Source organism: Clostridium fallax, assembly GCF_900129365.1.
Taxonomy (GTDB): Bacteria; Bacillota; Clostridia; order Clostridiales; family Clostridiaceae; genus Clostridium_AH; species Clostridium_AH fallax.
Window position 1 is genome coordinate 1 of sequence record NZ_FQVM01000009.1, and the last position, 57,671, is coordinate 57,671.

Sequence of the window (57,671 nt, forward strand, 5' to 3'; positions counted from 1 at the left end):
GGGGCACTTTAATCGCTTCCATTAAAGTGCCCCCTTATTTATATATTAAACATTAAAATTTGTATAAGTATTAATAAATATAAATTTCCAAAAACTTTAAAAAAATTATATTAATAAAAAATAACCTATTTGTTTAAAAATTTATTAATGATAAAAACTGGTAGTTATCACATTGACAAAAGTTGTTTACAATAGTAAATTATATATTGTATTTTAATGTTTAATATATAAATAAGGGGGCACTTTAATGGAAGCGATTAAAGAAGAAAAAGCTATTGATGATAATAGCAAGATAAAAGAAAAACATCCACCTGGATTATATCTATTGTTTTTCACAGAAATGTGGGAAAGATTCAGTTATTATGGTATGAGAGGACTTTTAACTCTTTACTTAACAACACAATTTGTTAAAGGTGGATTAGGATTTGATACTGCTACTGCTGCTCAAATATATGGAGTATTTACAGCTTTAGTATTTTTCACCCCAACAATTGGTGGATATATAGCAGATAGATTCTTAGGCCAAAGAAAATCTATTATAATTGGTGGCTTTACAATGGCCTTAGGTCAATTAACATTATTTGCAAAGCAAGATAAATTATTCTTATACATAGGACTTGCACTTTTAATTATAGGTAATGGTTTCTTTAAATCTAATATCTCAACTATAGTTGGAGAATTATATTCAAAGAATGATAAAAGAAGAGATGGGGCTTTTACAATATTCTATATGGGAATAAATCTTGGATCATTTTTAGCACCACTTATTTGTGGTACTCTTGCCGAAAAATGGTTAGCAACTAGATTTGGTGGCGAAATTATTCATTATGGATTTAAATATGGATTCTTAGCTGCAGCTATTGGTATTGTAATAGGTCAAATAGCATTTATAACATTATCAAATAAATATCTTGGGGATATTGGAAAATATGCCGTTGGAAAAGCTAAAGGAGAATCAGCAGCTGATGCTAATAAACCTCTTACTAAGGAAGAGAAAAATAGAACTATTGTTATTTTAATTCTTACTGCATTCGTTGTATTCTTCTGGGCAGGATTTGAACAAGCTGGTACATCATTAACAATGTATGCACAAAATGCTGTAAATAGAAATTTAGGCTCAATGGAAGTTCCAATAACTTGGTTCCAATCATTAAATCCTTTATTTGTAATATTATTTGCACCTATTTTAGCTAAAGTTTGGATAAATCTAGCTAAAGATAATAAGGATTTAAGTATTCCAAGTAAAATGGCTTTAGGTATGCTATTACTTGGTTCAGGTTATGTTCTTCTTGTATTAGCTTTACTTGGACAAGGAGTAAACGGAACAGCTGTTACTGCTAAAGCTAATATGATTTGGCTTGTCGGAGTTTATTTCCTACATACACTTGGTGAACTTTGTTTATCACCAATAGGGTTATCAATGGTAAGTAAATTGGCACCAGTTAAACTTGCATCTTTCTTAATGGGTGTTTGGCTATCAGGTCAGTTTCTTGCAAATATCATTGGTAATGTATTTATAGCTGCTCATCTTGAATCTTTAGGTTATCTACAAATATTTGGTTCAATTGGTATAGCTGCTATAGTTTTAGGATTAATCCTATTTAGTATAAGTAAGAAATTAACTAAAATGATGAAATAATTTAAGTTTAAGATTATAAGAGTCTTTGAGATATCTCAAGGACTCTTATTTATTTAAGTTTTATTTAACATTTAACTATATTTTTAAAGATAACTCTTATATATTTTAATGCAAATTTATATATAAAAAGTATAACTTGCTATATAGTTATTATATAACAAGTTATACTTTTAAAACTTTCTAAATCTTTCATATCTAGCTTTAATTAGTTCTTCTTTATCTAAAGTTAATAAATTCTCTAATTCATCTTTTAAGGAATTCTTAATAGATTCTGCTACTGATTTAATATCATTTTGCGCCCCTCCAGAAGGCTCCTCTATAATTTTTTCTATTATATTTAAATTTAATAAATCATAAGAGGTTATTTTCATAACTTCTGCAGCTTCATGAGTTCTAGTAGAATCTTTCCATAAAATAGATGCAAATCCTTCTGGTGATAATATGGAGTAAACTGAGTTTTCAAGCATCCATACCTTATCTCCAACAGCTAAGCCTAATGCACCTCCGCTACCACCTTCACCAATTATTATTGATATTATAGGGGTTTTTATTCCTGCCATTTCTAAAAGGTTTCTAGCTATTGCTTCTCCCTGTCCTCTCTCTTCAGCCTCTACTCCACAAAATGCTCCTTTAGTATCTATAAAACATATTATTGGTCTATTAAACTTTTCTCCTTGTTTCATAAGCCTTAAAGCTTTTCTATATCCTTCTGGATTAGGACTTCCGAAATTTCTTTTTATATTTTCCTCTATATTTCTTCCTCTTTGAATACCTATTATAGTAACAGGAATATCTTCTAAATATCCCAATCCTCCTACAATAGCTCCATCATCCTTTACTCCTCTATCGCCATGTAGCTCTATAAAATCATCAAATATTTCATTTATATATTCTAAAGATGTAGGTCTTTTAGCCATTCTTGCTAAGGTTAATCTTTCCCAAGGGGATAACTTATTATTCATCTTTTCCCCTCCTATTTATATTATGAATTTTTAATAGTTTTCCTAAAGTATTTTTCATATCCTGTCTTTTTACTATTTTATCTATAAATCCATGCTCTAGCATAAACTCTGCTGTTTGAAATTCCTCTGGTAATTTTTGATTTATTGTTCCTTCTATAACTCTTCTACCAGCAAATCCTATTAAAGCCTTAGGTTCTGCAATAATTATGTCTCCTAATGATGCAAAGGACGCAGTAACTCCTCCTGTAGTAGGATCTGTAATTACTGATATATATAATAATCCTTTTTTATCATGAACTTTAAGAGCTGCAGAGGTTTTAGCCATTTGCATAAGAGATAATATTCCCTCCTGCATTCTTGCTCCTCCTGAGCAAGTAAAGATTATTATAGGTAATTTTAGTTCTGTTGCTTTTTCAATTGCTCTTGTAATTTTTTCTCCTACAACAGTTCCCATGCTACCCATCATAAAATTAGAATCCATTATAGCAACTATAGTTTCTAGTCCATTAATTTTTCCCTTCCCAGTTATAACACCATCATTAAGGGAGGATTTTTTCTTCTCTTTTTCTAATTTTTCATTATATCCGGGAAAAGAAAGAGGGTCTTTACTTATCATATCAGAATCAAATTCAGTAAAAGTATCGCAATCTATAATACTTTCTAGTCTTTCCTTTGCTGATAATCTAAAGTATCCACCACAATTAGGGCAAATTTTATAATTTTGTTCTACTGTTTTTCCATATGATATTTTGTTGCATTTAATGCATTTAACCCACATACCATGTGGTATATTAGGTTGACTAGCATCCTCTTCTCTATCTTTATTTACTAAGTTAATAGTAAAGTATTTTCGCTTCTTAAATAATCCCATAAAAAACCACCACTACTTTTTAAGTATTTCCTTTTCAATAAATCCTGTATGGAATTCACCTTCCATATATTTTATATTATTTAGAATTTCTAATTGGAAATCTACATTTGTATCTACTCCATCTATGGTTATCTCCCATAATGCAGTTTTCATCTTTTCTATTGCTTCTTTTCTATCTTTTCCATAAACTATAACTTTTCCAAGCATAGAATCATAGTAAGGTGGAATAATATATCCATTATAAACTGCAGTATCTACTCTTACATTATTTCCGCCAGGTAAAAATAAAAACTCTATTTTTCCTGGAGATGGTGCAAAGTTTCTCTCTGGATTTTCTGCATTTATTCTACATTCAATTGCATGACCTTTTATCTTAATATCTTTTTGTTTTAAAGACAATTTAATTCCACTAGCTATTTTAATCTGTTCTTTAACTAAATCTACTCCAGTAACCATTTCTGTAACAGGATGTTCTACTTGAATTCTAGTATTCATTTCCATAAAATAAAATTCTCCATTTTTATCTAATAAGAATTCTATAGTTCCTGCATTTTTGTAATTTACAACCTTAGCAGCTTTTATAGCTGTTTCTCCCATCTTCTTTCTTAATTCATCATCCAAAACTTTTGATGGAGATTCTTCTAAAACTTTTTGGTTTCTTCTTTGAAGAGAACAATCTCTTTCCCCTAGATGTATTATGTTTCCATAATTATCACCAAGAATTTGAACTTCTATATGTCTAGGATTTTGTATAAACCTTTCCATATATACTCTATCATCTCCAAAAGAAGCCTTAGCTTCACTTTTAGCACTTAGATAAGCTGATTCAAGTTCTTTTTCTTCTTTTACTATTCTTATTCCTTTACCGCCACCACCAGATGCCGCTTTTATCATAAGAGGAAATCCTATTCTTTTTCCATTCTCTAAAACTTCTTCTAAAGTACCTACTGTACCTTCAGTTCCCGGTATTACAGGGACTCCTGCTTTTATCATTATTTCTCTGGCTCTAGACTTATCTCCCATAAGATCTATAGTTTCTGGATCTGGGCCTATAAACTTTATATTGCATTCCCTGCACATCTTAGCAAAAGTGCTATTTTCTGATAGAAATCCAAAACCGGGATGTATACCTTGTGCACCTGTAAGTACTGCTGCACTTATTAAATTTCCCATATTTAGATAACTATCTTTAGCCCTTGAAGGTCCTATACAAATAGCCTCATCTGCTATTTGAGTATGCAGTGCTTCTCTATCTGCCTCTGAATATACTGCTACAGTAGATATACCTAGTTCTCTACATGCTCTTATTACTCTTACTGCTATTTCACCTCTATTTGCTATAAGAACTTTATTAAACATAAATTCACCTCTTTAATTAACGAGAACCTATAACGAACATAAGCTCCCCTTCTGCTGCCTTTTCTCCATCAACATAAGCTGTTCCTTTTCCAACTCCTGCCATACCCCTACATTTTATTATTTCAACTTCTAACCTTAAAGTATCTCCAGGTACAACTTTTCTTCTAAACTTAGCTTTATTTATTCCACCAAAATAAGCTATTTTGCCTTTATTTTCTTCTATAGATAGTAAAGCTACTGCTCCTGTTTGAGCTAAAGCTTCTATTATTAAAACTCCTGGCATAACAGGTTCCTGTGGAAAATGTCCCCTAAAGAAATCTTCATTAATAGTTACATTTTTTATTGCTACTACTTTTTTTCCTTCTTCCATTTCTATAACTTTATCTATTAAAAGAAATGGTGGTCTATGAGGTAATATCTTTTGAATTTCCATTATATCCATAATCATAAAATCTACCATCCTATTCTATAATGAATAAAGGCTGACCATATTCAACCATTTGTTCATTTTCAACTAAAATTTTAACTATCTTCCCGTCTCTAGGGCTTTGAATTTCATTCATTATTTTCATAGCTTCTAAAATGCAAAGTACATCACCTTTTTTTACATTATCTCCAATTTTAACAAAGTTATCTTTTCCTTCTCCAGGAGAAGAATAGAATGTTCCTACTAATGGAGCATTAACCATTTCACCATTAATTTCTTCTTTTTCTTCTATATCTTCTATTTTTATTGCTGAATTAATACTTTCTTCCTTTAATTCACTTCTTTTCTTTTCTACTTTTGATTTAGATTCATGATGTGTTTCTTTTAAATCCTCATCTTTTTTTTGAGATGAGGATTCTCCTTTTTTCATTTTTAACACCACACCATCAAGTTCCATCTCAAAGGTAGTAAGCTTTGAATCATTAATTATGCTTATAAGTTCCTTTATAGATGAATAATCCATTTATTTACCTCCAGTCCACTTCTTAAATAAAACCACTCCATTATGTCCACCAAAACCTAATGAATTAGACATTGCATAGTTTACTTCTACTTCTCTTCCCTTATTTGGTACATAATCTAAATCACAATTTTCATCTTTTTCCTTATATCCTATTGTTGGAGGTACAAAATTATCATTTATAGCTTTTATACAAACAATACTTTCTATAGCTCCTGCTGCTCCTAAAAGATGTCCTGTCATAGATTTAGTTGAGCTTACTGGAATTTCGTAAGCTTTATCTTTAAAAACTTTTTTAATAGATAAAGTTTCTATCTTATCATTCATTTCTGTACTAGTTCCATGAGCATTTATATATGAAATGTTCTCTTTTTCGACATTACCTTCTTTTAAAGCAAGTTCTATAGCCTTTGCTGCTGCATCTCCTTCTGGATCTGGAGACGTTATATGGAATCCATCACAAGTTGAACCATAACCTATAATCTCTCCATAAATTTTAGCTCCTCTTTTTAAAGCATGTTGAAGTTCTTCTAAAACTATAATTCCAGAACCTTCTCCCATTACAAATCCTGATCTTTCTTTATCAAAAGGAATTGATGCTCTTTTTGTATCTGTAGTTCTTGAAAGTGCATTTAATGAAGCAAATCCAGCTAAGCCTACTGGAGTTATAGAAGCTTCACTACCACCAGCAACAATTATATCACTATATCCATGTTTTATACTTCTAAATCCTTCTCCTATAGCATGAGTAGATGATGCACAAGCAGTTACTATAGAGGCACTAGTTCCCTTTAAACCATATTTAATCGCAATGTTTCCTGCAGCCATATTTATAATTGCCATAGGTATAAAAAATGGTGATACCCTAGAAGGCCCTTTATCATTTAATTTTTCTACTTGTTCTTCTATAGTTTTAAGTCCGCCTATACCAGAAGATACTATAACTCCTGCTCTATATCTATCTATAGAATTAAGATCAAGACCTGAATCTTCCATAGCCTCAGTTGCTGCTGCTAAAGCAAGCTGACAAAATCTATCCATTCTTCTTGCTTCTTTTCTATCAATAAAATCTTCTGGTTTAAAATCCTTAACTAAAGCTGCAAGCTTTACCTTTTGCTCTGTAATATCAAAGGTATCTATTTCATTTATTCCACATTTACCAGATCTTATTCCATTCCAAAAACTTTCTACATTATTTCCTATAGGAGTTACAGCTCCCATACCAGTAATAACTACTCTTCTTTCCATATAATTCACCTATCCTTTTGCTACATTAACATTCCACCATCTACATTTAATACCTGGCCTGTTATATATTTGGCATCATCAGAGGCTAAAAATGCTACTGCCGCTGCAATATCATCAGTTTCTCCTAATTTTTTTAGAGGAACTCCATTTATTATAGATTCTCTTACCTTATCTCCTAAAACATTTGTCATATCTGTAACAATAAATCCTGGAGCTACAGCATTACATCTTATTCCTCTTCCCCCTAATTCTTTCGCTACAGATTTAGTTAATCCAATTAATCCAGCCTTTGATGCTGCATAGTTACTTTGACCAGCATTACCTGCAACTCCTACAACTGAACTTATATTTATAATTACACCTTTTCTTTGCTTCATCATTATTGATGATATAGCTCTTGTTGTATTAAAAGCTCCTTTTAAATTTATATTTATAACATCATCAAAATCCTTTGATTTCATTCTCATTATAAGACCATCCCTTGTTATACCTGCATTGTTAACAAGAATATCTAAAGATCCAAATGTCTTTACTGCTTCTTCAATTAATTTATTTGCATCTTCTTCTAAAGATACATCTCCTTGAATTGATAATACTTTAACTCCTAAGGATTCAATTTCTTTTATAACATCTTCCGGAGAAGTGCTTCTATAGTTTAAAACTATATTAGCTCCTTCCTTTGCTAATTTTAAAGCAATAGCTTTCCCTATTCCTCTTGCGGCTCCCGTGACAATAGCAGTTTTTCCTCTTAACATTTTATAGTACCTCCTTAAGAGTTTTTTCTAATGAGGATAAATCCTCAACATTTAATATTTTTACTTTTCTATTTATTCTCTTTACAAGTCCTGATAAAACTTTTCCTGGTCCTATTTCTATAAATGTATCAAAGCCATCTTCTACTAATCTATTTATAGTATCTTCCCATTTTACAGAAGTCATAACCTGTTTTACCAAAAGATTTTCTATATTTCCTTGACCATTTACATAGTCAGCTGTTACATTAGATATTAAAGGTAATTTATTTTTATTTATTTTTATTTTTTTTAATTTATTTTTTAATTTATCTGATGCTGGTTTTAAAAGAGAAGTATGAAAAGGGCCACTAACATCTAATTCCTTTACGGCTCTAGCTCCTTCTTTTAAAGCTAACTCAGATACTTTTTTTATTCCATTTATTGTTCCACCTAAGACTAATTGAAGTGGACAATTATAATTACTTATTTCAACTAAATCTTCTTTTTGAATTTCACTTACTATTTCTTCTACTTTTTCTCTTGAAAGCCCTATTACAGCTGCCATAGTTCCTTCTCCTACTGGAACAGCTTCTTGCATAAACTTTCCTCTTTCTCTAACTAAAGAAATTCCATCTTCAAAACTTAAACTTTCTGAAGCCACAAGAGCTGAATACTCACCAAGACTAAATCCCGCTACAGCTTCTGCCTTAACTCCCTTTTCTTCAAGAATTCTTAAAGTTCCTATAGAAGCAGCTAATATTGCTGGCTGAGTATTTTCTGTTTTGTTAAGTTCTTCTTTAGGCCCCTCAAAACAAAGATTACATAAATCTATACCTAAAATTTCAGATCCATTATTGAAAACATCTCTAAAACACTGAAAATTTTCATAAAGTTCTTTTCCCATTCCAACATACTGAGAACCTTGACCTGAAAAAATAAATGCTATTTTCATCTTTTTACTCCTAATCTATTAGATTTTTAAATTGAGAATAAATATCTTCTATTATTTCTTTTGAACTTTGTTCTTTAGAAATTAGTCCAGCTATTTGTCCTGCCATAAAAGATCCATTCTCAACATCCCCATCTTTTACTGCTTTGCTAAGAGCTCCTCTTCCAAGTTCTTCATATTCTTTCAAGTCTGCTTTTTCCTTGTCAAGTTTTTCAAATTGACGAGCCAATTTATTTTTTATAACCTGTACTGGATGACCAGTTGCTCTTCCTGTAACTAAGGTATCGATATCTTTAGATTTAATTACTAAGTCCTTATAATTTTGATGTATAGTACATTCTTTAGATACCAAAAATCTAGTTCCTATTTGCACAGCTTCTGCTCCTAACATAAAAGCCGCTGCCATTCCTCTTCCATCTCCAACTCCACCTGCTGCTATAACTGGAATTGAAACACTATCTACAACTTGAGGTACTAAAGCCATAGTAGTTAATTTTCCTACATGGCCACCAGCTTCGCAGCCTTCTGCAACTACTGCATCTGCTCCTGCTCTTTCCATCCTTTTCGCTAAAGCCACAGAAGCTACAACTGGTATAACTTTTATTCCATGCCCTTTCCACATTTCAATATACTTTCCTGGATTTCCTGCTCCTGTTGTAACTACCTTAACTCCTTCCTCACAAACTATTTTTGCAAGTTCAGACGCATTATCGCTTAAAAGCATTATGTTAACTCCAAAAGGTTTATCTGTTAAACTTTTAGCCTTTCTTATTTGTTCCCTTATATATTCAACTGGTGCATTAGCTCCAGCAATTATTCCAAGTCCACCAGCATTAGATACAGATGCAGCAAGGGATGCATCTGCAACCCAAGCCATTCCCCCTTGTACTATTGGATATTGAATACCTAAGAGATTACAAACTCTATTATTCTTCATTATCCACTCTCTCCTTAACAAAGTTAACTGCATCCTCTACTGTTTTAATCTCTTCAACATCTTCTATTTTTATATCAAATTTATCTTCTAAATCCATAATTATTTGGAATAAATCCAAAGAATCTGCTCCTAAATCTTCAATAAAATTTGTTTTTAAAGTTACTTCCTCTTCCTTTACTCCTAATTGATCTACTACCACTTCTCTTATTTGTTCGAATATCATATTAAATTCCTCCTAAAAATTAAAAATTATCTTTACAATTTTTTATATAAAGCATCTTTTATGCTTAATCTCTTATATTTCTAAAAGTATAGCCCCCCAGGTTAATCCTCCTCCAAAACCTACTAAAATAATCTTATCTCCTTTTTTTACTAGGTTCTTTTGAATAATTTCATCTAGTGCTATTGGAATACTAGCTGCTGAGGTATTTCCATACTTATCTACATTTAAATAAAATTTATCTATATCTACATTTAATTTTTTTGCTGCTGCATCAACAATTCTAAAATTAGCTTGATGAGGTATTATATATTTAATTTCATCTAAAGAAATATTAGTATTTTCTAACACCTTATTTACGCTTTCTGGAATTATTCTTACTGCAAATTTAAATATCTCTTTTCCTTCCATTTTTATAAAAGGATTATATTCTCTTCCTTCTTTCACAAAAGGAGATTTTATTCCATAATCTCCACAAACTAATGCATTCTTTCCCCTTGATCCATCAGACCCTAAGTAGGTATTATAAATACCTTTTTCTTCTGTCTTTTCTATAATCACAGCTCCTGCTCCATCTCCAAATAGTATACATGTTCCTCTATCTTCCCAATTAACTACCTTTGATAAAACATCAACTCCTATAATAAGAGCTCTTTTATGTGGTCCTGCTAATAGCATTTTATATCCAACATCTAACCCATATATAAATCCAGTACAAGCTGCACTTATATCAAAGGCAAAGGCATTGTCTGCGCCTAATAAATCTTGAACTAAACAAGCAGTAGATGGAATTGCACTATCTGGAGTACTAGTTGCAACAATTATTATATCTATATCTTTAGGTGAAATACCTGCTTTTCTTATAGCTTCCTCTCCAGCTTTCCATGAAAAATAAGAAGTATTTTCTCCTTTAGATATTCTTCTTTCTTTTATTCCTGTTCTTGTTATTATCCACTCATCATTGGTTTCTACAATTTGAGATAATTTTTGATTATTTAATATATAATCAGGTGTACACCTACCTGTTGCCAAAATTCTAACATTATTCATAGATAACTCCTCATATTTCTTAATGGTTAAATATATTGTTTTAAAGAAGTTCTAAGGTTTTTTAATGCTTCTATTAATAACTCTTCTTCTTTTTTATCTAATCCATTTATTGTTGATTTAACCATATCATTATGGAACTTAGCATGAGCCCTATAAAGAAGTTTACCTTTTCTAGTTAAACTAATTTTTACAACTCTTCTATCCTCTTCTAATCTAACTCTTTCTACATATCCCTTTTTAACTAAATTATTTATTGCTATAGTTAAAGTACCTACTGTTATTCCTAATGTCTTAGCCACCTCACTCATACTTTTTGCTTCATACATCCCTATTCCTTCTATAGTATGTACTTCAGTAATAGTGACATCATTAAATATTCCCTGCTTTAAAGCAGTCTGCTCTATCATAAGAACCTCATTAAATATTTCAACTAATAATTTATTAATTATAGAATGAGATTTTTCCATTTTTTAAATCACCTCCAAAATCATTTGATACTAAAATATTTTGATTAATTTATATTTTGATTATCAAAGTAATTTATTCAAAGTATAGTCTACTTATAGAAATTGGTCAATATTAAGAATTTGATTATTTTTCCTTTTTATTAATCAATATGTTAAATTATATGAATTTATCTCTATATTCATATGTTTTACTCAATATTTCTTTTGCTTTTGATATTTTTTCATTATTTATTAAAAATATTACAAATTTTATTAACGTCAATTCATTTTATTCATATATTATTTACATTTTCTTCTTTAAGAAATAAAAAAAGTTAGTCTTATGTTTTCCATAAACTAACCTTTATAATCTATTTTAACTATTTATTTTTAATATTAATTATAAAATTACTTTTTATTTTTACTCTTACACTTTTTGCAAATTCCCTTTAATACAAGTTCATGATCAGTTAATACAAATCCTGTTTCATTTTTTAGCATTTCCATAACAGGTCTCATAGGGCATGGTACTTCTATTTCCTTGTGACATATGCTACATTCTAATATATGTTTATGATCTTTTTGTTTTATTGAAAAAGAATACTTTCCATCTCCTAAATTAAATTTTTCTGTAATATTCTTTTCATCAAAAATTTCTAAGGTCCTATATATTGTAGATAAATTTAAATTCTCTCCAATTTCTTTACATTTATCATATATATTATCTGCAGTAAGACTTTTATCACTATTTTTTATTATATTATATATAGCTATTCTTCCCTTTGTAATTTTAATTCCCTTTTCTCTTAAAAGGTCTCTAATTTCCATAACGTACTCCTCAAATAATTATATATCTCAATTAGATTATAACATAATAAAAAATTTAAGAAAACATCATCTTAATACCAAAAAGTATAAGCATCGCTCCTCCTATATAATCAGCATATTGAGTTATAAAAAGTATTTTTCTTGCGTATTTTGATAAATAAAAAGCTCCATAAGAAAGAATTAAAGTAATTAGTCCTATAATTAATGTTCCTTTAAGTATACTATAATAGTTATTTACATTATTAAAGGCAGTAAATCCTACAACCAAAGCATCTATACTTACTGATATTCCTAAAATAAGATACATTCTAGGTTTTACTAAAATACATTTATCCTTTTCTTCAAAGCCTTCCTTTATCATCATAACTCCTACAAAGGCAATTATCCCTCCACCTATAACTTGAGGTATAGAAGTAATATATGTATTAAAAAGAACTCCAAATATTGCACCTAAAAATGCTAAAAAAAACTGAAAGAATCCAAAGGATAATCCAAAAATCAATTTGTTTTCTCTTTTCACAGAACAGTTAATTCCAATACTTAAAGCAATAGCTGAAGCATCCATAGCTAAGGCTATACCAATTATTATAATATCTTTAAATTCCATAAAATCCCTCTATCTTTATTTTCTTTATTTTATCATTGATATTTTCAATATTAAGAATATGCTAATAGCTTAAAATATATACAAAAAATATTTTTGTATACTTTTATAATATATAGCGTACTCTTTTTAAAAAATTTTTTAAAAAAATCTTTATTTTTATGATATTTTGTTGTATATTATTAAATATAGTATACTTTTTAAGTAAATAGTATATCATATATAAAGGAGAGAACTAAATGAATTGCATAATAGCTCAATCAGGTGGTCCCACTTCAGTAATAAATGCTAGCGTAGTTGGATTAGTTGAAGGTAACTTTGAAAAAAATATATTTAAAAATGTTTATGGCGGTTTAAATGGAATTGAAGGTATATTAAAAGGAAATATAATTAATCTATCAAAGATGAGTAAAGTAGAATTAGATACTTTTAAACATACTCCATCTTCTGGATTAGGTTCTTGTAGATATAAATTAAAAGATTATAAAATAGACGAAACTGATTATATAAAATTAATAGATATTCTTAATTCTTTAAATATAAAAGCATTTTTTTATATAGGTGGTAATGATTCTATGGATACTACCAATAAATTAAGTGCTTTTGCTAAAGAAAAAAATATAGATATACAATTTATTGGAATACCTAAAACTATTGATAATGATCTTGTTTTTACAGATCATACTCCTGGATTTGGAAGTGCTGCAAAATTTATTGCCACTTCCACTTTAGAAGCTTATCTAGACTCAACTGTTTATACAAACAATGGAATATTCATTTTAGAAACTATGGGAAGAGATACTGGTTGGCTTGCAGCAAGCACAGCATTAGCTACTATAGAAGGTAAACAAGTAGCTGACTTTATATATCTTCCTGAAGTTCCATTTTCAGAAGAACAATTTATTTTAGATGTAAAATCAAGATTTAAAGAAAAAAATCATGTTTTTATTGTTGCATCAGAAGGAATTAAAAATAAATATGGTGATTTTTTAGGTTCTATAAATGATAATACAACCCATGATAGCTTTGGACATGCACAATTAGGTGGCGTTGCTAACTACTTAAAAAATTTAATTATTCAATCTAAAGTAACTAATAGAGTTAAAACCCTTGAATTAGGAGTGTTACAAAGATGTGCTCTTCATTGTTCTTCAAAAACCGATTTTGAAGAAGCTTCAATGGTTGGAAAGGCTGCTTTAAATTATGTATCTTCTGGGTATTCAGGATACATGGTTGGAATAAAAAGAGATACTAATACACCATATAAATCATCTACTTTTTTAGTGGAAGCTAATAAAGTAGCTAATAAAGTTAAATATTTTCCTAAGGAATGGATAAATCCTAAAGGAAATAATATAACAAAGGATGCTTTATTATATTTAAAGCCATTAATTTCGCAATTAAACCAGTTAAACTTTTATGATTATTTACCTAAATATAAGGTTTTTAATAGATAAATCAATCTTTACACCACAATTAATTAACTAAATTTAAATTTTTCTTCCTAAACAATAATAAAAACTCTTAATAAAAGCTTCTTCTTTTATTAAGAGTTTTTGTTTTAAATAAATAATTTATAAAAGATTATTAATTTCTTTATTTTATTACTTCATATTGACATAAAAAATTATATAAAGCTCCAATTAAGTTAGAATCATTAGAAAATCTACATTTTTCTACTTTAATATCTAATGTAGCAATATCATTTTTCATTTCTTTTAGTTTAACATTTATATTATCTATAAAATCTTCTCTTTCACTAATAGCTCCACCTATCAATATTTTTTCAGGATCTATTATATATTGAAGATTAAAAATCCCCCTAGCTATTCCTTTATACCATTTATCAATTATTTTTATTATATCAATATTACCCTCTTCTGCCATTTCAAAAATTTTTTTACCATTAAGATTATCTATTGGTATACTTAGTCTTTTAGATACTTCAGTAACTAATGCAAAAGTAGAGGATTTTTTACTCCAAATCTTCCCTATAGGATCTTGGCTATCTTCTAAAAGCATATATCCAAATTCTCCACCATGAAGATTAGCTCCTCTTAAGATACTATTATTAATTATTATACATCCTCCTATTCCAGTTCCAATAACTAAGCAAATATAATTCTTATTATTCTTTGCAGCTCCTAACCAACCTTCTGCAAGAGCTGCACAATTTGCATCATTTTCTATAGAAACTTTTAATCCAGTTCTATTTTGTAATAAATCTTTTATGTTAGGACCATGGATACAAGGAATAGAACTTCCTCCTCCTATAATTCCCGTTTTAGGATTTACTGCCCCTGGAAAACTACAAGCTAATCCTAATATATTATTTTCTAACTTATATTTGTCTACTATATTTCCTATTGAATCTATAAGTTTATTGGCATCTTCTTTTACTGTTTTTATACTACCCTTTTCTAAAACTTCTCCCTTTTCTGTCATAAGTCCATATTTAATTGATGAACCTCCAACATCAATAACAATATAAAGTTTCTCCATAAATATAATTTAGCAAAAAATTTTTTTGCTAAAAATTCACCCCCTATACTTTGTATAAATATAACTTTATCAACTTAAAATTACGTTTTATATTATGTAAAAAAAAGATTGTCTTATGAATTTAATAAGACAATCTTTTTGTTTTAAATTTATTTATCTATTTAGAAGTTTTCCATTCATCTATTTGTTTTTGCATTTCAGTTATAATCTTATCAATTCCAGCTGCTTTAAGTTTCTCATTCATTTTATTTACATATTCATCTACTGGAACAGATCCACTATATAATGATGGACCGAATTCATCTAAAATGTTCTTAACTGCTGCAATTTCTGTTGTTACATTAGTTGGGTCGAAGTTAAATCCTAATGCAGGTGATGCTTTTGCTTCTTCATTACACTTCTTAAATTCTTCCCACTTATTATCTGGATCTGATTCTAGAAGATAAGTTATAAATAAGTTACCTAGTGAGAAATAAGGTACTTGATAATTCTTTGAATCATCAGTTAACTTAATCTTATTATCAGATATCTTTTCATAATGAGTTCCTTCTAAACCAAAGTTAACCATATTTCTAACATATGGGTCTGTATTTAATAGGTTTAAAAACTCCATAGCTTTTTCTGGATGCTTTGAAGTTGCAGATATACATTGTAATGAACCTGTTGTAGAACCATTAGATACATATGGATCTATAATTTTTGAAGAAACTACTTCATATCCTAAATCCTTTGACCATAATGTCTCAGCAAATGGTTGTCCATCAGCTTTAGCTATAAATCTTTTAACTGTCTTATCAGCTTGTGCAGTAGCTGCATCTTTATTTATATATCCCTTTTCATAATAACTTCTCATTGTTTCTAAATCTTTTTTCATTTCCGGTGTATCAAATACATTAACAACTTTAAGGTCTTTATCATTTAATTTAACACCAATTGGATCCATTAATTTATCAAATTGAGTTATTATAGAATAATCTTTTGTTATATATAATGGAGTTACATCTGGCTCATTTTCTTTAATCTTTTGAAGCCATGGCTCTAAGTCTTGTAATGAATGAATATCTTTATATGGAATATTGTATTTATCTACATATTCTTTTGTAAATACCCACTCTGGCATTACTCCAATTTCCTTATTAGTTGGTACTCCATAAATCTTTCCATTTACTTTAGCACCTTCCCAGAATCTCTTGTCTACAGTTTCTTTGGTTTCTTTTCCATACTTATCTAATAAATCATCAATTGGAATAAAAGCACCTTTTCTTGAATTTAAAAGATAATCATTTGCCCATGAACAAGCAAATGCTATATCATATTCTTCTCCTGAGTTAATAATAACTTGCATTTTTTTAGTATAGTCGCCAAAATCAATTTGCTTCATTTCTACTGTTGCATTTATCTTATCTTTAAGATATTTATTTAACTCATCAGTTACTTTTTTAGTATCTTTTTGTGGTGCACCTATTGTATACCAAACTAAATTAACTGCCTCTCCTTTATCTCCTGCTGCATCTTTTTTCTCACCACAGCCTGTTAATGCTACTGATGAAGCCATAACAACACCCATGGAAAGTGCAAACAACTTTTTAAACTTTGTCATCTCAATGCCCCCCTAGTTAATATTCTTTAAAATTTTTTAACTTCATGCATATATCGTTTACACTTATATTATATTGTTTTTTGTAAAATTTTTGTAGTGTATAAATTTTATATTTTATTGCAAAATTTCATATAGTAATTGTTTACATGAAGTATTATAATTAATTTTTCATTGTAAAATTATTTTATAAATTTATAGGACTTAATACTAAGTCCTATAAATCTATATTTATTTTTAAATTATTATTTTAATTTAATTTTTAAAGTTTTTATTTCAAATGGTTTTATTAATAATGATATTTTATTTTTATTAAATGAAACTTTTTCTAAATCCCTTTCCATTAAGTTACACTCTATTGCATCCTCTATATATCTAAAGAACTCTAACTCTAAGTTAGTTCTCTTATTGAAATATTCATACATTCTAACAATTAAATAATCACTATCTTCCGCCTTCTTAATAACTTCAATAATTACATTTTCCTTATTTAATTTAACAATAGATAATTTTTCTTCTAGCTCACCCTTATGACTTTCTTCAACCTTAGTATATAGTGGTACATTTAATTCATATGCCATTTGCGCAGTATTAGCTTCCTTCCATGTACCTTCATGTGGATATAATGAATATGTGAAGAAATGTTCTTCTTGGTCTGTTGTAGGATTTGGTTCTATTCCAGATTTAATTAAAGTAAGTCTCATATTTCCATCTTTAATATCATGTCCATATTTGCAATTGTTTAATAAACTTACACCATAATCCCCTTCTGAAAGATCTGCCCATTTTTGTCCGCATACTTCAAATCTAGCCAAATCCCAAGATGTATTATGATGAGTAGGTCTCTCAACATTACCATATTGAATTTCATAAGTAGCTGTATTTGAATTTAAATCTACTGGGAATGCTACCTTTAATAATACTTGTGATTGCTTCCAATCTACATAAGTATTAAAGTCAACTCTTGGTAGATCATTATATACATGAACCTTTTGCTTTATAATTGAATCTACAAATTTTCTCTTTATTAAAAGAGTACTTCTTACAGGTCCTCTTTCTATAACTTCAATACTTTCTATATCATTAACTTTCCACATTTTTTCTGTATAATAAATATCTATATCCCAGTTATCAAAATTCATTGGCTTATCTTCAAAAGCTTCTAATACATTTGCTACCTGACCTGCCTTTAACACTTCTCTTTTACTTCTTTTATCAAAGAATGATGTTATATGACCTTCATCATTAAATTTTATAGTAAAGAACTTATTGTCTGCCATATCACTAGAAATTTCAACCTCTTTACCATTCCTAGTAGCTTCTACTATTTTAAATACTTTATATCCATTAGCAGGTACTCCCTTTGCAAAGAATATTGCTCTTCCATTCTCTACTCTTTGACAAACTAAAACCTCATCATTTTCATCTAAAACTGCAGGATTTTTTATGCCTTTTGGAATATCAAATTCTGCAATATCATCTCTTTTAAAAGATAATGAGTTAAATACTACTACAGATTTAATATCTAAGTTAATATTTGAAGCTATAAAATCTATTCCTTCATTTAAAATATTGTATCCTTTATTTATAAGTTCTTTATATTCTTTCTTAGTAACCTCATAAACTTCTTTAATTGATGATCCTGGTAATATATCATGGAATTGATTTAATAATATATTTTCCCAAGCTTTATTTAAATCAGCATAAGGATAAGTTTTACCTAAGATCATTGATAATGAATTAAATTTTTCTGCTGCTTCATAAAGATTTTCACAAATTCTATTATCTCTTTTATTTCTAGCCATTGAAGTATAAGTTCCTCTGTGATACTCAAGATATAACTCTCCTACCCACTTAGGTAATCTTTCATTTTCTCCAACAGTTTTTTCAAGTTTCTTAAAGTAGTCTAAAGATGTTCCCATTTTAACTTTAGGACATCCTGGTATACCTTTAGCTAATCTTCTACCAGTTTCTAGCATTTCATAAGTAGCTCCACCGCCACCATCTCCAAATCCATAAGAAATTAAAACATCATTATTTATATCTTTTTGTTGATATCTGTCCCAAGCTCCTATTACAGCACCAGGATGTATTTGTCCATTATATGTTGTAAAGTGTGAATTAGGATCTTGATATGGATCTTTTGTTGTTATAAAGTGAGTTAAAATTTCTGTTCCATCAATTCCTCTCCACATAAATGTATCATATGGCATTTTATTAAATTGATTCCATGCAATTTTAGTTGTCATAAAATAATTTACATCAGATTTTTTTAAGATTTGTGGAAGTGCTGCTGAGTAACCAAATACATCTGGAAGCCATAATACTTCGTTATCTACATTAAATTCTTCCTTAAAGAATCTTCTACCATGAAGTATTTGTCTTACTAAAGATTCTCCTGATGTTACATTACAATCGGCTTCAAGCCACATAGAACCTTCCGCTTCCCATACTCCCTCTTTAACTTTTTCCTTAACTTTTTTATAAATTTCAGGATAATCTTCTTTTAAAAATTTATAAAGTTGAGGTTGAGATGACATAAAAATATATTCTGGATATCTTTCCATAAGCTTAAGTACTGTTGAAAAACTTCTTGCAACCTTTTCTCTGGTTTGAGCTACAGTCCAATGCCATGCTACATCTATATGAGTATGTCCAACACAAGTAGCTATAATGTCATCTTCTCCACAAAGTTTTCCATAAAACTCTTCTTCTAAAAACTTATTTGCTTCCTTAACAGAGTCATTATATTCTTTAGATAAAGGCTTTCTTAAATCAAGAATATTTACTGCATCAGTTAGTACATTTAGCATATCTATTCTTCTTTTATCTTCTTTATTTAATTTCTCACACACCCATATTGGAGTTTGTATATTAAAATATAACTCTCTTGTTTCTAAATCGATAGTTACTAAAGCACCATTAAGTGTTGCCTTTCTATCAGCAAGCATTCCTGCATAGGCATGTAGATCTATTTCATACTTTGTACCAGGCACTGCATTATCTGATAAAATAACTTCTCTATGATTTATGTCTATTCCTTGAATTTCCTCACCATTAACATAAAGTATAAACTGAGGATTTATTGCATCCCAACCTTCTTCAAAAGTATAAAAATTTAATGCTATTGTTTTTCCTTTAAAGCTTTCTGGAACCTCTACTGAAGTTTTAAACCAACAATGATAATCTCTACCTCCCCATAAATCTCCAGTTTTAAAATCTTGCCATTTTCCTTTAGCATTATTTATTGCTTCTAATCCAAGATAATTTCCTTCAAGCATTTTATAGTTGTTTATTTGTACTTTGTCTGTGTAAACATAATTTTTTAAGTCATTACAAATTTTTTGTATTCTTTCTAATGCAAAAAACATTTTAAATTCTCCTTTTACATATAATTAAATTTAATAAACTATATATTATATTTGTCTTTTTATAATGGCCAAATATTTTTGTCTATTCTTTAACAGCACCTATAGTTAATCCGTTTACAAAATACTTTTGGAAGAATGGATATGCAAATATTATCGGTGCAGTAGCTAATGTAACAATTGCCATCTTAGCTGTTTCTTTAGGCAACGCATTTGCAGCTTCAATTCCTTGAGTACCCAACTTCTGTGCATTATCTACTAAGAATGAAATAGAGTTTTCTATTCTCATAAGCAAATATTGAAGTGGAATTAAATTTTGATCATCTATATACATCATTGCATTAAACCAATCATTCCAATATCCTAATGTTAAGAATAATGCTATTGTTGCAATACCTGGTAATGATATAGGTAAAACTATTTGGAAAAATAATCTTAACTCTGATGCACCATCTATTTTAGCTGATTCTATTACAGCTTCTGGTACTGATATTTTAAAGAAAGTTCTTAATACTATAATATAGAAAGTATTCATACAAATAGGCAATATCAAAGCCCATATTGTATTTTTAAGTCCTAACATCTTTGATATAACTAAATATGATGAAACCATACCACCGCTAAATAACATTGGAATAAATGCAACATAAGTGAAAAACTTTTTATATGCATAAGTCTTTCTTGATAAGGTATATGCATAAGTTGATATAAGTAATAATCCAATTATAGTTCCTAAAACTGTAACTGTAATTGTTACTCCATAAGATCTTAAAAGATCTCCAGACTCTGTTACATATTTATAAGCTCCAAAACTTAATTTTTCTGGTATAAATCTATATCCATTGATTTGCAATGATTTTTCATCTGTAATAGATATTATAATTACAAATATAAATGGTATTAAACATAATAATGATAATACTGATAAAATTACATTCATCACAATATTTGAAGTCTTTGAAACCCTATTAAATTTATTAGGTTGCTCCTCAAATTCTTTTTTCTTATTTTTCATATTAAACAATTTATTCACCTCTATTTCTAATTAAAATAATGCGTTGTCGCTATCTACCTTTTTAACAATAAAGTTAGAAATCATAATTAAAATAAATCCAACTATTGATTGATAGAATGCAGCCGCAGAACTCATTCCAACTTCACCCATAACCATTAATCCTCTATATACATAAGTATCTATAACATTTGTAACAGGATATAATGCTCCTGAATCTTTTGGTAGTTGATAGAATAATCCGAAATCAGAGTTGAATATTTTACCTATTGACATAATAAATAAAATTGTTATAACAGGTTTTAATAATGGTATTGTTATATATTTTATTTGTTGCCACTTTGTTGCGCCATCAATCATCGCAGCTTCATAATAAGTTCTGTCTATTCCACATATTGATGCTAAATAAACAACTGTATTATAACCAATTCCTTTCCATTGACTCATAAATATAATTATCCAAGGCCAATACTTAGGTTCTGTATACCATGCTACCCTGTCCATTCCAAAACCTTGAAGTATACCATTTACAAGTCCTCTTTCTGGACTTAAGAAAGCAAATAAGCAATAACTTACAACAACCCATGATAAAAAATATGGTAAAAACATTGCACTTTGATAGAACTTTGCAAGTTTTTTACTTAATATTTCATTAATCATAATTGCAATGATTACTGGGATAACTATACCTAATACTATAAATACTAAATTATAAAGTACTGTATTTCTAGTTATTATCCAAGCATCTGAACTTTTAAATAAGAATTCAAAGTTCTTTAATCCGACCCACTTACTATTGATTAAACTTTCTATAAATCCACCACTAATTCTAAATTGTTTAAAAGCTACTATTATACCAAACATTGGTATATATGCAAATATAAAGAACCATATAGCTCCTGGTAATGATAGAAGTAAAAGTTCTCTATTCATCTTAAATCGTTTAAACACCTTTTGCATTTTTATTACTCCCCTTCCCATATAGTAAACGTTTGCTTTATTTAAATATATCACAGTGCTATATATGGTTAAAGTTGTAATTATTTAGATTTAATGTACTTTTTTTAGTTAATAGTTTTTAGAATTCCTTAAAGTGCTTGGACACACTCCAAAATACTTCTTAAATTTTCTATAAAAATAACTTGTATCAATATAACCAACAATCTTAGCTATATCATTAATTTTCATATTAGTATTTAAAAGAAGTTCTTTTGCTTTTTCATTTTTAATTCTATTTAAATAATCTGAAAAGGAGCAGCCAACTTCTTTAGAAAATATTTGTCCAAGATAAGATGTATTAATGTTATATTTATTAGCTAAAGTTTTTAATGAAAGTTCTTCATTATAATGGTCATTAACGTAGCATAAAACTTGCTTTATAACAGGACTAAATTTTCCATTATTATTGTTTATCTTATCTATTAACTCCTCACTTTCTCTTTGTAACATTTTTACTAATTCTTCCTTACTTTTTTTATTACATATTTCTAAAATTAACACCCTTAAAAAATCATCATTATATCGACCTTCAATATTTAGATCCTTTGCTGCCTCTTTAATTGTAAGCATCATTTTTATTGATATATCTTTTAATTTTTCAGGAGTTAAAGTTTTTAATTCATAAATATCATTAAAAGTTTTAGTAATATATTTATTTACTTTTTCTACGTCCTTTGCTAATAAAACTTTTTCAAAGTCATCAAAATTTATATGTACATCTTGTATTTCATCATTGGTTCTTTTTAAATCATTAAAAGATATTATATTACCATATCCTCTTATTAATATATACTCTTGAAGTTTTATTGCACTTTCATAAGACTTACTTAAATTTTTACTTTGTTCAATAGTCTTTCCTATTGTTATAAATACTGAAATATTAAATTCAGTCTTTATATCATATATTAATCTAGTAAATATCTCTTCAAAGTTTACTTCCGGACTATCATTCCATCCATTTATAACAATAATATTGTTTTCAATATCTACAAAAACTTCTTTATTAGAATAATCAATTCTTTTATCTATAAAATCTTTTATTTTGTAAGCTGTATCTTGCTTGTTAGAGTTTTCATAATTCAACTTTATCGATACTACATTATAATATTTATTATAAATACTAATAGAAAGAGCAAACTTTCTCTCTTCTAACCCTAAATCTGTTATATTATTTGCCACCCATCTATTACATATGTTTTCATTTAATGTTTCTAATTCTTTATTTTCTAAAATAGGTTGATTTTTTTTCCCTATTTATTTTATTAACTACAGTTATTAAAGTTTTCTCTAACTCCTCTTCGTCAATTGGCTTTAATATATAATTTTCAATACCTAAATAAATAGCCTTTTTTGCATAAGAAAAATCATCATATCCACTTAAAATAATAAATTTTGTATTTTCACAACCTTCATTTTTTAATTTTTCTATTAACTGTAATCCTGTTAATTTAGGCATTGTAATATCTGTAATAATTATATCTACAGGATTCTTTTTATATTTTTCATAGGCTTCTTGTCCATCATTTGCTGTTTCTGTAACTTTAAGTCCTATAGAATCCCAATCAATGATATTTAATAATCCATTTAAAATAAGCTTTTCATCATCTACTAACATAACTTTACACATTATTATCCACCTCTCTCTTAGGTATCCTCATAGTAATTTTAGTTCCATTACTATCACCTTTTTCAACAGTTATGCCATACCCCTTTCCATAAGTTAAAAGTATTCTTTCATGAACGTTTATAACCCCTATTGATTTACCATTATTATCACATTTTTCTATTCGTTCTTGTAACTCTTTTAACTTATCATCATCAATACCCTTACCATTATCCTCAAGTTCAATAATTATAATATTTTCTACTTCTCTTACAGAAATAAGTAAGAAATTATCTTTTCTAGATAAATCTATCCCATGAACTATAAAATTTTCTATAAGAGGTTGAAGTGATAACTTTATTATTTGTTTTTCTAATATATCCACTTCGCAGTCTATATCATACTCAAATCTATCTTCATATCTAAATTTAAATAAATCTAAATACATTCTACAGTAATCAAGCTCACTTTTTACTGTCACAATACTACTTCCTTTAACTACATTTCTAAATAAAGTAGCCAAATTATAAAGCATTTTTCCAGTTTCTTTATCTCCATTACAAATGGCCCTCATTCTAATTGACTCTAAAGTATTATAAAGAAAATGAGGATTGATTTGACTTTGAAGAGCCCTTATTTCTGCCTTTTTCTCATTTAATTTTGCAACATACATACTTTTTATATGACTATCTAATTGTTCACACATACAATTAAAATTTTCAGAAATTATACCTATCTCATCTTTGCATTCATCTATAGGAATTCTAGCTTGAAGATTTCCATCTTTAACCTTATTCATAGCTTTCAATACATTAGAAGTTCTTTTTTCAAGCTTTCTTAACTTCATATATATAAGACTCTCTCCAACAATACTTAAGACTATAACCAGTAATTGAATACTTATAACTATTAATTCAGTTTTCTTTATTACTGTTCTTTCTGGAACTGCAGATATTAATATCATTCCTGAACCATTAGGAGAATAATCTAAATAACATTTTTGTCCAAGATAAGCACTTTCCTTATTTTTGTGTAATTCATCAATATAAGGATAAGTTTCTCTTATAAATCTTCTTTGAGAATCATAGTAAACTTCTCCTGATGAAGATAAAACTATAAGTTCTGAATTAGATTTCTCATATTTTTCTACTATTTTATCCAAAGGAGACAAGTCAAAGGTAAATATTAACATGCCTACGTTTTCAAAAATATGTGGATCTTTTATTTCTTTACTTATTGTATAACATAAAGAATCTGAATTTGAATGTTCTTTATTGAAGTATTCTAAAACTTCTCCGAATTTATTATTTGTATTTTGTATATTATCATTTATGTCTTTTTTAGACTTTATATCAACCTCATGCATCTCCCCCTTTTTATTAAATATAGTTAATGTTTTATTTTTATAACTATAAAGAGAAATCTTAGATAAAGTACTATTCATATCAAAAGAACTTTTTATATAGCTGCTCATACCCTTATAAAAATTTTTATTACTCATAGAAAATATATCTAATTTATTAATAAGATATTTATTTAAATCATTATTTAAATAATATAAAATATCATTCAATTCAGTAGTAGATTGATATAATTGATTAATCATAGTTTTTGTGTAATCTTTTTGATTGTTTAGATATGTATTTGTATCTTCTATTATCTTTCTATTTAAATATAGCTGTTCATTTATTGTTGTATCTATTACTTTTTTCGTAGTATATATATCAATAATTGAAAGAGTAAAAATTATTATTATGGAATAGGTTATAAATAATCTTTTATACATATTATTTTTATAGTTAATAAACTTCATTGTTCCCAACCTTTATAATATTTTGATTTTTTTGTATTGTATTATATCACAATTTTTTTATATTAACTAATTCAGTCACCGCAAAGTAAATTTATATTAACTGGTATTTTTCTAGAAATATTGTATTTTTTTTATTTTTTTATTTTTTTTTACAATAATCTATTGAAAGATGACTCTATCTAATCTTACACTAATAGTAAACTAATATTTTTTAAGGTGATAAAATGGTTAACGGATTTAATTTAGAAAAAATTATGACTTTTTTTAATTATATTTTTTGGTTTTTTATGGGGAATGTTTTATTTTGGTTTTGTAATTTACCTATGGTACTTTTTTTCTTATTCATAGGTTTCCAAAATGTATTAATATACTTACCTTTATTTTTAGCAAGTTGTATATTATTTGCTCCTGCTTTTACGGCTCTACTTTATACTATGGGCAAATTGTTAAGAAATAAAGATATTAATATATTTTCTGATTATTTTAAATCATATAAAGATAATTTTATTCAATCCTTTTTTTTAGGAATTGTATTATTACTTTTCATATTAATTCTATACTTTAATATATCTTTTTTCAAAACTTTAGATATAGGAATTTATTTAACTCCATTTTTTGTAGTTATATTAAGCTTATTATTACTATCAATTCCTTATATTTTTATATTGTTATCAAGATATAAGATGAAAAGTATTAATCTTTTAAAAACATCAATAATTTTAATAATATCTAAACCTCTAGTTACTATTTCAAATATTATAGTATTTTTATTTTGTCTTATGCTTTTTGAAATTAAACCTTCATATGCAGCACTATTTATAGCTACCATCTTTTCCTTTTTACTTATGTTCGTAAATAAACATTTATTAAATTCCTTAGAAAACAAAAAATAGTGCTGTATTAAGGATTGTTTAATTATATAAAAGGCTATATCATAATAGTTTAGCTATAACAATATATGCCAATGCATTTAATTATAAATACATAATATACTGTATAGATTTTAAACTTTGATATAGCCCCTTTTATTATATAAATTTTATTAATAATCTTAAAATTCATTAAATTTATTAATATATTCATTTTAAAATATATTCTTATACAAATTATTTTTTAATAAATTATTTTTCTTTTTATATTAATTATTATCTCTAAAGTATTTAAAAGCTCATCTATTTCCTCTAAAGTATTATAAAAACCACAACTAACTCTTACCATACCTGGTTTTAACTTTTTAGGATTATATAAAAATTCTTTTGCTTCTTTTTCACTTATATCTAATAACCTTCTTACATATGGATGAGCACAAAAGCAACCACTTCTTACTGATATTCCTCTATATTTAGATAATAAATCTCCAATTTCTTCATGATAATAATTATTTACATTAAAACTTGCAATAGCCAATTTATTATTAAAATCATTATCTGTATACACTTTAATATCTTTAATCATTCTTAAACTATTTATTAGATGAATTTTTAACTTCTCTTCTCTTTCTTCAAAAACATCAAATCCTATTCTATTTATTTCTCTTAAAGCGCCTACAAGACCTACAACTCCTAATACGTTAGGTGTTCCTCCTTCATGAGCTTCATGATATGGTGCCCATGCCTCATCATTATCTCCAACATATAATATAGTTCCGCCCCCTTTTATAAGAGGTGCTTTATGATTTAAATAATCTTTTTTTAAAACAATAACTCCTATTCCATAAGGTGCATAAATTTTATGAGCAGAAAAAACTAAAAAATCTATATTCTTACCCCTTTTATTTAAGAAAACCTTCTTATGTGGAACTAATTGAGCTCCATCTACTATTGTTTTTGCTCCATATTTATGAGCTAAATTTGAAATATAGTAGATATCATTTATATATCCTGTTACATTAGATGCACCGGTAATTGAAATAATTTTAACCTTACCTAAATGGTCATTTAAAAGACTTTCTAAGTGATTTAAATTAATTCTTCCACTTTTATCTATATCTACATACTTAACTTTCGCCTTAGAATACCTCCAAGGTAAATCATTAGAGTGATGTTCCATTCTTGTTGTTATAACTATATCTTCTTCAGAACTTACTAGATTATTTGCAAGTAAGTTTAATCCCTCTGTAGCATTTTTTACATATATTATGTCATAATTGTCTCTATCTTCTACATCAAAAAAACTTAATATTTCATTTCTTGAATCATTAAAAATCTCAGTAGTAAAAAATGAATTAAATCCCTTTCCTCTCCCTACAGATCCATAATAGGGCATAAATCTTTTTATAGATTTAATTGAAGCTATTAAAGGTGGTGTAGTAGCTCCATTATCAAAATTTATAGGCTCCACACTTTTACCATTATAAAGTAATACATTCTTATTAGATTTTAATACTTTATTTTCTAAATTTATAAAAGCCATAAAAATTACCTCCTAATTTATAATATTCCCTAAAATAATTGTTGCCACTATACCAATGCTATTTGAGTAAATATATAAAATTTGAAATATATTTATATTTTTAATCATATATTAAAATAGACACTTTTAAAGGAGGTTTTTTTATGATAGATAATAAATCAATATCAAAAGATTGTATTCATATTAAATTTGAGCCACTTTTTAATAATATAGAAAACTTAAATAACTTTGACATGAATTCAACTTTTTCCATTCCTTTTGAAAACAGTATTTCTAAAAGTTTTGATGTAAATCCCTTTTTAAATCTACCACCACTTAATAACATTTTTGCTCCTAATCCCCTAGAAATACTTTCAAATATAGATTGGAATCTAGAAGAAGATTCAATAATAGATGAAAAATGTAATCACATATTTAATATAATTAATAAAAATAATTCTTCTTTGCTTAAGTCTTTAGAAACTTTTAATATACCTCATAATGTATCAAAATTATTATTTAAACAACTGATAAAATTAACAATTAAAGAAGTGAATAAGTCATAAGGAGAGATATTAATGTTTTTTTCTAATGCATTAAATTATACCAATTCTTTACCTATTATAAAAAGCTATGTAAGATTACTTCATGCCTCTCCAGATAGTCCTTCTGTAGATGTATATATGTCTGGTAAACTTATAGCTTCTAATATTTCTTTTGGAGAACATACTAATTATTTTGAAATTGCTCCAGATGATTATAATGTAGAGATTTATCTATCTGGTAAAAAAGATACTCCTTTATTTTCAAAATATATAGAAATATATCCTAAGAGTTACTTTACTATAGGCATTATAAATATGTTTGAAGATATAGATTTAAGAAGAATATTAGACGGAAGCTCTGGTAACAATCAAAACATATCATTTTTAAGATTTATACATTATTCTCCTAAGGCTCCACTTTTAAATTTATCTTTAGGAAGAGTAAAAACTCTTTTTAAATTTATGGAATATAGAGAAAGCTCTGGATATTATCCTTTATCTCCAGGTATATATACTTTTAATCTTTCTGCATCTAATGCTAGTTTTTTATCATTTCCAATCCCTAACATAAAATTAAAGCCTAATAAATTTTATACAATATACTCTATAGGATTAACTTTAGACAATCCTAGAATAAGAACAATAATCCTTGAAGATGGAAATTTTACCAAATAATATTTTAATTAAATTTATATAAAATTTTCAACTTATCACTTTCATAAAAACTATGAAATTAAATTTTAATTTCATAGTTTTTTATTATAAAAATAGTTTTGTTTATATATGTAAAATTGATAGTATCTCCTTTAAATAGTATAATATTAATGAATTTATAATGAAGGAGAAAAACCATGATTGTATTAAGCTGCAAAGATATAGAAAAAAGTTTTGGTATAGATGTAATTTTAAAAAATATAACTTTTAATATTAACGAAGGAGACAAAGTAGGCTTAATTGGACCTAATGGTGAAGGAAAGTCTACTTTATTTAAAATTTTAACAAAACAACTTTCCTATGATAATGGAGAGCTTTTTATAGATAAAAATAAAACTTTAGGCTATTTATCTCAACACCTTTCTTTAGAAAGTAATAATACTATATACATAGAAATGCAAAATGTATTCCAGGATCTTTTAAGATTAGAAGAAAAAATTAAAGACCTTGAAAACAAATTAAATGAACCTTATGATCCATCAAAAGAAAAATATCATGAAAAACTTATAAATGACTATGCTCTTAGCCAAGAACTTTATGAAAATAGAGGTGGATATACTTTTAGAGGTGAAATTTCTAGAGTATTAAAAGGATTAGGTTTTTTAGAAAAAGACTTTGATAAAGAAATTCAATATTTAAGTGGAGGACAAAAAACTAGAGTTGCCCTTTGTAAACTACTTCTAACAAAGCCAGATATATTACTCCTAGATGAGCCTACAAACCATTTAGATTTAGATGCTATTGAGTGGCTTGAAGATTACTTAAAAAGCTATAAAGGAACTGTTTTAGTTATATCTCATGATAGATTTTTCCTAGATAGTGTAACTAATTCTACTATTGAACTTATTAACGGTCACGTAAATTGTTATAATGCAAGTTATACAAAATTTTTAGAACTTCGTGAAAAAGATTATGAAGCAAAGCTTAAAGCTTATAATATTCAACAAGCTGAAATTAAGCGTCAAGAAGAAATAATAGATAGATTTCGTTCCTTTAATAGAGAAAAAAGTGTTAGAGCTGCAGAAAGTAGAGAAAAAGCTTTATCTAAAATGGAAAAATTAGATGCTCCCGATAAAATAAAAGAAGCATCTAAAATCAAATTTGAAACTTCTGTAAAAAGTGGTAACGACGTATTATTTATCAACAATTTAGCTAAAAGCTATGGCGATAAAGAACTTTTTTCTAATGTAAATTTAGATATTAAAAGAAGTCAAAAAGTAGCTTTAATAGGGGAAAATGGTAGAGGAAAAACTACTTTATTTAAAATAATATTAGATAGAGTTAAACAAGATTGTGGTGAAAAAATATTAGGTAAAAATGTTATTCTTGGATATTATGATCAAGAGCAATCAGATCTTAATGAAGATAAAACTATTTTAGATGAGATTTGGGATGAATTCCCTAGCCTAACCACTACAGAAATCAGAAATTATTTAGCATCATTTTTATTTACTGGAGATGATGTTTTTAAAGAAATTAATAAATTAAGCGGTGGAGAAAAATGTAGGATAAATCTTTTAAAACTTATGCTATCAAAGTCTAATTTTTTACTTTTAGATGAGCCTACAAATCACTTAGATATTATGTCTAGAGAAGCTCTTGAAAAAGCTATTTTAAGTTATGATGGAACTTTAATAGTAATATCTCATGATAGATATTTCTTAAATAAAGTAATAGATAGAATCTATGAGTTAGAAAAAAACGGAATAAAGCAATACTTAGGTAACTACACTTATTATATAGAGAAAAAGAAAAACCCTAATAGATATGAAGGTTTAGAAGAGGATACATCTGGAAAAACTAAAACTCAAATAAAAGAAGAAAGAAAGAAAAAAAGAGACATAGAAAAGCAACTAAAAGCAAACGCCCTTAAATTAAAAAACATAGAAAAAGAAATTGCAGATAAAGAGGAAAAAATAAGTAATCTTCAAAATCAACTTTGTCTTGAGGAAATTTATTCTAACCCAACAGAATCTGAAAGAGTAAATAAAGAAATATCATCTACTCAAGAGGAAATTGATTTACTTTATGTAGAATGGGAAGAATTAGCTGCAACAATTGAAAACTAACTATTTATATGAATAAAATTCAAATAAATAAAAATCTATAAAAACTCAATTTATATTTATAAATAAAAAACTATGAAGCTTAAATTTTAAATTCAATCTTCATAGTTTTTTATAATCATAAATTAATTTATGACGAATCTACAATGCTTTGTGTAATTTAATCTATATAGTAGTTATATAACCAAAAGTTTTATTTTTAATTATATTTTTATAAACTTCTATACATTAACTAAAATTTATTTTAATTTTTAGGCTTATAATTATTTTAATCCAGTAGAACCAAATCCACCTTCTCCTCTTTCACTTTCTGAAAGTTCATCTACTTCAAAAACATTAACTCTCCATACAGGCTTTACAACAAGTTGGGCTATTTTCATACCTTTTTCTATTTTAAAATCGTCTTTACCATGATTTATCATTATAACTCCTACTTCACCTCTATACCCTTCATCAATAGTTCCTGGAGAATTTACAAGAGTTATACAGTGTTTTAATGCTAATCCACTTCTAGGTCTAACCTGTCCTTCAGTATTTTTAGGTAATTCTATTTTTATTCCTGTTTTTATTAAAGTACTTTGGGAAGGCTTTAAAATTTTTTCTTCTACAGAAAATAGGTCAAGTCCAGCATCTCCTTCGTGAGCATAACTTGGAATTATAGCATCTTTATGTATTTTAATTATTTTTAAATCAAATTTTTCCATAATATATATTCTCTCCTTTTTTATTTATAATATATAGCTTACTAAAAAATAATGCTAAGTGCAATTATTATTTAATTATAATTAAATAATAATACTTATAAAGAAATAATAATTAAATTTTATATTGAATTAATTATATATAATTTAAATAATATTTTTAAAATAAAAATTAAGATTTTACTTATATTTAATACTAAAATCATATATAAACAAAAAAATATATTTTAATAAATAAAAGAGGCTTATAAAGAAAATAACCTAAGTTAATTTCTTTATAACCTCTTTTTAAGATCAACTACCAAATTAAATTAATATATTATTTATCTGTTGCATCTATTACGTCTTAAATTATTTAAAACTAGGCATTTTCCTCTTCTGTGTTTTCTGTCAATAACAAATTCATTTGTTGGAATATATATAGGACGTGCAAGTCCTTCTGGTGTACATTGAATTAGTTTGTATAAACCATGTTCTAAGCCTTCAAATCTTACTATACCTGAACTATTTGTTACCTTAGATGATATAAGCTCTGGCTCACATCCATCTAATTTGTATAGATTAAATTTAACTCCTTCAATTGGTCTTCTTCTAGGTCCGTTTAATACACTTAAAGCTTCTATTGTACCTTTACTAAACTCCTCTACTGGCATACAAGTTACTGTAGTTTCTACACATTGTTCTTTACAATTAATAGAGAAATTATCACTTGGATCATAAATAACATTTGAACAGAAGCACATATCAAATTTTACAGCTATTCTATAATCTCCTTCTGGAATATTATCAAAAGTACAAGTACCGCAGCTATCTGTTTTCTTTGTAGCAATTAATTTTGAACTACCTTTACAGCATTTATATAAATTAACATCTATTCCACTTAAAGGAATTAACGCTCCGCATTTAAGAGCTTTAACATCTACTATAGCTTTTCCACATACATCATCTTTAGTTTTTAATCTATTTATTATAGTAATCTTTTCTGTTCTATTACAAGCTGAAATTTTTACCTCATTATAAGGACAATATTCTGGCTTTTCAAACATGCATCTATCCACAAACTCTACAACTCTATAATTTCCGTCATTTAGTTCATCAAAAACTACCCTACCATCACAATCAGATAATTTAGATGCTATAAGTTCAGATTTGCACCCATTAATTTTATAAAGATTTACTCTTGCGCCTGCTAAAGGCTCTAAACAATTGCATTTTATTAATGTTTCTACTACTATTTCACCTTTAGGTTTTCCACAAGGGCAAGCTAAGATATTTGTGTTTTCATTATCTTCATTATTACAACCGCAATGATGTTCTGGTCTTCTTCTTCTATCATTGTCTCTTTCACACTCATCGTCATCATCACATTCTTCATAATCTTCTACGTAATCATCAATATTCTCCCAAATATCAAAATCTTTTTCTTCATTACAATATCTATTGTTTTCTAAGTTGTTATCCATGGTATACCTCCTTAATATATCTATGTTACATTTTATGAAGTATACCTATTATTTGTGCCTAATTTACATTTTTCCTTTCTTTTTAACTTTTTTCATTCTAAACAGATCTTCCCTATCTTTTTCCTCTAATACATCTGTTACAAATTTAACTATGCCAATAAACTTAGGAATTTGTATATTTTGAAGAGCATTAGCTCTTCTTTGAGTCTTTTTAACTTCCATAGCTAATCTAAAAATAGCATTTTCAACCTCTGCTAATTCATAAGTTAAGTACTTAACCTTATTAAATTGTATTACAGCCTCATCTATAGCTCCATTGCTTCTATAAAAACCATATACAGGTTTTAATTTTTCCTTTTTATAAATAACCTTAGGCACTTCTACTCCCATTACACTTTTAAATATAACATCATATTCTTCATCATTTTTTATTGCCATTCCTATATCTTCTGTATTTATTATTCCCGATGTAATATTTGCAATTTGTAAGGCTTTATATGCCTTTTTAAAGGTTATATCTATTTGTCCTTGAAGTTCATATGCTCTACTTACATAAGTCATAAGTTCTTTTATAAGAACATTTCTTTTTTTATCTAATAATTCAAAACCCTTTTTAGAAAATTCTAAAGAGTTCTTTGCAGCCATTAAAGTAGCTTTAGTAGGTGCGAAATTCTCCATATTATCTCACCACTTTTTTATAATATTTTTCTATAATCTCTGGTGAAATTCTATCTAATTCACTCTTTGGTAATATAGAAAGAATTTCCCAAGCTAAATCTAAGGATTCTATAATATCTCTATTTTCATCAAATTGTTGTTTTAAAAATCTATTTTCAAAATTTCTACCAAACTCTAGATACAATTTATCTATATCAGAAAGCTCCTCCTCTCCTATAACTTGAGCTAATGATAAGACATCTTGTACCCTAGAATAAGCTGCAAAAACTTGGTTTGCTACCTCTCCATGATCTTCTCTTGTATACCCTTTTCCTATACCATCTTTCATAAGTCTTGATAAAGAAGGCAATATATTAACAGGAGGATATATATCCTTTTGCTGTAATCCTCTAGATAAAACTATTTGTCCTTCAGTAATGAAACCTGTAAGGTCTGGTACTGGATGTGTTATATCATCATTAGGCATTGTAAGTATAGGTATTTGAGTTATGCTTCCCTTTTTTCCCTTAATCATTCCAGCTCTTTCATATAATGATGCTAAATCAGAATATAAATATCCAGGATAACCTTTTCTACTTGGAACCTCCTCTTTTAAAGAAGATAATTCTCTTAAGGCTTCACAGTAATTTGTCATATCAGTTAATATGACTAAAACATGCATATCCTCTTCGAAAGCTAAATATTCTGCAGCTGTAAGAGCACAACGTGGAGTTATAATTCTTTCAACTACTGGTTCATCTGCAAGGTTAGTAAACATTACAACGTTTTCTAAAACTCCAGCTTCTTCAAAGCTTCTTTTAAAAAAGTGAGCATCATCATGTTTTATTCCCATAGCACCAAAAACTATACAGAAGTTATTTTCTTTTTCGCCACTTAGTTTTGCTTGTCTAACTATTTGAGCTGCTAATTCATTATGAGATATACCATTCCCAGAAAATATAGGTAGTTTTTGTCCTCTTATTAATGTTGTTAGTAAATCTATTGATGATATTCCTGTTTGTATGTAGTTTCTTGGATAAGTTCTTGCTACTGGGTTTATAGGACGCCCATTTATATTATATTTTTTAGATGAATATATGGCTCCTCCCCCATCTCTTGGTTCTCCTATTCCATTAAAATCTCTTCCTAATATATCCTTTGATAAAGTTAATCTAAAAGGTTCTCCTGTAAAAGATATCGCTGTATTTTCTACAGATAATCCTAAAGTAGGCTCAAAAACTTGTACTATAGCCTTATCTTTATATATTTGAACAACCTTTCCCTTTTTTCTTTCCTTTCCTTCTACTATTATATCAACTACTTCATCATAAGCTACCCCTTCTACATTAGAGAGAATCAGTAATGGCCCTTGTATTTTATCAAGCATTAAATATTCTTTATTCATAATATCACCCTACTCTCTATATTTAGCTTTCATATCATCAAAGTAATCATTTATTTCATTTTCTAAAGAATCAAGTAAAGAAAAATCATCATTAGGAACGTTATATTTCATTTTGTATAATTTTTCCACTAAGTCCTTATCCATAATTTTACTAATAGGAACACCAAGTTTTACAGCTTCTAACCCTTGATTATAAAATACTTCAATAACTTTAAGCATTTTATATTGCTTTTCTAGAGGCACAAAAGTATCTATATCGTTATAAGCATTTTGTTGTAAAAATGCTACTTTCATAACCTTTGAAATTTCTATTATAAGCCTTTGATCATCAGGAAGAACATCTTCTCCAACTAACTTAACTATCTCCATAAGTTTATTTTCTTCATATAAAACCTTTAGCATTTTACCTCTAAGGTCCATAACATCTGGAGCTACATTTTCCTCGTACCAATCTTTTAAAAGATTTAAATATCCACTATAACTTTCAAGCCAGTTAATAGCTGGATAGTGTCTTGCATAAGCAAGTTTTTTATCTAAGCACAAAAATGAAGATACGAATCTTTTAGTATTTTGAGTTACTGGCTCTGAAAAATCTCCTCCTGCTGGAGAAACCGCCCCTATTACTGTTACAGATCCTTCTGTTCCATTTAAATTTTCCACATATCCAGCTCTTTCATAAAACTCTGCTAATCTAGAAGGTAAATAAGCTGGATAACCTTCCTCTGCAGGCATCTCTTCAAGTCTTCCTGAAATTTCTCTTAAAGCTTCTGCCCATCTTGAAGTAGAATCTGCCATTATAGCTACGTGATATCCCATATCTCTATAATATTCTGCCAAGGTTATTCCTGTATAAATAGATGCTTCTCTTGCTGCAACTGGCATATTAGATGTATTTGCAATAAGTACAGTTCTATTCATAAGAGGAAGATTAGTTTTAGGATCTATAAGTTTTGGGAAATCCTCTAAAACCTCTGTCATCTCATTACCTCTTTCACCACATCCTATATAAACTATAATATCAGCATCTGACCATTTAGCTAATTGGTGTTGAGTCATTGTCTTTCCTGTACCAAATCCTCCAGGTATAGCACAAGTACCACCTTTAGCTAATGGAAAAAATATATCTATTATTCTTTGTCCTGTTACAAGAGGTTTAAATATAGTTTCTCTTTCTATAACAGGTCTTGCCTTTCTTACTGACCATTGTTGATAAAGTTTTAAGTCATATATTTTTTCTCCATCCTTTATCTTAACAATAGTTTGTTCTATATTGTACTTTCCACTCTCTTTAACCTCTATTACTGTTCCTTTAAGTTCTGGATGGACCATTAATTTATGAAGTATAGTTTCAGTTTCTTGTATTTCTCCATAAACATCTCCACCCTTTAAGTATTCTCCTAATTTAACAGTAATTTTTACATCCCATAATTTTTCTTCATCTAATGAAATTAGTCCTACTCCTTCTGGAATAAATCCATAGGATATTTCATTAATGGTTTTTAATGGTCTTTCAATTCCATCAAACATATTTCCTAATATACCAGGACCAAGCTTTAGTGAAAGTGGATTACCTGTAGGAATTACTTCTTCTCCTACCTTTACTCCTCCAGTTTCTTCATAAACCTGAATAGTAGCTTCATCGTCTTCTAAAATGATTATCTCTCCAATAAGTTTCTTATCTCCAACCATAACCATTTCTCTCATCTTAAAGCCCTTCATATTTTCAGCTTTAACTACTGGACCATTTACGCCTATTATTCTACCTTTCATAATATCACCGCCTAAGAAAGTGCTTCTATAATTTTAATTCCTACAAAATCTCTTTTTTCATTTAATTTTCTTTGTAAAGATTCATCAATTTTAAAGTGTTTATCATCATTAACTATAGAAAATCCACCTATTATTTTATTATCAATTTTTATGCTTACTAATCTATCCTTTAAAGAATTAGTAATTCTTTTAATTCTTTCTTCAAATCTTTCTTCATCATTTTTACTAAGAATTATTGTATACCTTCCCTTTTCTAAATGACTTAATTCCTTTTCTAAATTAGATATTAAATAATTTTCATAATCATCACTTCTGGTGAATTTAACTAATTCTTCTCTAGCTTCATCGATTATTTCATTAATAAAACTTTCTCTTAACGCTAAAATTTCCTTTCTCATTTCTAATTTTTCTTTTGATATTATTTGATTTTCTTTTATATTAGCTTTTTTAGTAAATTCTTTAATATAATCACTTTTAAGCTTTTTAATTCTTTCTTCTTCTTTTTTTATAAGTTTTTCTTTTTCCTCATTTACTTTTTTTAATTGTTCTTCTTTTTCTCCATTGACTTTATCATATATCATTTTTGAAAATAAATTTATTTTATCATCAATAGTAGTCATGGTATCCCTCCTATAGCTTAAGACCTATAGCCTCATTTACATACTTTAACATATAGTTTTCTCCTTTTTTTGAACCATGCCTATCTGGTATTTCAACTAAAAGAGGAGTTCCTTTTGAAAGCTTAATATCTTTAACTACATCGCTAGCCATAGATGCTGCTTTTTCGGTTATTATTATAATCCCAATATTTTTATTGTATTTTAACTCTTTTAATTTATTTTTTATTTCTTCTTCACCATGTAAAATAACACCATCAACTCCAGCCATGTCCATACCTACAAGAGTATCTTTATTATCACTTATCAAAAAGCTTTTCATAAAAATTCTCCTCTCTTATAGTCTTGAAAGAATCATTATGGATATTATAAGACCATATATTGCAATACCTTCTCCAAGTCCTACGTATATAAGAGTTTTACCTAATATCTTAGGATCTTCTGATACTGCTCCTAAAGCTGATGAACCAACTGCACCAACTGCATAACCAGCTCCTATTGTTGCTAGTCCTGTAGATAAACCTGCTGCTAAATAGCCAAGTCCATTTGCGCTAGTTGCAGATGTTGCTGCATGAGCTACTGTTGGTATATTCATAATTAAAGCCATTGTCATAATTGGTATAAATACACTTAAATTTATTTTTAAAGCCTTCTTTATCTTAATCTTTCCTTTAATTCCATCTTTTCCACTTGTAACTACCCCATAAGTTATAGTTGATACTACTATTAAAAATGTTAATCCTAAAAGTATATACATAATAAATCACCTCTTCTAAAAATTCTGTTATAATGATAATCCTACTGGCTTAAATTCTATTCCAGCACCATCATAATATTTGCTAAATAATTCATAATATTGAAGTCTCAATCCTTGTATAAATACTATTAAACCTTCAAGACAAATTATAATTATATTTCCTAATATTAGTATAAATGCTGAACCTACTGCATGATTCATCATATCTGCCATAGCTGCAAATGCAATAAATAATCCAACGTGATTTAATGCAAAGGCACCTACTCTTATAAATGAAACTGTATTTGAAAACATTGATAAAACTGTTTCAATTACTTCAAAACTAGCCTCAATAAAATAATCTTTAGGTCCATCATTAAATAAAGGTTTCTTGCCTTGAATTAAATTGGATATTGGTTGTTTTAGAAGTATTAATACTAACATTGAAACTAAAATAATAATAAATACTGAATTTGGTATTAAATCTATTTTTAAAACTTTAGTTAATATAAATAAAAGAGCAGTTACATAAAATGTAAGGCCTGCTATACCATCTTTACCAAAAACTCCTTGTTCATAGTCCTTTCTTCTCATTCTATTAATAATTCCTAAGATAAATCCTAAGATTAATAAAATGCAACCAAAAACTACTGCCCAAAGTAATACATCTTCTATATCCTCCATAGGTCTTACTAAGATTGCTGATATAATCTCTTCTGAACCAAATACACTTCCGTAAAGGAATCCAAATATTGTTGAACTTATTCCTAATCTAGCTAAGATTCCTCCTAGACCAATTTTACCTTTTTTATATTTAAGCAATAATCCAATTAAAAATAAAACTAATCCTTGTCCAACATCTCCAAACATAGCTCCAAATATTACTGTATAGGTTATTGCTAAAAATATAGTAGGATCTATTTCCCCATAAGTTGGAGTTCCATACATATCTACCATTATTTCAAAAGGTTTAAATAATGGAGAGTTATCTAACTTTGTTGGTGGCGGTGTTTCTGTATTATTAACCTCATTTGCAGTCTTTTTAATAACTAATACATCGTTACCAAAATTTTTGCAAACATTATCAAAAGCATCTAACATACTTTCTGGCACCCATCCACACAAATAAAAGAATTCATTAGTACATGCTACCTTTCTTTTTATTTGTTGAGATAATCTTTCTAGTCCCTCGCTTTTTTCACATATATATATTTCTTCATTATTATCCCTTAAAAAGCTTTTAATTTCTTCCTTTAGTTGATCCTTTTCCTTTTTAGTATTAACTAATTCATCTTTTAATTTTTGAGAAACTTCATAAGGAGTTCCTTCATAACCTTCTGGTATAATTAGCTCTTCACAGGCTGCAGAATCAAATATTCTATTTAATTCTGTTTTAAACACCTTAGGAGATAATGATAAAAATATACTCTCATCCTTATCCCTATAAACTACTTGTATTATAGAAGGTATATTTTCATAATTATCTTCTAACTTTTTCATATTATCTAATTTTGTTTTATATAAGGCTACATCGAAATTCTTCATTGACTTAATTTCTTTTAAATCTTTATCGACATCTTTTAAGTATGCTAGTGAAATTGAACTTTTAGATAAAACCTCTTCTTTTTTGATGATCAATTCATACTTTTCTGTTTTTTCAGAAAATTTTTCGTATAAAGATTTAATTTTCTTTTCACAGATATCATACTTATAAATTATTTTATTAACTTTTTTATCTTTAATCTTAAATTTTTTCTTTGCTTCTGCCATTTTTTTAAGTAGTTTATGTGTGTCTGTAGTATTATCCTTAATTTCATAAGGTCTTATATAACAAACATCTATAATTGCTTCTAAATTATCTTGGGAAGTTTCTAATAGAAAATCCGAAGAGTTTATTTCACTTAAAGCGCTTATAGGTTGTATGCATTTTTCTAGAACTAAATACTTAGAAAATTTATCTAAATTTTCTATAGTTCCTACTACATTCATCATATACATCTTCTCAATAGCCACAATCTCACCGCCTTTATTAATTCATTGCCACATACTCTTTACTTTCATCAAAATCTAAGCTATATCTTTTTTCTTCTGCTATAGTTATTATCTCATTTATTTCTAGTCTATAAAGTATTATAAAGCTTAATAATGTGGATAGATTACTTTCATTCTTTGAAAATATTTTGCTTACGAATTTTTTTAGGCATTCTTTCTCATTTAACTGTATATTAGCTACATCTGTAGTATCATATATGCTTTTATATGGAAATTTTCTTATTAAATCCCTAAACTCATCAATTCCTTTAGCATAGCAAAGATTTTTTATTAAGTCTTTCTTTAGTTTATACCTATCATATATAGTGAAATTATAAAGTTCTTCTGGTGTAATCTCATAGTAAAACTTTCCTCTATATATCCAAGATAAATTAGCTAAATCTGCTTGAAATCCTATTATTATTTCTAAAGCTTTTCTATTTTCCTTATTTAATTTTTTCACAATTTTTCTTATAGATGAAAAATATAAAAAATCCAGTTCAGTTTCTAACATAAATAAACTTTTATCTACTTTATCTATATTTCTTTTTATTGTTTTATAGTAAATACTTCCTTTAAGCCTTTCTGATAAATCATCTAAATTTTTTGCTTCTATAAGATAATCATAATCTATTGTGTTGAGTTTACTTCTAAATAGTAATGCTTTTTTTATATCTTCCTTATCTTTTTCAATAAATTTTCCTCTAATTATTAATTTTAAATCTTCTACTTCATATCTTAAGAAAAGTATAGATATAACTTTTTTATAATCACCACTAAAATAATGACTTAATTTTTCAAGGAGAGAAACAAAGTTTTTATTTAAAAGCATTTCTAAATTTATTCTTCTTAAAACACTTATATCTTCTCTTTCTAATAAATTTTTATAATGGGTTTTATCTCTTAATATCTCTACAACTTTATTGTAGTCTTTAGCATTTAAAAGCTCATCATAAACATCTTTTTTTATCATTTTTCCCTTAATAGCCATCATTTTAGAGTTAACTGCACTAAATTCAACTAAATTTCCCATAATAACCACCTCTATTAGGTAAGTATTTCTTTAACTACCTCCATAACTATGTAATTTTTATTTTCTTCGTATTTTAATCTCATTTCTTGTAGTGTTTTGTTTTTTTCTTTAACTATATTTTGTCCTATACAATGAGCTTCATCTACCTTTTCATTATAAATAGATTCTTTTATATGTTTTGCTTCCTCCTCCCATTGCTTTTCTAAAATATTAATTCTTTTTTTAATTTCATTTTGTTGTTCTTTAACTAATAATTTAATATTGCTTCTAAGTGTCTCAGCATCTTTGTCAATTTCTATTATTTTAGATATTACAGAATCCATATAATCCCTCCTCTCTACTACAAATAACAAAATGAGACTGATTATAAACTAAGAAAACCCTTTATATTTATTTTATAAATATTAACAGGTTTCCTAAATAATATTATTTTGTTTATATATTGTATATTTTGTAAATATTATAACAAACTATTAAAATTTTTAAAATGTAATTTTTTCCATATATCTTTCTAAAATGATTTTTGCTTAAAATAAAAGAGACAAATACCTTTAAATATAAGGTAAATCCCTCTTTTATTTTAAACTTTTATTTATTTTTTATTATCAATATCTTCATAATCAACATCTACAACTTTATGATTTTCATATTCATCATCTATATTACTATTAAAATTTTCTTCATATACAGTATCTGATTCTTTTCTTTTATGCTTTCTTTTATATATGCTATTCTTTATATATACATAAACAGTTACTATAAGAATTCCTACTATAATAACAGGAATAAACCAAACAAATAAGCTTATTGCTAAAAAAACAAGCAATATAGATATTCCTATGACTATAATACTTCTTAATGTGTTATTCATAGTTACCAATCCTTCTTCTTAAATTCTTCTACCATACAACATATTATAACATCTAAATATAACATTTGTATATTAAATTGTAGTTCTATAATTCTTAATTATTATGTCATAATTTATATTATTTTAGGCAAAATATTAAATAGGAATAATACCAGAAAGGATGAATTAATATGAAAAAATTTATATATTTATTAATTTTATTTATTTTATCATCTCTTTTTATAGGATCTAGTTTACCTGTTAATGAAGAAAAAACTCTTGACGAAAAATTTGTATATTTAACCTTTGATGATGGTCCTAATACACCAGTAACTACTGAAGTCCTTGATGTTTTAAAAGAGAAAAATGTAAAAGCTACTTTTTTTCTTATTGGTAATTTAGTCAATAAAGAAAAAGATTTAGTTCAAAGGATGGCAAAAGAAGATCACTCTTTAGGATTACACAGTTATACCCATGATAAAAACAAATTATATAAAAATTCTGAAAGTTTTATTAATGAAATGCTAGATACTCAAAAAGCAATATATGAAGTTACCGGAATTACAAGTAATATATTAAGATTTCCCTTTGGTTCTAATAATAAATCCTTTAGGTTAACTAAGACTATGGTAGATTCTCTTCATAAATATAATTTTAAAATATATGATTGGAATATAGATAGTGGTGACGGTTTAAACCCTTATCTAGAGCCATATAAAATAGCTAAAAATTGTAGTAATGCTAAAAATGGCTCAATAATATTAATGCATTGTTCCTCTGTAAACAAAAATACAGCTAAAGCTTTGCCAATTATTATAGATAACCTAAAAAAACAAGGTTTTACTTTTAAAAAGATAGATGAAAGTACTAAAGAAGTTTATAGGGTAAAAAAATAATATAAATACTCCCTTTATAAAAAGAAATTTACTTTTTATAAAGGGAGTATTTTAAGTTTAACTATTATACAGTTTGTACATCTTTATCAAATATTGGTTACCGCTTCCACTATTGCAGTTGATATTAATTCTTTATTATAAATCTCCATATCCTCTTTAGATGTTACAAAGGCGCATTCTATTATAATACAAGGCATATTAGTATATTCTAGGGTATATAAGTATCCACTTTCTACACCTCTATTATAATAACCTAACTTAGATATTTCATTACATATTTTATTTGCAATCTTTTCTGATTTTCCATTAAATTCATTAACTAAACATCTTACACCTCTGCCTTTTCCAGCTGAAAAATGTATTGATAAATGTAATGAAGATTTGCTTTTATTAGCCTCACTAACTCTAAATTTTAAAGATTCTCCTATAGAATTAAATTTCATTTCCCATGGAGTACAATCTTTAGTTTTATATCCTAAATTATTTAATTTAACCATAACCATATTCCAAATTTCCTTAGTACATATTCCCTCTTCCTTAATTCCAACTGCTCCTGAATCTGGAAAGCAATTATGCCCTGCATCTCCACTAATTAAAGTACCTTTGCTTAAATACATAATTTACCTCCTTTCTTACACATTAATACTATAATTTATGCAAAAAAAGAGGTATTGTGAAACTTTATAAATATCCTTAAAATTAATATCTACATAATTCTTATTAATCTTTCTCCATTTTCTTTAGCTTCATAAATTGCTTTATTATTTAATGTTTGTACAAAATTCTTAATTAAAGAATCCCTTAATATATAAAAATTTTCTACATCTCCATTCTCTTCATCCCAAAAATCCTTATGAATACATTTTATAGCTTTAAAAACTAATAATTCGTCACTATTTTCTAAAATATTATTTATTCTATCACATGGCATCCCCTCTATTATATAATCATTTATAGAGTTATAGATTTCCATAGCCTTTAATATATCTTTTCCATTTTTATGAACTTTTCCTGCTTCTAAACCCTTTTCTTTAAAAATATTCTTTAAATCATATAAACTTTCTTTGTTAATTTCTAATATTTTAGTTACAAAAGCTGCTTGTCTTCCTTCTAAAGAATTTATTTTATCCTGTAACCACCCATGAATATTACTTTCATCTATAATATCTTCTAATGGTTTATCTCCTATAGGTTCTCCATACTTTTCATAAACCTTTTTTATAAATTCCTCATCTAAAATTTTATTTATTTTTCCGTATTCAACAATTTTAGATTCTATTTCTTCATAAAACTTTATTTTATTAAAAAGCCAATAATGTATTTTTCCTAAAAACAAACTCATAAAAAATATCCTTTCTAAATATAAGATTTTCTAAATTATAATTTATTATATCAATTTAAAATAATTAATTCTGTAACTATTGTTACCTTATAATATCTAGGTCTATTCAAATATTATATTTAAATTTAATGACTTTTTTGATTCTCCTTAAAAACTAAAATTATTCAAATAAAACTTATGTAACTACAGGTATTATTTGTAATATTATATAAATTTACTATAATTTTTTGTATAACTTTACAAATGATAAATTCTATATTTTATCAATTTCATTAATGTGTTATATTGAGTTTAGATGTATTTAGGAGGCGAATATTATGAAAATAAAATGTAAAAATAACGCTCTTTGTTCAACACTAACTTTAGGAAAGGAGTACGTTGTTTTAGATGAAGGAGATAAATACTATGTTATCTTAGACGATACTCAAAATGAAATAACAACAAAAAAAGATAGATTTACTATAGTAGAAGATAATGATATCGCCAAAAAAACAAAAGCTACTATTACTGAGCTTACTTATCAAGTAAATAATGATTTTAAAGATATAAAGGATTTTAAAATCAGAAAGAATTCTAGTGGTGAAATTAAAGAAGTAATAATAAAATTTAAATATGAATAATATCATCTTTAGATTTATTTTAAAGGAAAAACCATAATAAAAGATAAAAATTATCTTTTATTATGGTTTTTTCAGTTATAAAATATTATACTAATTTAAAGCTTTAAACTCTTTCTTTTTAGGTATAATAACTATAAATACAAATATTATTACTAATAGTATCCCTTTAACTACACTACTTAAGCTTATACTCCACCAAACTCCATTTAACCCTAAAAATGTACCAGATAATAATATTGCAAAAGGTACTCTTAACCCTGTAAAAACTATACTTATTATAGAAGGAATTAATGTTTTACCAAGTCCATTAAAGGCTCCTGAAGTTGTTATCTCTATACACATAAATAATTGAGAATATCCTAAAATTTTAAGATATACAGCTCCCATAGATACAGCTTCCGCCTCTGGAATAAATATTTTAAATATATGTTCTCCTCCCAAAACTAAAAGAGCTGTTGCAAAAATACCTACTAAAACAGCCATTCCTATAGTTACAAAGTATCCCTTAAAAATTCTTTTCCACTTTTTAGCTCCAAAGTTCTGTCCCACAAAAGCCCCTAATGCAGTAGAAAATCCCCCTGCTGTCATCCAGGATATAGCTTCTATTTGAGACCCAACCTTCTGAACAGCAATAGCTGTGGATCCCCAATCTGCAATTATCCTTGCAATAAGCATTGAAAAAAATGAAAATAATCCATTTTGAACTGCAACAGGGAATCCAAGTTTAAAAATTCTTTTAATATATTCTCCATTAAGAGGTTCTTTTAAATTTATTCTAAAATAACTTTCAACTTTTTTTCTTATTGCATATATAAAACATAAGGTTACTATGATTTGAGCAATAACTGTTGCTAATGCTGCTCCTATAACCCCTAACTTTGGAAATGGTCCAAATCCATATATTAAAATTGGATCAAATATAATATTAAATAAAAGTCCTAAAGTATTTATATAAAATGGTGTTTTACTATCACCGGATCCATTAAATATTCCTGTAAATATAGGGTTTATAAAATTAAAACTAATTCCTATAGATACAATAACTAAATAATTTATGGACATTGAAATAACTTCTGAATCTCCTAAATTAAAAAAACTTATAAGTGGATTTCTTAATAAAATTAATAAAGTTCCATAAACTACTGACAAAATTATATTTAACTTAATACTATTTCTTATATAACTTTTAGCTTCTACCTCATTTTTTCTTCCTACAGCTTGAGATACCCCAACCTCTGCACCTATTTTAGAAATTATCATTAAAGATTGACCAAACCATATAAAAAATCCTGCTGTTCCAACAGCTGCTACAGATTTACTTCCTAAATTTCCAAGCCAAAACATATCGGTCATATTATAAGCCATTTGAATAAATGATGTGCCTATAATAGGCATTGCTAAAGCTATCAATGTAGGAACTATTTTCCCTTCTGTTAAATTTATATTCTTTTTCATATATTACCTCCTTTATTAATGTAATATAGTATAAATAATTTAAAGAAATGTCAATAATAATTAAATAAAAAACTCTTAAAGCAATTTATTATATCAAAATTACTTTAAGAGTTTCATAAGATTTTAAAAAAATTTTTATTCGCCTTCATATTAATTAAAATAAATTTTATGTTTCCTTATTGTCTTTATTTATTTTCAGATATTTTTTCTTCTTTTACATCTTCTAAAGATTCATCTTTTTTGTCATTACAACAATTTTCATTTTCTTTACATTGAGAGGAGTCATCTTCGCAGCTGCAAACTTCATCATTGCAATGACACTCATCTTCACAGTTATAATTTTCCATACCTTCTTCATTCATACAACATCCATTTTTCTTTTTATCATAAATAATTGCTCCAACTAAAGCTGCTGATGCTGCTACCAATAAAGCTACTTTTCCTTTACTCATTTTCATATTATCACCTCATTTTTTATACTTTCTCTTTATATATATTATAGTAAAAAGATTTCTAAAAAGAAATATGCTCTTTGTAATATTTATAATGTTTAAATAAAATTATCTAAGTTTTAAAATATATTCTTAATATTTAAACCTAATTAACAACTATAAATTATTATGAAAATCCAAATTTTTAATAATCTATTATTGTATTATAATATTAAAAAGGTAAATTATATATAAAATTATCTTCTATATACAAATTTTAAAATAAGGGGGATTTATAATGCACGATTCATATTGGCTTTTTTTAAGACTTATAGTTGCTGGGATTTTAGCAGGAGCTATAGGTTTAGAAAGAGAAATTAGGTCAAAAGAAGCTGGATTTAGAACACATTTTCTTGTAGGCGTTGGAAGCGCACTTATAATGATTGTATCTAAATATGGCTTTTTTGATGTGATTTCTTATAATCACATAGGTTTAGATCCTAGCAGAATAGCTGCACAAGTTATCAGTGGAGTAGGATTCTTAGGTGCTGGAACTATAATTATAGAGAAAAAAATTGTTAGGGGTTTAACTACTGCAGCAGGAATATGGGCCACTGCTGGTATTGGAATAACTATTGGATCTGGCTTATATAAATTAGCAATATTTTCTACCCTTCTTGTATTAGTGGGTCTTGAACTACTTCAAAGATTATTTAAATATCAACTAACTAAAATATTAGATGTAAATATAAAACTTTCAACTAATTCATCTTTAGATGTTTTAAAAGTTTTACAAGAAAATAAAAGCACAGTTCTAAGTTATAAATGTGATAAGCTTAAAGATAACGATAATATACACTATCTTATTGAATGTAAACTTAAAACAAAAATGTCAAACGATAATTCCTTATTATTAGAAAATATTCAAAAATTGCCTAATGTATTATCTATAAATATAGAAAATATATAATCATTAATTTTTCAGATTATTTTATATTGATTTATCAAAAATTAAGTGGTATACTAAAAAAAATATTTAAAAGAGGTAATTAACTTTATGAAAATAATAACTTTATCACTTAGTAATGTAAATAGAATATTTTACTTTAGCTATTATAGATAAGGTTTGTATTAAAAATTATAGATACAAACCGAGAGTTTTGTATCTATGATGGTTTTAAAGTTATGTAAAATAAGCCACATAGTATACTATGTGGCTTTAATTATAAAAATTTTAGGTCACATAGTAAAAAAATACTATGTGACCTTTTTTTTATAAATCTCATTAAATACAAAAGATATAATAAGGAGGCTAATTTTATGAAAAAAAAAGAAACATTTTCTAGTAAAATGGGGTTTATCTTAGCTTGTTTAGGTGCTGCCATAGGACTAGGTAACATTTGGTTATTTCCTTGGAGACTTGGAACTTATGGTGGAGCTGCTTTTTTAATACCCTACATAATATTTTCTTTTACCCTTGCAAAAACTGGTATGATTTTAGAAATAGCTCTAGGTAGATATATGAAAAAGAGTCCTTATGATGCAATTAAAAATATTTTAGAAAATAAAAATCTACCTTTAAAAAATTTGATATCTATAATACCTACATTAAGTATTTTAGGAATATTTCTTTTTTACTCTATAGTTTTTGGATGGATCTTAAAATATTTTACTTTAAGCATAACTTTTAAAATTAAAGATTTAAATACTGCTTCTAGCTTTTTAAATATAGCTGGAAACTCTAATAGTATATTCTGGCATGGCTTAGCTATTTTATTAACTGCTATAGTCGTTATTTTAGGTGTACAAAATGGAATAGAAAAATTAAATAAGTGTATAATGCCTGCATTATTTATAGGTTTTTCACTATTAGCAATAGTATCTATTTCTCTTCCAAATTCTATAGAAGGATTGAAATACTTATTTTTACCTCATTGGGAATCCTTATTAAATATAGAGACTTGGATTATGGCTTTAGGACAAGCATTTTTCTCTACATCTTTAACTGGTGCCGGTTTAGTTTTATATGGTTCTTACTTAAAAGATGATGTAGATATATTAGATGCTAGTAACAAAACTATAATATTTAACTTACTATCTGCTTTACTGTCTGCTTTAGTTATTATGCCTGCGGTATTCTCATTTGGACTAAATCCAGAGTCAGGTCCATCTTTATTATTTATAACTATTCCTGAAATATTTAAAAATATGAAAGGTGGAAGTTTATTTGCCATACTATTTTTCCTAACTGTAGTATTTGCAGCTATTTCCTCTGCTATAAATATGTTAAACTGTGGTACAGATCTACTTATAAGTCATTCAAATTTATCAAGAAAAAAAGCTACCTTAATTTTATCAGTAATATTTTTTATAGTAAGTATTCCCATGGATTTAAGTATGACACTATTTACAAAGTTTTCAGATTTTATAACTATAGTTTTAGCACCACTTGGAGCATTAATAGCTATGATATCATTTATATGGTTTTTACCTAAATTTAGAGCTTTTAATGAAATAATTAAGGGAAGCAATAGAACACTTTCTAAAAGTTTTATTATTCTTTCAAAATATATACTTCCTATATCTACTGCTATAATAATATTATTGGGTATAATTTATGGTGGAATTTAAAAATGTATTATTTGAATATAATATTAATTAAAATAAAAATATTTATAATGTTTTTTATTTTAATCTTAAAAAAAGGAACTTTATCAAATTTTGATAAAGTTCCTTTAAATATTTTAAAACTTAAAATAGAATATAAAAATAAACTATTTATACAATTTAATTATTTGTATGTAATTTGCTCCCAATCAAGAGAGTTAAGCTCTTCATTAACAAAATTAATATCCATTTTAGGATGTATTGTTTCTTCATGAGCTATAGTTATAGTAGACATTGTTATTGCAAGTTTTACTATTTCTTCTAAGGATAAGTTATTCATATATCCATAACCTAAACCTGCTACAAAAGCATCTCCTGCTCCAGTTACATTCTTTACCAAAACATCTCTGGCCTTTGTTTTTCCCCACTTTTTGCCGTTAGTAAAAAATATGCCTTCTTCATCTAAACTTATAAATACATTTTTTACTCCTAAACTCAAAAAATATTCTCCAGCTTTTAATAGATCCTCATCACTTTTTATAGGAAAGCCAGCTAAAACTTCTGCTTCATGTCTATTAGGCTTTATTGTATGAAAATATCTAACAAGATGTCTTATATTTTCAGCTCTTGCCGCTGAAACTGGATCTAAAATAAATTTTGTATTATCTCCATAGTTTAGTAATAAATATTCCATTGTTTTAGGGTTATCAGAATCTAAAACAACATACTCTGCATTAGATATAATCTCTGCTTTAGTTGATAAAAATTCTTGGTCTAATGCATTTATTATTTTTAAATCTGCAATTGCAGAAACCATTTCCCCATTCTCATCTAATATTGCCAAATATGTTGGAGTTCCTGCTCCTTCTACTATTAATGAATCACTCATATCATAGCCAATTTCTTTTGATTGACTCATCATATTATATCCATTTTCGTCATCACCAAGTATAGATATAAATTTCGTATTTACTCCTACTCTGGCCATATTTTCAGCAATATTTCTACATACCCCACCATAAGATAATTTAACTCTTCCTGGAGTTGAATTATGTGATCTATAGGTAGCTTTACTAAAACCAAATATATCTATTACTGATGCACCTATAACAAGTAAATATGGTTCTGTTGTTTTGTTCATGTTTTTCCATCCTCCTACTCTAACTTCTTTATTTTATCATAATTTTTTTTTTTGAGTAGTGGCTTTTTTCCTTATTTTAAAACAAATTGATTATTTTCTTCATTGTAAACATATCCAACAGATAAAAGTACATCTTTAAGTTCTTTTTCATCCACATTTAAATCATCACATAAATTAAAAAGAGAATTATAATAATCTCTAAGTTTTAAATTTATAATACTTAAAAGCATAAAGGGATCTCTTTGTCTTAAGTTTCCTAATTCCATTTTTCCACCTCATATATTTAAATATTTTATATTTTTAGTATTTACAATATAATTTAAATTAAAATCAAATACAAATTTTATTTTACCTAAAATTCCTCTTATTGAAAAGTTTTATATAAAAATTAGAAAGACTTCATAACATATAATTTTAAAATTATATGTTATGAAGTCTTTTAATATAAAAATATATTTATTTTATTTCTTTTATACTATTTATAATAGAACTTTTTGTTTTATCATCGCAGAAACTACTATTAACTGTATTTATATTTATCTGTTTTATTTCATCTAATGAAAAATTTAATTCTTCATATAATTTAATATATTCTTCTGTTAAATCTACATTAGAAACTGTGTTATTATCTGTATTTAATGTAACATTTAATCCCTTATCGAAAAATCTTCTAACAGGATGATTTTTAATTTTATCTACAATTTCTGTATTGTAATTGCTAGTCATACATATCTCTAAAGGTATATTGTTTTTTATTAAAAATTCTTCAACAGAGCTATCTTTGTAAGCGCTTACTCCATGGCCAATTCTTTCAGCACCTAAAAGATTTATAGAATCTATAATATTTTTTTCATTTCCTGTTTCTCCTGCATGAATTGTTACATGAAATCCTAATTTTTTAGCTTCCTTAAATAATTCTTTAAATAATTTTGGTGGAAAATCAGCTTCATTACCTGCTAAATCTACTGCAACAACACCTTTATTTATAAATTTCGCTACTTCTTTTAATTGATTGAAGTTTTTTTCATTAGTTTCATGTCTCATAAAAGAACAAATTATATTAGATTTAACTCCAAACCTTTTCTCTCCTTCATTTTTAGCATCTATTACCGCTTCTAATACATCTTTAATAGATAGTCCTTCTTCCAAATGTAAATATGGTGCGAATCTAAGTTCTATGTATTTTATATTTTCTTTAGAACAATCTTCTATTAACTCTAAAGTTATTCTATATATATTTTCCTTATCCTGCATTACTGACAATGGATATGAAAACTTTTTCAAATAATCTTTTAATGAACTACACTTATCTTCTACAGCAACATATTTTTTTAGTTCTTTAAGATCTTCTGTTGGAAGTTTTATCCCCCTTTTCTTTGAAAGTTCTAATAAAGTAGATGGTCTAACAGAGCCATCTATGTGACAATGTAGTTGAACTTTTGGCATATTTTTTATTATTTTTCTATAATCCAATTATTACACCCCCATAATATTATGTTTGTCATTATACCACCCTTAACTCCTTTAAACAACTAGAATATTTATAAATAATAATGCATAAAAATAAGCCTACAAAATTTCAAGTAAAAATCCTGTAGGCTTTTATTTTATAATAATAAAATTATAATAGGCTTATTTTTGTTTATTATGTTTATGTTGATTAGATATTTCAGGTACTGGCTCTACGTCATTTTTCTTTGGTGACTTAAATCTTTTGCTATTCCATGAAGATTGTTGGTTATTTTTTGCCATAATAGCACACCTCCTAATTGTTTTTCTTAATTTAGTATGTGCTATTTATGTTTTTATTATTTTTTATCTTCTACAATTTTATTTATAAGTTTTGAATCTATAAGTTCACTTTTGCTAAATCCTTTTCTAAAGTATCTTATTTGTTTATACTTTGTTCCATTCATTTCAAAATCTAAAATATCAATTCTATCTCCCTTATAAATCAAAGGCTCCTTTTTTCCTTTAATAAAAATCTTTATTTCCATAAAATAATACCTTTCTTAATTATTATTTAGTTAAGCATTTTTCTACACTATCTCTCTTTATAAGTTTTGTTGGAATTATTACTTTTTTAGATATTTCTCTATCCTTTTTTATCCTTTCAATGATTAAATCAACTGCAGTTTCTCCCATAAATTCTGTATATACCTTAACAGTTGTTAATGGAGGTATTATGAATTGAGCTGTAGATATATCATTAAATCCTATAATACTTATATCATTTGGAATTTTTAATCCTGCTTCACTTATAGCTTTATATGCTCCTATTGCCATAGAATCATTAGCTATAAAATAAGCTGTTGGTCTATTTTTATTTTGTAAGAATTTTTTCATAAGTTCATATCCACTAGCTGGAGTAAACTTTCCAAGCTTTATAAAGTCTTTAAATGAAAGATTTCTTTTCTCCATAAACTCTATATAAGTTTGTTGTCTATAATCTAAAACCTGTTTTTTTCCTTTATCAACAAATTCCTCTCCACCAATATAAGCTATTTTTGTATGTCCAAGTGAAGTTAAATATTCCATAACTTCATTAACAGCCTTTCTAAAATCTATTACTACAGAATCATACAAATTTTCATCTGGTGATGAATCAACAAAAACTATATTCTTAGATAATTTTCTTATTTTAGATATTTCTCCATCTCCAAACTTTCCTATTGCAATTATTCCATCTAGATTTTCATTAAAGTTTTCCATATCATCTATTTTTAAAAATTTAATTAAATTTTTACTACAACATCTATCTATTGCCATTCTTATTGATAGGTAGTAAGGATCTATAATCTCTTCTTTATCTGAATACCAATGTATAATTCCTATTGTATGTGTATTTTTTCTTCCTTTTCTCTCTTTTATTGTTACATAATTTAATTCTTCCGCTGCTTCAAATATTCTTTTTTTTGTTTCATCAGCTACATTTAAAGACTCATCATAATTTAATACCCTTGAAACAGTAGCAATAGAAACACTAGCTTTTTCAGCAATATCCTTTATAGTTGCCATAGAAAACTCTCCTATCTATTTTTTTACTTAAATTTCACAATTATTTACTATAATTTTATCAGTAATTATATATTTTATCAAACCTTATTACTATTTATATATCTTAACATTGAAAATATTTTCCATTTAATGTATTATATAGGTAATAATTGTAATTAACTTTTACTTTTATACGTTTTTTCAGTAATATTCTTATAATTATAAATCAAATTACCTAGGAGGATACTATGAAAAATAAAATTTTAGTTTATATTTGTAGTTTTTTTGTTTCTTTACTAATTTTAGTATTTTCTTCAAATATTTTGTTTAATAGTTCATCTAATTCTAGTTTATCTATATTTAAAAATAAAATTTTCGCAAAAAATTCTAATTATATAGATATAAAAATTAGTGCAGTAGGAGATATCATAGTTCATGATGATCAACTAAAATCTCAATATATACCTCAATCTAAAAGCTATGATTTTACAGAATATTTTTCTCATGTTTCTGATTATCTATCTAATTCAGACTACTCTATTGCAAATTTAGAAGGAACTTTAGGAGGTGAAAAAAGAAAATTTTCCGGTTATCCTTCCTTTAATACTCCTGATGAAATCCTTGATGCCTTAAAGTATAGTGGTTTTGATATGGTAACTGCTGCAAATAATCATATTTTAGATAAAGGAACTTCTGGATTGAAAAGAACAGTAGATATAGCAAAGGAAAAAGGGTTAGATATTGTAGGTATAAAATCTGATTCTGATGATGTTTCTTATATAGTTAAAGATATTAAGGGAATAAAAATTGGCTTTGCAAATTATGTTTTTGAAACGCCTTATAAAAATGGATCAAAAACTTTAAATTCTACTCCTATTCCCGATGAAAGTTTAGTTTTAATGGATAGCTTTAATCCTAATAGAATTGAAGATACTTTATATGTTATGAGTAAAAGAGTAGAAGATTTAAAAAAAGCTGGAGCAGAATTTATAATATTTTCCCTTCACTGGGGAGATGAATATATTAATTATCCTAATAATTATCAAAAAAAATTAGCTAAAGGATTAAGCGATATAGGGGTAGATGTAATATTAGGCTCAAATCCTCATACTATTCAACCAATGGAATTTATATCATCTGAAGTTACTGGAAAAGAAACCTTTGTAATTTATTCTATGGGGAATTTTATATCCAATCAAAGATATGAAACCTTAAAAAAACCTTCTACAGAAGATGGAATAATAGTAAACTTAAATATAACAAAAAATTTAAAAACTAAGGATATTCAGTTAAAAAAAGTAGATTATATCCCAACTTGGGTAAATAGAACTAAAAAAACTAATGGAACTTTTAATTATTCAATTATACCCTTAAATGAAAATATTATAAAAAATAATAATTTTAATTTATCTGAAGATGCTTTAGAAAGAGCAAAAAATTCTAATGAGAATACAAAAAATTTAATTGAATCTTATTCTTCTAAGTTTACTATAGCACAAATAAACTAGAATTGATTTGATTTTTACATTAGAACTTCTTTTATTACGCTTATATTCTTCTATATTATAGAAAGCTTTTAACTAAAAAAATATAAATATATAGTTAATACTTAATTAACTTTTAGGTAAATCATTTATTTAATTTTTCGCCTATATATTAAATATCTAATTTTTACAAACTTCTAATATAAAAAGAGCTATATAAATATTAAATTAATTAATTTAATATTTTCTAGCTCTTACTTTATAATAACTTTTAAATTATTAATATAAAAATACAAAATATTACTTATTTAACTTCTATTTACTATTTCATTTTAACTTCCTCACATAACAAGGATAGTTTCTTTCTAACTGAGGCTTCCTCTCTATGATTAACTAAACAGATAAGAAAATCTCCTGCTATAACCTTTGTATCTCCTTTAGGAATTATCTCATTTTCTCCTCTTTTTATAGATACTATTAATGTATTATTAGGAAAAGGTATATCTTTTAATATAGCTTCTTCTATAGCTGAACCATGATGAACTATACATTCAACAAGTATTTTATCTGTTTTAGTTTCCTCTTCTAATCCTCTTTTTTCTTTTCTTATTAATCTATCAAGTAGTGATTCATAAATAGGACTACTTTTTAATAAGTCTGCTACTAAATAAGCTGTTGCGCATACCGCAGTAGATGATAATAAATGAGTAAATGAACCACTCATCTCACATATCAATATTATTCCGGTAATTGGAGCTCTAACTATAGCAGTAAACATTCCAGCCATAGCTAAAATTACAAAGTTACTTATATAATGGCTTGGTACATTAAATAATAATATTGAAATATTTCCAAAAATAGCTCCCACCAATGCACCTAATACTAATAATGGAAATAATATTCCTCCTGGTGAGCCAGAACAAAAGCTTATCATCGAAAAAACAAATTTTCCTAATAATAATATTATAGCCATTTTTAAAATTACTTGCCCTTTTATTAAAGATTCTATTATTTCATGTCCGCCACCTAAAACTTGTGGAAGTAATAATCCAAAAAGCATAGCAAAAATAAAAGGTATTATCATTTTTATTCTTGTTGATGTCTTTATCTTTTTATATAAATCCTGTGTTTTTAAAAGTGTACTATTATAAATTGCTCCTCCAATTCCTATAAATATTCCTAATCCAATTAATAATAAATAATATTTTAATGGAATTGAATCATATCCCCCTATATCAAATAAAGGCTTTAATCCAAAAAACTGTTTAGCTACATAGTCTGCAGTAACAGATGCTGACATTGCTGACAATAAAACTAAAGGTGAAAAATTTTTATGAACTTCTTCCAATGCAAACATAACACCTGCAAAAGGAGCATTAAAGGCTGCAGCTAAACCAGCACTAGCACCACTAGTCATTAAAAACTTTTCTTCTAATTTAACTCTCTTAAACATTTTAGCTACCAACTGCCCACAACTTGCACCTAGTTGAATAGATGGACCTTCCCTTCCTAGAGATAATCCTGAACCTATAGCTAAAACTCCTCCTACGAACTTATTAAACATAACTTTTATTGGAGATACATCAAAATATCCTGCCAGTATACCCTCAACTTGAGGTATTCCACTACCACTTATCATAGGTTCTTTTTCCACTAAAAATCCTACAAAATATCCTACTATAATTAAGACTATAAGTCCTAAAGGAATATATATCTTGTTAACAGCCAAAAAACTATAAATTGTAGTAGTAAATTGTTCTGCTCTTCCTAATATAACTCTATAAAGAACTACAAAAAGACCTGAAAAGATTCCTACTAAAATTCCTTCTAATAATAATCTCAGCTTAAACTTATGCCATAAGTGGAAAATCTGAGAAGTATCACTGTTAATATTGTCTTCCATTTAATTCTTCCTCCTTCACATTTTCACCCATTTTATTATATTACTTTACAAATTGTTTATCAAACAAATGAAAATTAAATATTTATTAATAAATATATTTATGTATAATTATTCATTTTTCTTTACTA

The 57,671-nt window shown here is 26.9% G+C and carries 56 protein-coding genes; 11 read left to right on the plus strand and 45 right to left on the minus strand.

The genetic code is table 11. The features are described 5' to 3' along the window. The first annotated feature begins 247 nt into the window (after positions 1-247). Positions 248-1,639 carry a peptide MFS transporter gene (locus BUA70_RS06125; protein WP_072894898.1) on the plus strand — a complete coding sequence of 464 codons (1,392 nt, stop codon included), beginning with the start codon at positions 248-250 and terminating at the stop codon, positions 1,637-1,639. Between the two features lie 170 nt (positions 1,640-1,809). On the opposite strand, the gene BUA70_RS06130 is transcribed toward BUA70_RS06125, so the two are convergent. The 14 genes from BUA70_RS06130 to BUA70_RS06195 form a co-directional block, all read right to left on the minus strand. After that, the gene (locus BUA70_RS06130; protein WP_072894901.1) at positions 1,810-2,601 is read right to left on the minus strand and encodes an acetyl-CoA carboxylase carboxyltransferase subunit alpha; all 792 of its coding nucleotides are present in this window, start codon (positions 2,599-2,601) and stop codon (positions 1,810-1,812) included. After that, entirely contained in the window at positions 2,594-3,472 is an 879-nt protein-coding gene (gene accD, locus BUA70_RS06135) for an acetyl-CoA carboxylase, carboxyltransferase subunit beta (protein WP_072894904.1), read from the minus strand. Before accD ends, BUA70_RS06130 begins: the two co-directional genes overlap by 8 nt. Before the next feature lie 12 nt (positions 3,473-3,484). Further along, on the minus strand, positions 3,485-4,831 hold the full coding sequence (locus tag BUA70_RS06140; protein WP_072894909.1) for an acetyl-CoA carboxylase biotin carboxylase subunit: 1,347 nt from the start codon (positions 4,829-4,831) through the stop codon (positions 3,485-3,487). Between the two features lie 16 nt (positions 4,832-4,847). Next, on the minus strand, positions 4,848-5,279 hold the full coding sequence (fabZ, locus tag BUA70_RS06145; RefSeq protein WP_423236768.1) for a 3-hydroxyacyl-ACP dehydratase FabZ: 432 nt from the start codon (positions 5,277-5,279) through the stop codon (positions 4,848-4,850). 13 nt (positions 5,280-5,292) lie between these two features. Then, positions 5,293-5,781: an acetyl-CoA carboxylase biotin carboxyl carrier protein gene (accB, locus tag BUA70_RS06150; RefSeq protein ID WP_072894915.1), complete on the minus strand. Its 489-nt coding sequence runs from the start codon at positions 5,779-5,781 to the stop codon at positions 5,293-5,295. Beyond that, complete coding sequence (gene fabF / locus BUA70_RS06155; protein ID WP_072894918.1) at positions 5,782-7,026, minus strand: beta-ketoacyl-ACP synthase II; 1,245 nt, start codon at positions 7,024-7,026, stop codon at positions 5,782-5,784. It lies immediately after the preceding gene. Between the two features lie 20 nt (positions 7,027-7,046). After that, the gene (gene fabG / locus BUA70_RS06160; RefSeq protein ID WP_072894922.1) at positions 7,047-7,781 is read right to left on the minus strand and encodes a 3-oxoacyl-[acyl-carrier-protein] reductase; all 735 of its coding nucleotides are present in this window, start codon (positions 7,779-7,781) and stop codon (positions 7,047-7,049) included. A 1-nt stretch (position 7,782) separates the two neighbouring features. Further along, positions 7,783-8,712, minus strand: a complete 930-nt coding sequence (fabD, locus tag BUA70_RS06165; RefSeq protein WP_072894927.1) for an ACP S-malonyltransferase — start codon at positions 8,710-8,712, stop codon at positions 7,783-7,785. 10 nt (positions 8,713-8,722) lie between these two features. Continuing rightward, a complete protein-coding gene (fabK, locus tag BUA70_RS06170; RefSeq protein WP_072894930.1) occupies positions 8,723-9,646 on the minus strand; it encodes an enoyl-[acyl-carrier-protein] reductase FabK in 924 nt (307 codons plus the stop codon). Then, a complete protein-coding gene (acpP, locus tag BUA70_RS06175) occupies positions 9,636-9,869 on the minus strand; it encodes an acyl carrier protein (RefSeq protein WP_072894935.1) in 234 nt (77 codons plus the stop codon). The genes fabK and acpP overlap by 11 nt, the downstream gene beginning before the upstream one ends. Positions 9,870-9,941: 72 nt before the next feature. Beyond that, entirely contained in the window at positions 9,942-10,916 is a 975-nt protein-coding gene (locus BUA70_RS06180; protein WP_072894939.1) for a beta-ketoacyl-ACP synthase III, read from the minus strand. Between the two features lie 26 nt (positions 10,917-10,942). Next, complete coding sequence (locus BUA70_RS06185) at positions 10,943-11,383, minus strand: MarR family winged helix-turn-helix transcriptional regulator (protein WP_072894942.1); 441 nt, start codon at positions 11,381-11,383, stop codon at positions 10,943-10,945. Positions 11,384-11,770: 387 nt separating this feature from the next. Then, entirely contained in the window at positions 11,771-12,190 is a 420-nt protein-coding gene (locus tag BUA70_RS06190; RefSeq protein WP_072894945.1) for a Fur family transcriptional regulator, read from the minus strand. A 55-nt stretch (positions 12,191-12,245) separates the two neighbouring features. Beyond that, entirely contained in the window at positions 12,246-12,797 is a 552-nt protein-coding gene (locus BUA70_RS06195; RefSeq protein WP_072894948.1) for a manganese efflux pump MntP, read from the minus strand. Between the two features lie 236 nt (positions 12,798-13,033). Here BUA70_RS06195 and BUA70_RS06200 point away from each other — a divergent pair, with 236 nt between their 5' ends. After that, positions 13,034-14,251: a 6-phosphofructokinase gene (locus BUA70_RS06200; RefSeq protein WP_072894951.1), complete on the plus strand. Its 1,218-nt coding sequence runs from the start codon at positions 13,034-13,036 to the stop codon at positions 14,249-14,251. 139 nt (positions 14,252-14,390) lie between these two features. On the opposite strand, the gene BUA70_RS06205 is transcribed toward BUA70_RS06200, so the two are convergent. The 8 genes from BUA70_RS06205 to BUA70_RS06235 form a co-directional block, all read right to left on the minus strand. Further along, positions 14,391-15,296, minus strand: a complete 906-nt coding sequence (locus tag BUA70_RS06205; protein WP_072894954.1) for an ROK family protein — start codon at positions 15,294-15,296, stop codon at positions 14,391-14,393. A gap of 157 nt (positions 15,297-15,453) precedes the next feature. Next, positions 15,454-16,896: an ABC transporter substrate-binding protein gene (locus tag BUA70_RS06210; RefSeq protein WP_072894957.1), complete on the minus strand. Its 1,443-nt coding sequence runs from the start codon at positions 16,894-16,896 to the stop codon at positions 15,454-15,456. Positions 16,897-17,138: 242 nt separating this feature from the next. Further along, complete coding sequence (locus BUA70_RS06215) at positions 17,139-20,264, minus strand: alpha-mannosidase (protein WP_072894960.1); 3,126 nt, start codon at positions 20,262-20,264, stop codon at positions 17,139-17,141. Between the two features lie 82 nt (positions 20,265-20,346). Continuing rightward, positions 20,347-21,276: a carbohydrate ABC transporter permease gene (locus BUA70_RS06220; protein WP_083573472.1), complete on the minus strand. Its 930-nt coding sequence runs from the start codon at positions 21,274-21,276 to the stop codon at positions 20,347-20,349. Between the two features lie 30 nt (positions 21,277-21,306). Then, the gene (locus tag BUA70_RS06225) at positions 21,307-22,233 is read right to left on the minus strand and encodes an ABC transporter permease (RefSeq protein WP_111944838.1); all 927 of its coding nucleotides are present in this window, start codon (positions 22,231-22,233) and stop codon (positions 21,307-21,309) included. Between the two features lie 108 nt (positions 22,234-22,341). Next, positions 22,342-23,451 (minus strand): helix-turn-helix transcriptional regulator, encoded by a 1,110-nt coding sequence (locus tag BUA70_RS06230; protein ID WP_083573469.1) that lies wholly within the window; start codon positions 23,449-23,451, stop codon positions 22,342-22,344. Positions 23,452-23,491: 40 nt separating this feature from the next. Further along, the gene (locus BUA70_RS12910) at positions 23,492-23,899 is read right to left on the minus strand and encodes a response regulator (RefSeq protein WP_083573470.1); all 408 of its coding nucleotides are present in this window, start codon (positions 23,897-23,899) and stop codon (positions 23,492-23,494) included. After that, positions 23,892-25,688 carry a sensor histidine kinase gene (locus BUA70_RS06235; RefSeq protein WP_072894970.1) on the minus strand — a complete coding sequence of 599 codons (1,797 nt, stop codon included), beginning with the start codon at positions 25,686-25,688 and terminating at the stop codon, positions 23,892-23,894. The genes BUA70_RS12910 and BUA70_RS06235 overlap by 8 nt, the downstream gene beginning before the upstream one ends. Before the next feature lie 287 nt (positions 25,689-25,975). Between BUA70_RS06235 and BUA70_RS06240 the strand changes: the two genes are divergently transcribed. Then, positions 25,976-26,581: a DUF624 domain-containing protein gene (locus BUA70_RS06240; protein WP_278337207.1), complete on the plus strand. Its 606-nt coding sequence runs from the start codon at positions 25,976-25,978 to the stop codon at positions 26,579-26,581. A 220-nt stretch (positions 26,582-26,801) separates the two neighbouring features. Here BUA70_RS06240 and BUA70_RS06245 read toward each other — a convergent pair whose 3' ends face one another. Further along, on the minus strand, positions 26,802-28,100 hold the full coding sequence (locus tag BUA70_RS06245; protein ID WP_072894976.1) for an aminotransferase class V-fold PLP-dependent enzyme: 1,299 nt from the start codon (positions 28,098-28,100) through the stop codon (positions 26,802-26,804). Between the two features lie 143 nt (positions 28,101-28,243). On the opposite strand from BUA70_RS06245, the gene BUA70_RS06250 reads away from it, so the two are divergent. The 3 genes from BUA70_RS06250 (at position 28,244) to BUA70_RS06260 (ending at position 31,407) form a co-directional block, all read left to right on the plus strand. After that, entirely contained in the window at positions 28,244-28,645 is a 402-nt protein-coding gene (locus tag BUA70_RS06250) for a hypothetical protein (protein ID WP_072894980.1), read from the plus strand. 12 nt (positions 28,646-28,657) lie between these two features. Continuing rightward, complete coding sequence (locus BUA70_RS06255; RefSeq protein ID WP_072894982.1) at positions 28,658-29,299, plus strand: DUF4397 domain-containing protein; 642 nt, start codon at positions 28,658-28,660, stop codon at positions 29,297-29,299. A gap of 176 nt (positions 29,300-29,475) precedes the next feature. After that, positions 29,476-31,407 (plus strand): ABC-F family ATP-binding cassette domain-containing protein, encoded by a 1,932-nt coding sequence (locus tag BUA70_RS06260; RefSeq protein WP_072894986.1) that lies wholly within the window; start codon positions 29,476-29,478, stop codon positions 31,405-31,407. A gap of 260 nt (positions 31,408-31,667) precedes the next feature. Here the strand turns inward: BUA70_RS06260 and dut are convergent, their stop codons facing one another. From dut to BUA70_RS06320, 12 genes are all read right to left on the minus strand, one after another. Then, positions 31,668-32,108: a dUTP diphosphatase gene (dut, locus tag BUA70_RS06265; protein WP_072894989.1), complete on the minus strand. Its 441-nt coding sequence runs from the start codon at positions 32,106-32,108 to the stop codon at positions 31,668-31,670. A gap of 320 nt (positions 32,109-32,428) precedes the next feature. Further along, on the minus strand, positions 32,429-33,568 hold the full coding sequence (locus tag BUA70_RS06270; RefSeq protein ID WP_072894993.1) for an MSCRAMM family protein: 1,140 nt from the start codon (positions 33,566-33,568) through the stop codon (positions 32,429-32,431). Positions 33,569-33,631: 63 nt separating this feature from the next. After that, complete coding sequence (locus BUA70_RS06275; protein WP_072894996.1) at positions 33,632-34,246, minus strand: V-type ATP synthase subunit D; 615 nt, start codon at positions 34,244-34,246, stop codon at positions 33,632-33,634. A 1-nt stretch (position 34,247) separates the two neighbouring features. Further along, entirely contained in the window at positions 34,248-35,630 is a 1,383-nt protein-coding gene (locus BUA70_RS06280) for a V-type ATP synthase subunit B (protein ID WP_072894999.1), read from the minus strand. Between the two features lie 9 nt (positions 35,631-35,639). Beyond that, positions 35,640-37,400, minus strand: coding sequence for a V-type ATP synthase subunit A (locus BUA70_RS06285; protein WP_072895001.1), 1,761 nt, complete (start codon positions 37,398-37,400; stop codon positions 35,640-35,642). 11 nt (positions 37,401-37,411) lie between these two features. Beyond that, the gene (locus BUA70_RS06290; RefSeq protein WP_072895003.1) at positions 37,412-38,020 is read right to left on the minus strand and encodes a V-type ATP synthase subunit E; all 609 of its coding nucleotides are present in this window, start codon (positions 38,018-38,020) and stop codon (positions 37,412-37,414) included. Positions 38,021-38,030: 10 nt separating this feature from the next. Then, positions 38,031-38,339: a V-type ATP synthase subunit F gene (locus BUA70_RS06295; protein ID WP_072895006.1), complete on the minus strand. Its 309-nt coding sequence runs from the start codon at positions 38,337-38,339 to the stop codon at positions 38,031-38,033. A gap of 15 nt (positions 38,340-38,354) precedes the next feature. Beyond that, positions 38,355-38,774: an ATP synthase subunit C gene (locus BUA70_RS06300; RefSeq protein WP_072895010.1), complete on the minus strand. Its 420-nt coding sequence runs from the start codon at positions 38,772-38,774 to the stop codon at positions 38,355-38,357. Between the two features lie 27 nt (positions 38,775-38,801). Then, on the minus strand, positions 38,802-40,766 hold the full coding sequence (locus BUA70_RS06305) for a V-type ATP synthase subunit I (protein ID WP_072895013.1): 1,965 nt from the start codon (positions 40,764-40,766) through the stop codon (positions 38,802-38,804). Positions 40,767-40,782: 16 nt separating this feature from the next. Next, positions 40,783-41,817, minus strand: a complete 1,035-nt coding sequence (locus BUA70_RS06310; RefSeq protein ID WP_072895016.1) for a V-type ATPase subunit — start codon at positions 41,815-41,817, stop codon at positions 40,783-40,785. A 14-nt stretch (positions 41,818-41,831) separates the two neighbouring features. Continuing rightward, positions 41,832-42,140, minus strand: a complete 309-nt coding sequence (locus tag BUA70_RS06315) for a hypothetical protein (protein ID WP_072895018.1) — start codon at positions 42,138-42,140, stop codon at positions 41,832-41,834. A gap of 269 nt (positions 42,141-42,409) precedes the next feature. After that, the gene (locus BUA70_RS06320) at positions 42,410-42,688 is read right to left on the minus strand and encodes a hypothetical protein (RefSeq protein ID WP_072895021.1); all 279 of its coding nucleotides are present in this window, start codon (positions 42,686-42,688) and stop codon (positions 42,410-42,412) included. 170 nt (positions 42,689-42,858) lie between these two features. On the opposite strand from BUA70_RS06320, the gene BUA70_RS06325 reads away from it, so the two are divergent. Next, positions 42,859-43,563 (plus strand): polysaccharide deacetylase family protein, encoded by a 705-nt coding sequence (locus tag BUA70_RS06325; RefSeq protein ID WP_072895025.1) that lies wholly within the window; start codon positions 42,859-42,861, stop codon positions 43,561-43,563. 86 nt (positions 43,564-43,649) lie between these two features. Here BUA70_RS06325 and BUA70_RS06330 read toward each other — a convergent pair whose 3' ends face one another. Beyond that, positions 43,650-44,180: an N-acetylmuramoyl-L-alanine amidase gene (locus BUA70_RS06330; RefSeq protein WP_072895028.1), complete on the minus strand. Its 531-nt coding sequence runs from the start codon at positions 44,178-44,180 to the stop codon at positions 43,650-43,652. 89 nt (positions 44,181-44,269) lie between these two features. Next, on the minus strand, positions 44,270-44,905 hold the full coding sequence (locus BUA70_RS06335) for a hypothetical protein (protein WP_072895031.1): 636 nt from the start codon (positions 44,903-44,905) through the stop codon (positions 44,270-44,272). 317 nt (positions 44,906-45,222) lie between these two features. On the opposite strand from BUA70_RS06335, the gene BUA70_RS06340 reads away from it, so the two are divergent. Continuing rightward, positions 45,223-45,525: a hypothetical protein gene (locus tag BUA70_RS06340; protein ID WP_072895034.1), complete on the plus strand. Its 303-nt coding sequence runs from the start codon at positions 45,223-45,225 to the stop codon at positions 45,523-45,525. Positions 45,526-45,615: 90 nt separating this feature from the next. Here the strand turns inward: BUA70_RS06340 and BUA70_RS06345 are convergent, their stop codons facing one another. Continuing rightward, a complete protein-coding gene (locus BUA70_RS06345; protein WP_072895037.1) occupies positions 45,616-46,980 on the minus strand; it encodes an MATE family efflux transporter in 1,365 nt (454 codons plus the stop codon). Between the two features lie 185 nt (positions 46,981-47,165). Continuing rightward, positions 47,166-47,438: a hypothetical protein gene (locus BUA70_RS06350; protein WP_072895042.1), complete on the minus strand. Its 273-nt coding sequence runs from the start codon at positions 47,436-47,438 to the stop codon at positions 47,166-47,168. Between the two features lie 271 nt (positions 47,439-47,709). On the opposite strand from BUA70_RS06350, the gene BUA70_RS06355 reads away from it, so the two are divergent. Both BUA70_RS06355 and BUA70_RS06360 read left to right on the plus strand, forming a co-directional pair. After that, positions 47,710-48,381 carry an MgtC/SapB family protein gene (locus tag BUA70_RS06355; protein ID WP_072895047.1) on the plus strand — a complete coding sequence of 224 codons (672 nt, stop codon included), beginning with the start codon at positions 47,710-47,712 and terminating at the stop codon, positions 48,379-48,381. 350 nt (positions 48,382-48,731) lie between these two features. After that, positions 48,732-50,042, plus strand: coding sequence for a sodium-dependent transporter (locus tag BUA70_RS06360; RefSeq protein WP_072895050.1), 1,311 nt, complete (start codon positions 48,732-48,734; stop codon positions 50,040-50,042). A 160-nt stretch (positions 50,043-50,202) separates the two neighbouring features. Here BUA70_RS06360 and BUA70_RS06365 read toward each other — a convergent pair whose 3' ends face one another. The 5 genes from BUA70_RS06365 to BUA70_RS06385 form a co-directional block, all read right to left on the minus strand. After that, positions 50,203-51,159, minus strand: coding sequence for a carbohydrate kinase family protein (locus BUA70_RS06365; RefSeq protein ID WP_072895054.1), 957 nt, complete (start codon positions 51,157-51,159; stop codon positions 50,203-50,205). Positions 51,160-51,230: 71 nt separating this feature from the next. After that, entirely contained in the window at positions 51,231-51,425 is a 195-nt protein-coding gene (locus tag BUA70_RS06370; protein ID WP_072895057.1) for a DUF4250 domain-containing protein, read from the minus strand. Between the two features lie 190 nt (positions 51,426-51,615). Further along, complete coding sequence (add, locus tag BUA70_RS06375) at positions 51,616-52,632, minus strand: adenosine deaminase (RefSeq protein ID WP_072895060.1); 1,017 nt, start codon at positions 52,630-52,632, stop codon at positions 51,616-51,618. Positions 52,633-52,967: 335 nt separating this feature from the next. Next, positions 52,968-53,156, minus strand: a complete 189-nt coding sequence (locus BUA70_RS06380) for a hypothetical protein (protein ID WP_072895063.1) — start codon at positions 53,154-53,156, stop codon at positions 52,968-52,970. A 22-nt stretch (positions 53,157-53,178) separates the two neighbouring features. Beyond that, the gene (locus tag BUA70_RS06385; RefSeq protein WP_072895067.1) at positions 53,179-54,177 is read right to left on the minus strand and encodes a LacI family DNA-binding transcriptional regulator; all 999 of its coding nucleotides are present in this window, start codon (positions 54,175-54,177) and stop codon (positions 53,179-53,181) included. Between the two features lie 227 nt (positions 54,178-54,404). Between BUA70_RS06385 and BUA70_RS06390 the strand changes: the two genes are divergently transcribed. Further along, the gene (locus BUA70_RS06390; RefSeq protein ID WP_072895070.1) at positions 54,405-55,664 is read left to right on the plus strand and encodes a CapA family protein; all 1,260 of its coding nucleotides are present in this window, start codon (positions 54,405-54,407) and stop codon (positions 55,662-55,664) included. A 298-nt stretch (positions 55,665-55,962) separates the two neighbouring features. On the opposite strand, the gene BUA70_RS06395 is transcribed toward BUA70_RS06390, so the two are convergent. Then, positions 55,963-57,543 carry a ClC family H(+)/Cl(-) exchange transporter gene (locus tag BUA70_RS06395; protein WP_072895073.1) on the minus strand — a complete coding sequence of 527 codons (1,581 nt, stop codon included), beginning with the start codon at positions 57,541-57,543 and terminating at the stop codon, positions 55,963-55,965. Positions 57,544-57,671: the final 128 nt, after the last annotated feature.

Coding starts and splice junctions, on each gene's coding strand:
- accD (WP_072894904.1), bottom strand. CDS start 3,472: ATGGGATTATTTAAGAAGCGAAAATACTTTACTATTAACTTAGTAAAT.
- BUA70_RS06345 (WP_072895037.1), bottom strand. CDS start 46,980: ATGAAAAAGAATATAAATTTAACAGAAGGGAAAATAGTTCCTACATTG.
- BUA70_RS06205 (WP_072894954.1), bottom strand. CDS start 15,296: ATGGAGAAACTTTATATTGTTATTGATGTTGGAGGTTCATCAATTAAA.
- acpP (WP_072894935.1), bottom strand. CDS start 9,869: ATGATATTCGAACAAATAAGAGAAGTGGTAGTAGATCAATTAGGAGTA.
- BUA70_RS06130 (WP_072894901.1), bottom strand. CDS start 2,601: ATGAATAATAAGTTATCCCCTTGGGAAAGATTAACCTTAGCAAGAATG.
- BUA70_RS06315 (WP_072895018.1), bottom strand. CDS start 42,140: ATGGATTCTGTAATATCTAAAATAATAGAAATTGACAAAGATGCTGAG.
- BUA70_RS06185 (WP_072894942.1), bottom strand. CDS start 11,383: ATGGAAAAATCTCATTCTATAATTAATAAATTATTAGTTGAAATATTT.
- BUA70_RS06355 (WP_072895047.1), top strand. CDS start 47,710: ATGCACGATTCATATTGGCTTTTTTTAAGACTTATAGTTGCTGGGATT.
- BUA70_RS06180 (WP_072894939.1), bottom strand. CDS start 10,916: ATGAATAATGTTAGAATTTTGGCAACAGGTAGGTGTACACCTGATTAT.
- fabZ (WP_423236768.1), bottom strand. CDS start 5,279: ATGATTATGGATATAATGGAAATTCAAAAGATATTACCTCATAGACCA.
- BUA70_RS06270 (WP_072894993.1), bottom strand. CDS start 33,568: ATGGATAACAACTTAGAAAACAATAGATATTGTAATGAAGAAAAAGAT.
- BUA70_RS06360 (WP_072895050.1), top strand. CDS start 48,732: ATGAAAAAAAAAGAAACATTTTCTAGTAAAATGGGGTTTATCTTAGCT.
- BUA70_RS06240 (WP_278337207.1), top strand. CDS start 25,976: ATGGGGAATGTTTTATTTTGGTTTTGTAATTTACCTATGGTACTTTTT.
- BUA70_RS06190 (WP_072894945.1), bottom strand. CDS start 12,190: ATGGAAATTAGAGACCTTTTAAGAGAAAAGGGAATTAAAATTACAAAG.
- fabK (WP_072894930.1), bottom strand. CDS start 9,646: ATGAAGAATAATAGAGTTTGTAATCTCTTAGGTATTCAATATCCAATA.
- BUA70_RS06395 (WP_072895073.1), bottom strand. CDS start 57,543: ATGGAAGACAATATTAACAGTGATACTTCTCAGATTTTCCACTTATGG.
- BUA70_RS06310 (WP_072895016.1), bottom strand. CDS start 41,817: ATGGGAAATTTAGTTGAATTTAGTGCAGTTAACTCTAAAATGATGGCT.
- BUA70_RS06195 (WP_072894948.1), bottom strand. CDS start 12,797: ATGGAATTTAAAGATATTATAATAATTGGTATAGCCTTAGCTATGGAT.
- dut (WP_072894989.1), bottom strand. CDS start 32,108: ATGGAAAAATTTGATTTAAAAATAATTAAAATACATAAAGATGCTATA.
- BUA70_RS06390 (WP_072895070.1), top strand. CDS start 54,405: ATGAAAAATAAAATTTTAGTTTATATTTGTAGTTTTTTTGTTTCTTTA.
- BUA70_RS06275 (WP_072894996.1), bottom strand. CDS start 34,246: ATGGAGAATTTCGCACCTACTAAAGCTACTTTAATGGCTGCAAAGAAC.
- fabD (WP_072894927.1), bottom strand. CDS start 8,712: ATGAAAATAGCATTTATTTTTTCAGGTCAAGGTTCTCAGTATGTTGGA.
- BUA70_RS06325 (WP_072895025.1), top strand. CDS start 42,859: ATGAAAAAATTTATATATTTATTAATTTTATTTATTTTATCATCTCTT.
- BUA70_RS06140 (WP_072894909.1), bottom strand. CDS start 4,831: ATGTTTAATAAAGTTCTTATAGCAAATAGAGGTGAAATAGCAGTAAGA.
- BUA70_RS06330 (WP_072895028.1), bottom strand. CDS start 44,180: ATGTATTTAAGCAAAGGTACTTTAATTAGTGGAGATGCAGGGCATAAT.
- BUA70_RS12910 (WP_083573470.1), bottom strand. CDS start 23,899: ATGTGTAAAGTTATGTTAGTAGATGATGAAAAGCTTATTTTAAATGGA.
- BUA70_RS06285 (WP_072895001.1), bottom strand. CDS start 37,400: ATGAAAGGTAGAATAATAGGCGTAAATGGTCCAGTAGTTAAAGCTGAA.
- accB (WP_072894915.1), bottom strand. CDS start 5,781: ATGGATTATTCATCTATAAAGGAACTTATAAGCATAATTAATGATTCA.
- BUA70_RS06320 (WP_072895021.1), bottom strand. CDS start 42,688: ATGAATAACACATTAAGAAGTATTATAGTCATAGGAATATCTATATTG.
- BUA70_RS06215 (WP_072894960.1), bottom strand. CDS start 20,264: ATGTTTTTTGCATTAGAAAGAATACAAAAAATTTGTAATGACTTAAAA.
- BUA70_RS06380 (WP_072895063.1), bottom strand. CDS start 53,156: ATGGAAATAAAGATTTTTATTAAAGGAAAAAAGGAGCCTTTGATTTAT.
- BUA70_RS06225 (WP_111944838.1), bottom strand. CDS start 22,233: ATGCAAAAGGTGTTTAAACGATTTAAGATGAATAGAGAACTTTTACTT.
- BUA70_RS06340 (WP_072895034.1), top strand. CDS start 45,223: ATGAAAATAAAATGTAAAAATAACGCTCTTTGTTCAACACTAACTTTA.
- BUA70_RS06335 (WP_072895031.1), bottom strand. CDS start 44,905: ATGAGTTTGTTTTTAGGAAAAATACATTATTGGCTTTTTAATAAAATA.
- BUA70_RS06250 (WP_072894980.1), top strand. CDS start 28,244: ATGATAGATAATAAATCAATATCAAAAGATTGTATTCATATTAAATTT.
- BUA70_RS06290 (WP_072895003.1), bottom strand. CDS start 38,020: ATGACTACTATTGATGATAAAATAAATTTATTTTCAAAAATGATATAT.
- BUA70_RS06200 (WP_072894951.1), top strand. CDS start 13,034: ATGAATTGCATAATAGCTCAATCAGGTGGTCCCACTTCAGTAATAAAT.
- BUA70_RS06255 (WP_072894982.1), top strand. CDS start 28,658: ATGTTTTTTTCTAATGCATTAAATTATACCAATTCTTTACCTATTATA.
- BUA70_RS06350 (WP_072895042.1), bottom strand. CDS start 47,438: ATGAAAATGAGTAAAGGAAAAGTAGCTTTATTGGTAGCAGCATCAGCA.
- BUA70_RS06385 (WP_072895067.1), bottom strand. CDS start 54,177: ATGGCAACTATAAAGGATATTGCTGAAAAAGCTAGTGTTTCTATTGCT.
- BUA70_RS06300 (WP_072895010.1), bottom strand. CDS start 38,774: ATGTATATACTTTTAGGATTAACATTTTTAATAGTAGTATCAACTATA.
- BUA70_RS06260 (WP_072894986.1), top strand. CDS start 29,476: ATGATTGTATTAAGCTGCAAAGATATAGAAAAAAGTTTTGGTATAGAT.
- fabF (WP_072894918.1), bottom strand. CDS start 7,026: ATGGAAAGAAGAGTAGTTATTACTGGTATGGGAGCTGTAACTCCTATA.
- fabG (WP_072894922.1), bottom strand. CDS start 7,781: ATGTTAAGAGGAAAAACTGCTATTGTCACGGGAGCCGCAAGAGGAATA.
- BUA70_RS06280 (WP_072894999.1), bottom strand. CDS start 35,630: ATGAATAAAGAATATTTAATGCTTGATAAAATACAAGGGCCATTACTG.
- BUA70_RS06295 (WP_072895006.1), bottom strand. CDS start 38,339: ATGAAAAGCTTTTTGATAAGTGATAATAAAGATACTCTTGTAGGTATG.
- BUA70_RS06125 (WP_072894898.1), top strand. CDS start 248: ATGGAAGCGATTAAAGAAGAAAAAGCTATTGATGATAATAGCAAGATA.
- BUA70_RS06235 (WP_072894970.1), bottom strand. CDS start 25,688: ATGAAGTTTATTAACTATAAAAATAATATGTATAAAAGATTATTTATA.
- BUA70_RS06365 (WP_072895054.1), bottom strand. CDS start 51,159: ATGAACAAAACAACAGAACCATATTTACTTGTTATAGGTGCATCAGTA.
- BUA70_RS06210 (WP_072894957.1), bottom strand. CDS start 16,896: ATGACAAAGTTTAAAAAGTTGTTTGCACTTTCCATGGGTGTTGTTATG.
- BUA70_RS06245 (WP_072894976.1), bottom strand. CDS start 28,100: ATGGCTTTTATAAATTTAGAAAATAAAGTATTAAAATCTAATAAGAAT.
- BUA70_RS06370 (WP_072895057.1), bottom strand. CDS start 51,425: ATGGAATTAGGAAACTTAAGACAAAGAGATCCCTTTATGCTTTTAAGT.
- BUA70_RS06220 (WP_083573472.1), bottom strand. CDS start 21,276: ATGAAAAATAAGAAAAAAGAATTTGAGGAGCAACCTAATAAATTTAAT.